This window comes from Mesorhizobium sp. B2-8-9 (genome assembly GCF_006439475.1).
GTDB lineage: Bacteria > Pseudomonadota > Alphaproteobacteria > Rhizobiales > Rhizobiaceae > Mesorhizobium.
In genome coordinates this window covers 170,012-222,263 of sequence record NZ_VFTQ01000001.1, presented here as the reverse complement: position 1 = coordinate 222,263, position 52,252 = coordinate 170,012, and the positions used below count along the sequence as shown (strand labels likewise).

General features: G+C 61.3%; 68 protein-coding genes and 1 tRNA gene (2 of these 69 cut by a window edge). 41 read left to right on the top strand and 28 right to left on the bottom strand.

The window, feature by feature from the left end:
- Nucleotides 1-576, top strand: the 3' portion of a protein-coding gene (locus FJ423_RS01155; protein ID WP_140838490.1) for a TetR/AcrR family transcriptional regulator. The gene continues 66 nt to the left of window position 1, outside the view; 576 of the gene's 642 nt are visible here — the last part of the coding sequence; its start codon lies beyond the left edge, outside the window; its stop codon occupies nucleotides 574-576.
- 51 nt (nucleotides 577-627) lie between these two features.
- The gene (locus FJ423_RS01150; RefSeq protein WP_095766632.1) at nucleotides 628-918 is read left to right on the top strand and encodes an HlyU family transcriptional regulator; all 291 of its coding nucleotides are present in this window, start codon (nucleotides 628-630) and stop codon (nucleotides 916-918) included.
- 6 nt (nucleotides 919-924) lie between these two features.
- On the opposite strand, the gene FJ423_RS01145 is transcribed toward FJ423_RS01150, so the two are convergent.
- The 5 genes from FJ423_RS01145 to FJ423_RS01125 all read right to left on the bottom strand — a co-directional run bounded on the left by FJ423_RS01145 (nucleotide 925) and on the right by FJ423_RS01125 (nucleotide 7,054).
- Nucleotides 925-3,498 (bottom strand): polynucleotide kinase-phosphatase, encoded by a 2,574-nt coding sequence (locus FJ423_RS01145; protein WP_140838487.1) that lies wholly within the window; start codon nucleotides 3,496-3,498, stop codon nucleotides 925-927.
- On the bottom strand, nucleotides 3,495-4,877 hold the full coding sequence (locus FJ423_RS01140) for a 3' terminal RNA ribose 2'-O-methyltransferase Hen1 (protein WP_140838485.1): 1,383 nt from the start codon (nucleotides 4,875-4,877) through the stop codon (nucleotides 3,495-3,497). Before FJ423_RS01140 ends, FJ423_RS01145 begins: the two co-directional genes overlap by 4 nt.
- A 157-nt stretch (nucleotides 4,878-5,034) precedes the next feature.
- Nucleotides 5,035-5,967, bottom strand: a complete 933-nt coding sequence (locus FJ423_RS01135; protein ID WP_140838836.1) for a 3-keto-5-aminohexanoate cleavage protein — start codon at nucleotides 5,965-5,967, stop codon at nucleotides 5,035-5,037.
- A 134-nt stretch (nucleotides 5,968-6,101) separates the two neighbouring features.
- On the bottom strand, nucleotides 6,102-6,308 hold the full coding sequence (locus FJ423_RS33985) for a hypothetical protein (RefSeq protein ID WP_246680055.1): 207 nt from the start codon (nucleotides 6,306-6,308) through the stop codon (nucleotides 6,102-6,104).
- Nucleotides 6,309-6,415: 107 nt separating this feature from the next.
- On the bottom strand, nucleotides 6,416-7,054 hold the full coding sequence (locus FJ423_RS01125; protein ID WP_095766634.1) for an FMN-dependent NADH-azoreductase: 639 nt from the start codon (nucleotides 7,052-7,054) through the stop codon (nucleotides 6,416-6,418).
- A gap of 113 nt (nucleotides 7,055-7,167) precedes the next feature.
- Between FJ423_RS01125 and FJ423_RS01120 the strand changes: the two genes are divergently transcribed.
- Nucleotides 7,168-8,115, top strand: coding sequence for a LysR family transcriptional regulator (locus FJ423_RS01120; protein WP_140838483.1), 948 nt, complete (start codon nucleotides 7,168-7,170; stop codon nucleotides 8,113-8,115).
- Here FJ423_RS01120 and FJ423_RS01115 read toward each other — a convergent pair.
- On the bottom strand, nucleotides 8,057-8,683 hold the full coding sequence (locus FJ423_RS01115; RefSeq protein ID WP_140838481.1) for a TetR/AcrR family transcriptional regulator: 627 nt from the start codon (nucleotides 8,681-8,683) through the stop codon (nucleotides 8,057-8,059). The genes FJ423_RS01120 and FJ423_RS01115 overlap by 59 nt on opposite strands.
- Nucleotides 8,684-8,749: 66 nt before the next feature.
- Between FJ423_RS01115 and FJ423_RS01110 the strand changes: the two genes are divergently transcribed.
- A complete protein-coding gene (locus FJ423_RS01110; RefSeq protein WP_140838479.1) occupies nucleotides 8,750-9,178 on the top strand; it encodes a VOC family protein in 429 nt (142 codons plus the stop codon).
- Between the two features lie 15 nt (nucleotides 9,179-9,193).
- Here FJ423_RS01110 and FJ423_RS01105 read toward each other — a convergent pair whose 3' ends face one another.
- A complete protein-coding gene (locus FJ423_RS01105; RefSeq protein ID WP_140838477.1) occupies nucleotides 9,194-10,141 on the bottom strand; it encodes a trypsin-like peptidase domain-containing protein in 948 nt (315 codons plus the stop codon).
- A gap of 160 nt (nucleotides 10,142-10,301) precedes the next feature.
- Between FJ423_RS01105 and FJ423_RS01100 the strand changes: the two genes are divergently transcribed.
- The 3 genes from FJ423_RS01100 to FJ423_RS01090 all read left to right on the top strand — a co-directional run bounded on the left by FJ423_RS01100 (nucleotide 10,302) and on the right by FJ423_RS01090 (nucleotide 12,802).
- Nucleotides 10,302-11,177, top strand: coding sequence for a S1C family serine protease (locus FJ423_RS01100; RefSeq protein ID WP_140838475.1), 876 nt, complete (start codon nucleotides 10,302-10,304; stop codon nucleotides 11,175-11,177).
- Nucleotides 11,178-11,185: 8 nt separating this feature from the next.
- Entirely contained in the window at nucleotides 11,186-11,830 is a 645-nt protein-coding gene (locus FJ423_RS01095; RefSeq protein ID WP_140838473.1) for a helix-turn-helix transcriptional regulator, read from the top strand.
- 105 nt (nucleotides 11,831-11,935) lie between these two features.
- The gene (locus FJ423_RS01090) at nucleotides 11,936-12,802 is read left to right on the top strand and encodes an NAD(P)-dependent oxidoreductase (protein ID WP_140838471.1); all 867 of its coding nucleotides are present in this window, start codon (nucleotides 11,936-11,938) and stop codon (nucleotides 12,800-12,802) included.
- On the opposite strand, the gene FJ423_RS01085 is transcribed toward FJ423_RS01090, so the two are convergent.
- Both FJ423_RS01085 and FJ423_RS33980 read right to left on the bottom strand, forming a co-directional pair.
- Nucleotides 12,796-13,335: a TIGR00645 family protein gene (locus FJ423_RS01085; protein WP_140838469.1), complete on the bottom strand. Its 540-nt coding sequence runs from the start codon at nucleotides 13,333-13,335 to the stop codon at nucleotides 12,796-12,798. The genes FJ423_RS01090 and FJ423_RS01085 overlap by 7 nt on opposite strands.
- Before the next feature lie 419 nt (nucleotides 13,336-13,754).
- Nucleotides 13,755-14,921 (bottom strand): OmpA family protein, encoded by a 1,167-nt coding sequence (locus FJ423_RS33980; RefSeq protein ID WP_224543077.1) that lies wholly within the window; start codon nucleotides 14,919-14,921, stop codon nucleotides 13,755-13,757.
- Between FJ423_RS33980 and FJ423_RS33975 the strand changes: the two genes are divergently transcribed.
- From FJ423_RS33975 to FJ423_RS01070, 3 genes are all read left to right on the top strand, one after another.
- Nucleotides 14,910-16,235, top strand: coding sequence for a hypothetical protein (locus FJ423_RS33975; RefSeq protein WP_246680054.1), 1,326 nt, complete (start codon nucleotides 14,910-14,912; stop codon nucleotides 16,233-16,235). The two genes, FJ423_RS33980 and FJ423_RS33975, sit on opposite strands and share 12 nt — an antisense overlap.
- 178 nt (nucleotides 16,236-16,413) lie before the next feature.
- The gene (locus FJ423_RS01075) at nucleotides 16,414-16,860 is read left to right on the top strand and encodes a YcgN family cysteine cluster protein (RefSeq protein WP_095766643.1); all 447 of its coding nucleotides are present in this window, start codon (nucleotides 16,414-16,416) and stop codon (nucleotides 16,858-16,860) included.
- A gap of 323 nt (nucleotides 16,861-17,183) precedes the next feature.
- Nucleotides 17,184-17,537 carry a hypothetical protein gene (locus FJ423_RS01070; protein ID WP_095766645.1) on the top strand — a complete coding sequence of 118 codons (354 nt, stop codon included), beginning with the start codon at nucleotides 17,184-17,186 and terminating at the stop codon, nucleotides 17,535-17,537.
- A 266-nt stretch (nucleotides 17,538-17,803) separates the two neighbouring features.
- Here FJ423_RS01070 and FJ423_RS01065 read toward each other — a convergent pair whose 3' ends face one another.
- A complete protein-coding gene (locus FJ423_RS01065) occupies nucleotides 17,804-18,514 on the bottom strand; it encodes an SIMPL domain-containing protein (protein ID WP_140838465.1) in 711 nt (236 codons plus the stop codon).
- A 221-nt stretch (nucleotides 18,515-18,735) separates the two neighbouring features.
- On the opposite strand from FJ423_RS01065, the gene FJ423_RS01060 reads away from it, so the two are divergent.
- Nucleotides 18,736-18,811: transfer RNA gene (locus tag FJ423_RS01060), tRNA-Ile, on the top strand.
- A 106-nt stretch (nucleotides 18,812-18,917) separates the two neighbouring features.
- Here FJ423_RS01060 and FJ423_RS01055 read toward each other — a convergent pair.
- From FJ423_RS01055 to FJ423_RS33970, 3 genes are all read right to left on the bottom strand, one after another.
- A complete protein-coding gene (locus FJ423_RS01055) occupies nucleotides 18,918-20,108 on the bottom strand; it encodes a site-specific integrase (protein ID WP_064994569.1) in 1,191 nt (396 codons plus the stop codon).
- A 12-nt stretch (nucleotides 20,109-20,120) separates the two neighbouring features.
- Nucleotides 20,121-20,330, bottom strand: a complete 210-nt coding sequence (locus FJ423_RS01050; protein WP_084016009.1) for a helix-turn-helix domain-containing protein — start codon at nucleotides 20,328-20,330, stop codon at nucleotides 20,121-20,123.
- 67 nt (nucleotides 20,331-20,397) lie between these two features.
- Complete coding sequence (locus FJ423_RS33970; RefSeq protein ID WP_084016061.1) at nucleotides 20,398-20,649, bottom strand: hypothetical protein; 252 nt, start codon at nucleotides 20,647-20,649, stop codon at nucleotides 20,398-20,400.
- A 376-nt stretch (nucleotides 20,650-21,025) separates the two neighbouring features.
- Here FJ423_RS33970 and FJ423_RS01040 point away from each other — a divergent pair, with 376 nt between their 5' ends.
- Both FJ423_RS01040 and FJ423_RS01035 read left to right on the top strand, forming a co-directional pair.
- A complete protein-coding gene (locus FJ423_RS01040) occupies nucleotides 21,026-21,907 on the top strand; it encodes a nucleotidyltransferase (RefSeq protein WP_064994781.1) in 882 nt (293 codons plus the stop codon).
- Between the two features lie 25 nt (nucleotides 21,908-21,932).
- On the top strand, nucleotides 21,933-22,475 hold the full coding sequence (locus FJ423_RS01035; RefSeq protein WP_224656008.1) for an SLATT domain-containing protein: 543 nt from the start codon (nucleotides 21,933-21,935) through the stop codon (nucleotides 22,473-22,475).
- 294 nt (nucleotides 22,476-22,769) lie between these two features.
- Here the strand turns inward: FJ423_RS01035 and FJ423_RS01030 are convergent, their stop codons facing one another.
- From FJ423_RS01030 to FJ423_RS00970, 14 genes are all read right to left on the bottom strand, one after another.
- Entirely contained in the window at nucleotides 22,770-23,978 is a 1,209-nt protein-coding gene (locus FJ423_RS01030) for an integrase arm-type DNA-binding domain-containing protein (RefSeq protein WP_064994782.1), read from the bottom strand.
- 307 nt (nucleotides 23,979-24,285) lie between these two features.
- Nucleotides 24,286-25,023 (bottom strand): helix-turn-helix transcriptional regulator, encoded by a 738-nt coding sequence (locus FJ423_RS01025; protein WP_140838463.1) that lies wholly within the window; start codon nucleotides 25,021-25,023, stop codon nucleotides 24,286-24,288.
- Nucleotides 25,024-25,140: 117 nt separating this feature from the next.
- Nucleotides 25,141-27,201 carry an SNF2-related protein gene (locus FJ423_RS01020; RefSeq protein WP_181174688.1) on the bottom strand — a complete coding sequence of 687 codons (2,061 nt, stop codon included), beginning with the start codon at nucleotides 27,199-27,201 and terminating at the stop codon, nucleotides 25,141-25,143.
- A gap of 88 nt (nucleotides 27,202-27,289) precedes the next feature.
- Nucleotides 27,290-27,556 (bottom strand): hypothetical protein, encoded by a 267-nt coding sequence (locus FJ423_RS01015; RefSeq protein WP_210239529.1) that lies wholly within the window; start codon nucleotides 27,554-27,556, stop codon nucleotides 27,290-27,292.
- A 31-nt stretch (nucleotides 27,557-27,587) separates the two neighbouring features.
- Entirely contained in the window at nucleotides 27,588-28,820 is a 1,233-nt protein-coding gene (locus FJ423_RS33965) for a DNA cytosine methyltransferase (RefSeq protein WP_140838459.1), read from the bottom strand.
- A gap of 23 nt (nucleotides 28,821-28,843) precedes the next feature.
- Nucleotides 28,844-30,916 (bottom strand): hypothetical protein, encoded by a 2,073-nt coding sequence (locus tag FJ423_RS01005; protein WP_140838457.1) that lies wholly within the window; start codon nucleotides 30,914-30,916, stop codon nucleotides 28,844-28,846.
- Nucleotides 30,917-30,970: 54 nt separating this feature from the next.
- Nucleotides 30,971-31,627 (bottom strand): ssDNA-binding protein, encoded by a 657-nt coding sequence (locus FJ423_RS01000; protein WP_140838455.1) that lies wholly within the window; start codon nucleotides 31,625-31,627, stop codon nucleotides 30,971-30,973.
- A 20-nt stretch (nucleotides 31,628-31,647) separates the two neighbouring features.
- Nucleotides 31,648-32,880 (bottom strand): DUF2800 domain-containing protein, encoded by a 1,233-nt coding sequence (locus FJ423_RS00995; RefSeq protein ID WP_140838453.1) that lies wholly within the window; start codon nucleotides 32,878-32,880, stop codon nucleotides 31,648-31,650.
- Entirely contained in the window at nucleotides 32,880-33,143 is a 264-nt protein-coding gene (locus tag FJ423_RS00990; RefSeq protein ID WP_140838451.1) for a hypothetical protein, read from the bottom strand. The genes FJ423_RS00995 and FJ423_RS00990 overlap by 1 nt, the downstream gene beginning before the upstream one ends.
- A gap of 2 nt (nucleotides 33,144-33,145) precedes the next feature.
- On the bottom strand, nucleotides 33,146-33,691 hold the full coding sequence (locus FJ423_RS00985) for a hypothetical protein (protein WP_140838449.1): 546 nt from the start codon (nucleotides 33,689-33,691) through the stop codon (nucleotides 33,146-33,148).
- A gap of 11 nt (nucleotides 33,692-33,702) precedes the next feature.
- The gene (locus tag FJ423_RS00980; protein WP_140838447.1) at nucleotides 33,703-34,299 is read right to left on the bottom strand and encodes a hypothetical protein; all 597 of its coding nucleotides are present in this window, start codon (nucleotides 34,297-34,299) and stop codon (nucleotides 33,703-33,705) included.
- A gap of 5 nt (nucleotides 34,300-34,304) precedes the next feature.
- A complete protein-coding gene (locus tag FJ423_RS00975; protein WP_140838445.1) occupies nucleotides 34,305-34,937 on the bottom strand; it encodes a MotA/TolQ/ExbB proton channel family protein in 633 nt (210 codons plus the stop codon).
- A 21-nt stretch (nucleotides 34,938-34,958) separates the two neighbouring features.
- Nucleotides 34,959-35,135 (bottom strand): hypothetical protein, encoded by a 177-nt coding sequence (locus FJ423_RS33430; RefSeq protein WP_181174686.1) that lies wholly within the window; start codon nucleotides 35,133-35,135, stop codon nucleotides 34,959-34,961.
- 371 nt (nucleotides 35,136-35,506) lie between these two features.
- On the bottom strand, nucleotides 35,507-35,959 hold the full coding sequence (locus FJ423_RS00970; RefSeq protein ID WP_140838443.1) for a hypothetical protein: 453 nt from the start codon (nucleotides 35,957-35,959) through the stop codon (nucleotides 35,507-35,509).
- A 149-nt stretch (nucleotides 35,960-36,108) separates the two neighbouring features.
- Between FJ423_RS00970 and FJ423_RS00965 the strand changes: the two genes are divergently transcribed.
- The 25 genes from FJ423_RS00965 (at nucleotide 36,109) to FJ423_RS00845 (ending at nucleotide 50,602) form a co-directional block, all read left to right on the top strand.
- A complete protein-coding gene (locus FJ423_RS00965; protein ID WP_140838441.1) occupies nucleotides 36,109-36,438 on the top strand; it encodes a helix-turn-helix domain-containing protein in 330 nt (109 codons plus the stop codon).
- A 78-nt stretch (nucleotides 36,439-36,516) separates the two neighbouring features.
- Nucleotides 36,517-38,940, top strand: coding sequence for a DUF5906 domain-containing protein (locus FJ423_RS00960; RefSeq protein ID WP_140838439.1), 2,424 nt, complete (start codon nucleotides 36,517-36,519; stop codon nucleotides 38,938-38,940).
- Between the two features lie 71 nt (nucleotides 38,941-39,011).
- On the top strand, nucleotides 39,012-39,380 hold the full coding sequence (locus FJ423_RS00955) for a hypothetical protein (RefSeq protein WP_140838437.1): 369 nt from the start codon (nucleotides 39,012-39,014) through the stop codon (nucleotides 39,378-39,380).
- Between the two features lie 10 nt (nucleotides 39,381-39,390).
- On the top strand, nucleotides 39,391-39,795 hold the full coding sequence (locus FJ423_RS00950; protein WP_140838435.1) for a hypothetical protein: 405 nt from the start codon (nucleotides 39,391-39,393) through the stop codon (nucleotides 39,793-39,795).
- Nucleotides 39,792-40,235: a hypothetical protein gene (locus tag FJ423_RS00945; protein WP_140838433.1), complete on the top strand. Its 444-nt coding sequence runs from the start codon at nucleotides 39,792-39,794 to the stop codon at nucleotides 40,233-40,235. The genes FJ423_RS00950 and FJ423_RS00945 overlap by 4 nt, the downstream gene beginning before the upstream one ends.
- 34 nt (nucleotides 40,236-40,269) lie before the next feature.
- The gene (locus FJ423_RS00940; RefSeq protein ID WP_140838431.1) at nucleotides 40,270-40,641 is read left to right on the top strand and encodes a hypothetical protein; all 372 of its coding nucleotides are present in this window, start codon (nucleotides 40,270-40,272) and stop codon (nucleotides 40,639-40,641) included.
- Complete coding sequence (locus FJ423_RS00935; protein ID WP_140838429.1) at nucleotides 40,638-40,832, top strand: hypothetical protein; 195 nt, start codon at nucleotides 40,638-40,640, stop codon at nucleotides 40,830-40,832. The genes FJ423_RS00940 and FJ423_RS00935 overlap by 4 nt, the downstream gene beginning before the upstream one ends.
- Before the next feature lie 82 nt (nucleotides 40,833-40,914).
- Nucleotides 40,915-41,169: a hypothetical protein gene (locus FJ423_RS00930; protein ID WP_140838427.1), complete on the top strand. Its 255-nt coding sequence runs from the start codon at nucleotides 40,915-40,917 to the stop codon at nucleotides 41,167-41,169.
- A gap of 876 nt (nucleotides 41,170-42,045) precedes the next feature.
- On the top strand, nucleotides 42,046-42,243 hold the full coding sequence (locus FJ423_RS00925) for a hypothetical protein (protein ID WP_140838425.1): 198 nt from the start codon (nucleotides 42,046-42,048) through the stop codon (nucleotides 42,241-42,243).
- Between the two features lie 120 nt (nucleotides 42,244-42,363).
- Nucleotides 42,364-42,552, top strand: a complete 189-nt coding sequence (locus FJ423_RS00920; protein WP_140838423.1) for a hypothetical protein — start codon at nucleotides 42,364-42,366, stop codon at nucleotides 42,550-42,552.
- Nucleotides 42,552-42,767 carry a hypothetical protein gene (locus FJ423_RS00915; RefSeq protein ID WP_140838421.1) on the top strand — a complete coding sequence of 72 codons (216 nt, stop codon included), beginning with the start codon at nucleotides 42,552-42,554 and terminating at the stop codon, nucleotides 42,765-42,767. The genes FJ423_RS00920 and FJ423_RS00915 overlap by 1 nt, the downstream gene beginning before the upstream one ends.
- A complete protein-coding gene (locus tag FJ423_RS00910; RefSeq protein ID WP_140838419.1) occupies nucleotides 42,764-43,030 on the top strand; it encodes a hypothetical protein in 267 nt (88 codons plus the stop codon). Before FJ423_RS00915 ends, FJ423_RS00910 begins: the two co-directional genes overlap by 4 nt.
- 74 nt (nucleotides 43,031-43,104) lie before the next feature.
- Nucleotides 43,105-43,392 (top strand): hypothetical protein, encoded by a 288-nt coding sequence (locus tag FJ423_RS00905; RefSeq protein WP_140838417.1) that lies wholly within the window; start codon nucleotides 43,105-43,107, stop codon nucleotides 43,390-43,392.
- A 44-nt stretch (nucleotides 43,393-43,436) separates the two neighbouring features.
- The gene (locus FJ423_RS00900) at nucleotides 43,437-43,586 is read left to right on the top strand and encodes a hypothetical protein (protein WP_210239527.1); all 150 of its coding nucleotides are present in this window, start codon (nucleotides 43,437-43,439) and stop codon (nucleotides 43,584-43,586) included.
- Nucleotides 43,587-43,690: 104 nt separating this feature from the next.
- Nucleotides 43,691-43,921, top strand: a complete 231-nt coding sequence (locus tag FJ423_RS00895; RefSeq protein WP_140838413.1) for a hypothetical protein — start codon at nucleotides 43,691-43,693, stop codon at nucleotides 43,919-43,921.
- Nucleotides 43,918-44,163 carry a hypothetical protein gene (locus tag FJ423_RS00890; RefSeq protein ID WP_140838411.1) on the top strand — a complete coding sequence of 82 codons (246 nt, stop codon included), beginning with the start codon at nucleotides 43,918-43,920 and terminating at the stop codon, nucleotides 44,161-44,163. The genes FJ423_RS00895 and FJ423_RS00890 overlap by 4 nt, the downstream gene beginning before the upstream one ends.
- Nucleotides 44,164-44,185: 22 nt before the next feature.
- On the top strand, nucleotides 44,186-44,512 hold the full coding sequence (locus FJ423_RS00885) for a hypothetical protein (protein WP_140838409.1): 327 nt from the start codon (nucleotides 44,186-44,188) through the stop codon (nucleotides 44,510-44,512).
- A gap of 31 nt (nucleotides 44,513-44,543) precedes the next feature.
- A complete protein-coding gene (locus tag FJ423_RS00880; RefSeq protein WP_140838407.1) occupies nucleotides 44,544-45,434 on the top strand; it encodes a hypothetical protein in 891 nt (296 codons plus the stop codon).
- 43 nt (nucleotides 45,435-45,477) lie between these two features.
- Nucleotides 45,478-47,451, top strand: coding sequence for a methyltransferase (locus FJ423_RS00875; protein ID WP_140838405.1), 1,974 nt, complete (start codon nucleotides 45,478-45,480; stop codon nucleotides 47,449-47,451).
- A 4-nt stretch (nucleotides 47,452-47,455) separates the two neighbouring features.
- The gene (locus FJ423_RS00870) at nucleotides 47,456-47,908 is read left to right on the top strand and encodes a hypothetical protein (protein ID WP_140838402.1); all 453 of its coding nucleotides are present in this window, start codon (nucleotides 47,456-47,458) and stop codon (nucleotides 47,906-47,908) included.
- A gap of 32 nt (nucleotides 47,909-47,940) precedes the next feature.
- The gene (locus FJ423_RS00865; protein ID WP_140838400.1) at nucleotides 47,941-48,459 is read left to right on the top strand and encodes a hypothetical protein; all 519 of its coding nucleotides are present in this window, start codon (nucleotides 47,941-47,943) and stop codon (nucleotides 48,457-48,459) included.
- On the top strand, nucleotides 48,456-48,878 hold the full coding sequence (locus FJ423_RS00860) for a hypothetical protein (protein WP_140838398.1): 423 nt from the start codon (nucleotides 48,456-48,458) through the stop codon (nucleotides 48,876-48,878). The genes FJ423_RS00865 and FJ423_RS00860 overlap by 4 nt, the downstream gene beginning before the upstream one ends.
- A complete protein-coding gene (locus FJ423_RS00855) occupies nucleotides 48,871-49,146 on the top strand; it encodes a hypothetical protein (RefSeq protein ID WP_140838396.1) in 276 nt (91 codons plus the stop codon). The genes FJ423_RS00860 and FJ423_RS00855 overlap by 8 nt, the downstream gene beginning before the upstream one ends.
- Nucleotides 49,143-49,385 (top strand): hypothetical protein, encoded by a 243-nt coding sequence (locus FJ423_RS00850; RefSeq protein WP_140838394.1) that lies wholly within the window; start codon nucleotides 49,143-49,145, stop codon nucleotides 49,383-49,385. Before FJ423_RS00855 ends, FJ423_RS00850 begins: the two co-directional genes overlap by 4 nt.
- Nucleotides 49,382-50,602 (top strand): helicase HerA-like domain-containing protein, encoded by a 1,221-nt coding sequence (locus FJ423_RS00845; protein ID WP_140838392.1) that lies wholly within the window; start codon nucleotides 49,382-49,384, stop codon nucleotides 50,600-50,602. The genes FJ423_RS00850 and FJ423_RS00845 overlap by 4 nt, the downstream gene beginning before the upstream one ends.
- Nucleotides 50,603-50,665: 63 nt before the next feature.
- Here FJ423_RS00845 and FJ423_RS00840 read toward each other — a convergent pair whose 3' ends face one another.
- Nucleotides 50,666-50,968, bottom strand: coding sequence for a hypothetical protein (locus FJ423_RS00840; RefSeq protein WP_140838390.1), 303 nt, complete (start codon nucleotides 50,966-50,968; stop codon nucleotides 50,666-50,668).
- Nucleotides 50,969-51,293: 325 nt separating this feature from the next.
- Here FJ423_RS00840 and FJ423_RS00835 point away from each other — a divergent pair, with 325 nt between their 5' ends.
- From FJ423_RS00835 to FJ423_RS00825, 3 genes are all read left to right on the top strand, one after another.
- Nucleotides 51,294-51,623 carry a hypothetical protein gene (locus tag FJ423_RS00835; protein WP_140838388.1) on the top strand — a complete coding sequence of 110 codons (330 nt, stop codon included), beginning with the start codon at nucleotides 51,294-51,296 and terminating at the stop codon, nucleotides 51,621-51,623.
- Nucleotides 51,624-51,625: 2 nt separating this feature from the next.
- Nucleotides 51,626-51,880 (top strand): hypothetical protein, encoded by a 255-nt coding sequence (locus FJ423_RS00830; protein ID WP_140838386.1) that lies wholly within the window; start codon nucleotides 51,626-51,628, stop codon nucleotides 51,878-51,880.
- A gap of 67 nt (nucleotides 51,881-51,947) precedes the next feature.
- Nucleotides 51,948-52,252, top strand: partial view of a hypothetical protein gene (locus FJ423_RS00825; protein ID WP_140838384.1) — the 5' portion only. 340 nt of this gene lie beyond the right edge of the window; only the first 305 of its 645 coding nucleotides appear in the window; the start codon lies at nucleotides 51,948-51,950; the stop codon falls past the right edge of the window.

Below are 52,252 nucleotides of genomic sequence, written 5' to 3'. Positions count from 1 at the left end.
GGCGGCGCCGACAACCTGAAAGCGCGCACCATTGCCGAGCAGGCCGGCATCTCCGTCGGATCCGTCTATAACCTCTTTGCCGATCTCGACGAGGTGCACCGCGCCGTCAACATGCGGCTGCTCGACCGACTCGGCGCGACGGGCCTGGCGGCCATGGCCGATCTCGAAAGGCAAGGGGTGACCGATGTCCAGCACCGCATCCTGGCGATGGCGGCGGCCTATGTGCGCTTCGTCGAGGCCCATCCCGGCAGTTGGCCGGCGGTGCTTGCCTTCAACCGCCGCCGCGCGACGCGGCCGGGCCCCGATGCCTATGACGCGCTGCTCGACGCACTCTTCGACATCGTCGCCGGCGTGCTCAAGGCAGGCGATTTCGGCCTCGACGACGACCGCCGCGCGCTTGCGGCCCGGACCTTGTGGTCAAGCGTGCATGGCATTGTGACCAGCGGCTATGTGGCGAATTCGGACAGCAGGCAGGCCGAAGAGATCTGGCATCAGATCGAGCTTCTGGTCGGCGTTTTCGTCAAGGGGCTGGAACACGGCGGCGCATTCGCGCATGCTGACGCAAAGCCTGCGTAACCAGGGGCGCCGCGAATCCTTGGTGCCCGCGTGAATAGGAGTTTTGAAAAAATGTCTTTTCTGAAGAAGCTTTTCGGCGGCGGCGGTGAGGCAACGGAGGCCGGCACCGCCAAGCCGGCAAAGCAGGTCGAGCACAAGGGGTTCCTGATCAGCGCCACGCCCTACAAGGCCGAGGGCCAATACCAGACCTGCGGCGTCGTCTCGAAGGAAGTGGACGGTGTGATGAAAGAGCACCGCTTCATCCGCGCCGACCGTTTCGCCGGGCTGGACGACGCCGTCGACATCTCGATCAAGAAGGGCATCCAGCTCGTCGACGAGCAGGGCGAGCGGATGTTCGGCTGACGATCATCAAAGTCTAGGATCGATCGGCTCGCTCTCGAGCGCCAATACAGCGAAGACACATTCGTGGACTCGCCGCAGCGGCTGTCTCGCGACAAACCGCTTCAACGCCTCGTGACCGAGCGCGAACTCGCTGAGCGCCAGGTTCCGTTTGCCGCCCAGATGCCGTTCCCGCAGCCGGACAAGGTTATCCGGGGCGTCATATTCGGGACCGTAGATCATGCGCAGATATTCGCGGCCGCGCACCTTGAGCGCTGGCTGGATAAGGCCCTTCTTGCCGCGGCTGACGAAGTCACGCGGCTTGACCACCATGCCTTCGCCGCCTGAAGCGATCAGCATCTCCCACCAGGCGACGGCCTCCGTGCAGGCGCCGGCATCGGCCAGATCGACGCTGCGCCATCTGGTGTGCACCACGACGCCTTCCGTGGCGAGGCGATCGGCCAGCGACATATGCCAGATGTGGTCATGGTCGAACCAGACGCGGCCCTCGCTGGCCAGCAGATGAAAAGGCGCCACCCTGAGATCATCGACACTCGAAACCGGCCAGACATAGGGCGACCAGGCGCTGGCGTATTTGCCGGCGCGCACGTCCCGATCGGCGAACCGTGCGTTCAGATCCACCACGTCGACGCCTCGCGCCTTCGCTCTCTCCAAGGCATCGCGGCCGAGCCGCAGGCCAGCTGCGGACGACGTCGCCACCGGTTCGTACTGACTTTCGACGAGGCCGCTTGCCTTGGCCGACCAGGGCATGATTTCGGCGTCGAGCAGCAGCCAGTCGGTTTTCAGTTCCTCCCAGAGGCCAGCGGCATCGACGCTTGCGCTAAGCCGGGCGAGCAGCCCCTCCGTCATGGTGTCGTCACCGAAGAAGGAACGCCCTGTCCGGGTCCATATCGCGCCGGTTTCATCGCCTGAAATGCCGAAGCGGCTGCGCGCCGCCTGCGCGGTCCGGCACAGTGCGACGATCGCCCGCGAACCCATGTGCTTTTGCTCGCACACGACCTCGGCTACGCCGCGCTCGCGAAAATAGGAAAAAGCCTCTTCCGGGCGTTCGAGCCAGTCGGCGTGACCGCTTGTCTCGGACGGCGACATCGTCGGCGGTAGGTACACCAGCCACTGGGGCGCTATGGCGAAACGGCTCATGGCCTCCAGGGCGGCCGCGGCATTTTCCTCAGCCACGACGATCCGGCCTTTCAGCTCGGTCTCGATCCAGCGGCGGCCGGAAACATCTTGGATATCGAGCACGCCATCGGCATCGGCCTGTGCCGATTTTTCCATATTTGATGCGCCAAGCGGGCGTGCGGGCTCCGACCATGTTCGGATTGCCGGCACCTCAACCAGCTCGCGTTCCGGCCAGCGCAGGGCCGTCAACTTGCCGCCGAACACACAGCCTGTATCGATGCACAGGGTGTTGTTCACCCATTGAGCCGACCGCATCGGCGTGTGACCGTAGACAACGGCAGTCTTGCCCCGATAAGCCGTGGCCCAGTCGGCGCGCACCGGCAGGCCGGATTCGTCGATCTCGCCGGTCGTCTCCCCATAGAGTGCGAATTCGCGCACGACGCCCGAGCCTCGCCCGATCATCTCTTCCTTGAGCCCGGCATGGGCAACGGCCAGGCGTCCGCCGTCCAGCCAGACATGGCTGCGCAGGTCGTCGAGAAAGGCCGGCAGCGCTTCGCGCAGCCCGCGATCCTGCGTGTCCAACTGGTCGATGGTCTGTTGAAGGCCGTGGGCGATCGTGACCTTGCGGCCCTCCAGCCAGCGGCTGAGCTTGCGTTCGTGATTGCCTTGAACGCAGTAAGCGGTTCCGGCCGCCACCATGCTCATGGCGATACGCAGCACATCGGGCGTGTTGGGACCGCGGTCGACGAGATCGCCAACAAAAACAAGCTTGCGGCCATTTGGGGGAGTGACGGCCACGGTTCGCTCGCCGCGATCCTGCGACCAGACGACCTCATACCCGAGTTGACCAAGCAAGGCTTGCAACTCATCGGCACAACCATGAACGTCGCCGATGATGTCGAAGGGGCCGGTATCGTGACGCTTGTCGGTCCAAAGCGGTTGGCGCGAGATTTTGGCGGCCTCGATGCTGGCATCGCTGGTGAGCTTCCAGACCTGGCGAAAGCCCTCCCGCTGCAGGCCGCCAAGGCCCTTGCGGATTTCGCTGGTCATGCGTTGGGGGACGCCCGCACCGAAAGGGCGATCCGGGCGCGCCGCGTTGCGCGCAACGCAGATGTCGACACCGGGGTCGAGGACGATGGCGACCGGCAAGGCGTGCCATTTGCGGGCCAGTTCGATCCATGCCTTGCGATCCGCGGGCCTCACATTGGTAGCGTCCACCACAGCCAGCTTGCGATGCTTTAGCCGTTTGCCGATGATGTCGCGCATCAGCTCGAAGGCGTCGGCCGAAACATCCTGATTGGTTTCGTCATCGGAGACGAGTCCACGGCATCGGTCAGACGAGATGATCTCGGTCGGCAGGAAATGCCTGGCGGCGAAAGTCGACTTCCCGGACCCGGTCGAGCCGATCAGCACGACCAGTGCGAAATCCGGAATTTCCAGATTGGTGTTGTCGACTTCTCTCATCGCGTGAACACCGCCATCTGTGTAGGCGCGCCCAGCTTGGCATCCTCAACCCCTATGCCACTGATTTCAGCGGCGTAGCCGTATGTTTCGCCTATTCTAGCTGTCCAGGTTTTGAACTCGGTGCGGCTCCACTCGAAGCGATGATCCGGATGACGGAAAGTGCCCGAGGGCAGACTGCTGAAAAGCGCGTTGTAATCCGCATTGGGCGTGGTCACGATAACGGTCTTTGGAGCGGTTTCGCCAAAGACAATCCGCTCGACTAAAGGCAGCCTGTCTTGGTCGAGATGTTCGACGACCTCGACCAAGACAGCGACGTCTGCTTCGGCCCAACGACTGTCCCGGTAAGTCAACGAACCATGCAGCAGCGTGACGCGCCCTTCCGGCGGGCCGCCCGCTTCATTCAGTCTCAGCCGCCTTGCCGCCCATTCGAGCTCGCGGACCGCGGGGTCCAAGCCGAACAGTTTTTGGACCCATCGCTCGCGTATCAGTCGGTCGAGCAGCTTACCTTCACCGCAGCCCAGATCCGCGACAACTTTCCCGCCACTCGCGCGGATGGCTTCGACGACCGCATCCAGGCGCCGGTCGTGCAGCCGGACGGGCGCCTCGAGCGTTTCCTCGGGCGAGCTGCAGGTTTCGACTGGCGTCTCCGGAGCCGCGGTTTCAGGCACCAGTCGCGCCAGGGCCGCGCGGGCCAAAACCGATCGGTTGCGCAAATAGCGCCGCGCGACCAGCTCCTTGGCGGGGTGGTGCTCCAGCCATCCCGCGCCCTTGGACAGCAGCTTGTCGACCTCGTCGTCGCCAACCCAGTAATGTTTGGCGTCGTCCATCACTGGGATTAGGACGTAGAGGTGGTTGAGCAGATTGCTCAGCCGGCCGAGGCCGGACAATTTCAGGTTGCCGTAACGGAGCCTTCCCGAACTGGCACCGATGGCTTCGATTGGGGTCAGCTCGACGGTCCAGCCCAGCGGTTCGAACAGCTGCCGCACTATCGCCTCGCCGCCGCGCATCGGCAAGGGCGCCACGACAGCTTCCAGCGGCAGGTCGCTTTCGGCGAGTTGCGGGCGTTCCTTGGAGATGCCGCTCATTGCCGTCCGGAACATCTTGTTGAGCGCCACGGACAGAAAGGAAGACGCCGCGTAAGGCCTGTCGTTCACATATTGATCCAGCAATCCGCCCGCCCGACCCTTGCCCCTCACCAATCCAACGGGGTCGACGTCGAGCAGAAGTGCTGCCTCGCAGCGCGCCTCGCTGGCCTCGGGATAGAACAGCCATGCCTTGCCGAAAGAGAGGTCGGTCTCATGCAGACGCTCGGGGTGCTTGTGCAGCAGGAAGCCGAGATCGGTAGCCGGATGATGGGTGGTGGCGATTGAAAGGAACATTGGCGAGCGATAACGCAGCCCTATGGAATAACCAATTGTGCCACCAAGTTATTTCCACTTTCTTCCGGGAAGTGCAAAGAAACCGGTTGGTACCTGTGAGCGGCAGTATTTCCAAACAAAAAGCCAGGCGGCGAAACTATGGAATTTGGATCAGCGGTCAGAACGAGACCTTGTCGCCGCCCTTGAGCTGGAGGATCTGCCGCGCTTCGTCGGGTGTGGCGATCGAGGCGCCGAGGCCTTCGATGATCTGGCGCACCTTGGTCACCTGTTCGGCGCTGGAGCGGGCGAGCTTGCCCTTGCCGATCCATAGGGAGTCCTCCAGGCCGACCCGCACATTGCCGCCCAACGCAATCGCCTGCGTGGCGATCGGTAGTTGGTGGCGGCCGGCGCCCAGCACCGACCAGTGATAGTCGTTGCCGAACAGGCGGTCGGCGGTGCGCTTCATATGGGCAACGTCTTCCGGGTGCGTGCCGATGCCGCCCAGGATGCCGAACACGCTCTGGACGAAGAACGGCGCCTTGACCAGGCCGCGCTCGACGAAATGCGCCAGCGTGTAGAGATGGCCGATGTCGTAGCATTCGATTTCGAAGCGCGTCCCGTTGTCGGCGCAGGTGCGCAAGATGTGCTCGATGTCGCCAAAGGTGTTGCGGAAGATGCGGTCGCGCGAGGATTCCAGATAGGGCCGCTCCCAGTCATGCTCGAATGTCTTGAAGCGCTCCAGCATCGGGAACAGCGCGAAATTCATCGAGCCCATGTTGAGCGACGCGACTTCGGGCGCGAACATCTTGGCCGGCCTGACGCGCTCCTCCACGCTCATCGTCGCCGTACCCCCGGTGGTGATGTTGACCACGCAGTTGGAGCGCTGCTTGATGACCTGCAGGAACGGGGCGAACGCCTCGGTCGACTGGTCGGGGCGCCCGTCGACCGGGTTGCGGGCGTGAAGATGGACGATGGCGGCACCCGCTTCGGCCGCTTCGATGGCGGCAGTGGCGATTTCCTCAGCCGTCACCGGCAGATGCGGCGACATTGACGGCGTGTGGATCGAGCCTGTGACCGCGCAGGTGATGATGATCTTGTTCTGGTTCGCCACTTTTGATGCCCTGACTTCGTTGTTGGACTGCGCCTGTTTGACCGCGCCTATTTGACCGCGCCTTGCTTTGATGCCGGAAATGAACTGCTTCGACAGCACGATATCGAGCAAGGTAATCGGCAGTGCCGCCAGTGTCAGCCCGGTGAACAGCACCCCCAATCGGTGGTGAATTCGCCGACGAACACAGTCAGCCCTTGCGGCAGTGTCTTCAAATTGTTGGAGGTGGTCAGGACCAGGGGGAAGAAAAAGTCGTTCCAGCTGTTTGCGCTGGCGGCGGGCGGATCGCTGTCGGCAGAGGAGGATATCGGGGTCGCGCTCGGTGCCTTGGATTGATCCTGCACGAGGACCGCCACCCTGTCGTGGTGCTGCCGCCGCTGTACCGAGGCGAAAATGCAAAGAGAGGCAGGCGCTGGCGGGCGCCTGCCTCTTTTTATTCCGGCATCGGCGGTCAGGCCGCGGCGGCGACCTGGTCAGCCGTGGCGGCGGCGATCGCGTCGACCTTGGCAGTGGCCTTGGCAAGCGCGGCGGTGACGGCGTCGGCGCCCATGCCGACACCCTCAACGCGGATCACTTCGATATCGGTCATGCCGAGGAAGCCGAGCACGCTGCGCAGATAGGGAACCGCATGGTCCATCTGCACCGCGGCGCCTTCGGAGTAGATGCCGCCGGAAGCGAGCACGATATAAACCTTCTTGCCGTTGACGAGGCCCTTCGGGCCGTTCTCGCCGTAAGCAAAGCTCTTGCCCGAGCGGGCGACGTGGTCGACCCAAGACTTCAACGTCGAGGAGATGTTGAAGTTGATGAAGCCGGTGGCGAGGATGACGGTATCGGCGGCGAAAAGCTCGTCGAGCACGGCGTCGGAGACGCCGACGACCTCTGCCTGGCGCGCGGTGCGGGCCTCGGCCGGCGTGTAGATGCCGGTGGCGTAGTCAGGGTCGATATGCGGCAGCGGGTTGGCGACGAGATCGCGCACGACGAGCGTGTTGGACGGATCGGCGGCAGCGAGCTTCTGAGCAAGGTCGGTGGCGACGCGGGTCGAGTGCGAAGCGGCGCCGCGCGGGCTGGAGGTAACGAGAAGAATAGACATGGCGGTGTCCCCTTGGGGTTGGATTGAAACTTCCCCGCCAATATGGGATTGCTGCCTCATCAGGATAATGGGTATAATATGCATACAATCCATCAACAAAATGGATGGGAAGCATGCAGCCGAACCCAACATTGGATCAGCTCCAAATTCTAGTGGCGGTGGCCGACACCGGCAGCTTCTCTGCCGCGGGGCGCAAGCTCAACCGGGCGCAGTCGGTGGTAAGCTATGGCATCGCCAATCTCGAAGCGCAGCTCGGACTGAAACTGTTCGAACGCGAAGGCGTGCGCGAGCCGCAACTGACCGACGTCGGCAAGGCGATGCTGGAAGATGCGCGGCGCATGATCGGCGTGCTGCAGCGCATCCGTTCGCGTGCCGACGGCTACCGGCAAGGGCTGGAAGCGGAAGTGGCGATATCGGTCGACGTGGCGCTGCCCTCACCGGCGCTGGTGCGCGTGCTCAAAGCCTTCGAGGCGCAATTCCCGGCGGTCATGCTGCGGCTTTATATCGGCTCGCTCGGCCTCATTGTCGACCAGGTGGTCAACGGCCAGGCGGATCTCGGCTTCGGCGGTCTGCAAGGCGATGCCGATGTCAATCTGCTGCGCGTCGGCTTCATCTCGCTGGTGCCGGCTGCCGCACCCGATCATCCGCTGGCGAAACTGCCGAAGCCGGTCGGGATCGAGGATCTGCGCGAGCACATCCAGCTTGTCGTCACCGACCAGTCGGAGCGGACGCGCGGCCACGACTATGGCGTGTTTGCCTATCGCACTTGGCGGCTTACGGACCTGCGCACCAAGCACGCGCTGATGCGCGAGGGGCTTGGCTGGGGCGGCCTGCCGCGCTGGCTGATCGCCGACGACCTAGCCAGCGGACGGCTGGTCGAGCTCGATCTCGAGCCTTACCGCGAAGTCCGTTCGCCGATGTACGCCATGCACCGCAACGACCGCAGCCCCAAGCCGGCGGCATCCTGGCTGATCGACGAGTTCAAGCGGCAACTCGGCTGCTTCACCGAGACGGAGCCGGGCGTTTGGACGGAGGAGGAGCCGCAGACAAGCCGTCCATGAGCGCGATCAGCACCGCGCGGTAATCCTCGCTGGACGCGCCGGCCTCGATGGCTAATGCGGCTCGATCGAAGGCGGCCGCCAGCAGGACGGTCAACGCCTCGACCGGCAATCTGGTCATTGCTTGCGCGCGCATCGCCGCGACCAGGCCTTCGCGCAGCGAGCGGTTGCCGTGGCGGTTGTCGATCTCGTCCATGGCCGCGCGCCCGAGCACGGCCGGCCCGTCGAGCAGCAGAAGCCGCGTGCGGCCGGGCGCCTGCATTGCCTCGAGATAGGCGTCCGAGCCTGCGATCAGCGCGTCGCGCGCGGATAGCGACGGCGGGGAGGCTTGGTCGATCTCGGCCGCAACGGCCGCTGCTTCCTGCTCGACCACCGCCGCGAACAGCGCCTGCTTGTCGGCGAAGTGATGGTAGAGCGCGCCGCGCGTCACGCCGGCCTCGGCGACGATCTCCGGCGTGCCAGTCTCGGCATAGGACTTTTCCGTAAACAGCTTTCGCGCCGCGCGGATCAGATCGGCGCGCGTCGCCTCGGTGCGATCGCGATTGGAGCGGCGTCCGGACTCTTGTTGCATACATGCAGCCTGTATGTTATTTGCATTTACATACAGACTGTATGTTGGATGAGAGGAGAAGGAAAGATGAAGACGACAAGCTATTATCCGGTGCTGATGACGGATGATGTCGCAGGCACTGCGGATTTTTATGTCGAGCATTTCCGCTTCGAGCCGCTCTTCGAGAGCGACTGGTATGTGCATCTGCGCTCCAGTGAGGACAGGCGCGTCAACCTTGGCATCGTCCAGGGCGACCATGAGACGATCCCGCAAGAGGGGCGGGGGCGAACGTCGGGGCTGCTGATCAATTTCGAGGTCCGCGATCCCGACGCGGTCTATGCGCGGATTGTCGCCGCTGGCCTGCCGATCCTGCGCAACTTGCGCGACGAGCCCTTCGGCCAGCGCCATTTCATCACCAGGGATCCCAACGGCGTGCTGATCGACGTCATCAAGCCGATCCCGCCAAGCGAGGAGTTCCTGGCGCAATATGCCGAGGGCGCAGCAGCCGGGCGCTAGGCCGCCCGACGGCACTCAGTTCGTCCGCGCCACCGGCGTCACCGTCACCTGGCTGACGCCGGTGCGGCGCACGACCGTGCAGAGCGTCTCGCGGCCGATGCGCTCGGCGTCGAGCATGCGCACGAGGTCATCGACGCCGGTGACCGGCCGTCCGTCGATAGCGGCGATGATGTCGCCTTCCTTCAGGCCGGCCTTGGCGGCGGGACCGTTCTTCTCGACGCTGCGCAGGCGCACCGCCGTGTTCGTGGTCACCTGCGACAGAAGTGCCGCACGGCGCGGCAGGTTGGTCGTGTCGGCGGAAACGCCGATGAAGGCGCGACGCACGCGGCCAAAGCGGATAATTTCCGAGATGACGAAATTGGCGGTATTGGATGCGACCGCGAAGGCGATGCCTTGCGCGCCGTGGATCATGGCAGTGTTGACGCCGATCACCTCGCCCGCCGACGACACTTGCGGTCCACCCGAATTGCCGGGATTGAGCGCGGCATCGGTCTGGATGACGTCGTCGATCAGCCGGCCGGTCGAGGCGCGCATCGAGCGGCCGAGCGCAGAGACGACGCCGGCGGTGACGGTCCATTCGAAACCGAGCGGATTGCCGATCGCAATTGCGATCTGGCCGCGGCGCAGGCGCTTGGAATCGCCGAGCGGCGCAATGTCGGCGAAGCTGCCGTCGGCGCGCACGAGCGCTATGTCGGTGTCGGGATCGCGGCCAAGCACATGACCTTCGCGCGAAGCACCGTGCGGCATGGTCACCCGCACGGCGCGCGCGTCGCCGACGACATGGAAGTTGGTGACGACCAGCCCGTCCTGCGCGATGACGAAGCCGGAACCGTGGCCGCCGGCGCCGATGCGCTCGATGCGGCACACGGCCGGTCCAATGCGGTCGACGGCGTCGGCAACGGATGCCGAATAGGCGTCGAGCAAGGTGTCGTCGGATGGAAGTTTTTCGGCTGCGAAAGCCATCAGCGTGTTCCCTCGTAGAATGATGACTATATGTGCGGAGCAGCCGCAATTGCCGCGACCTGACCAGATGGCCAGTCCGGCCGGCGACTAGCCGTCAGGCGAGTACCCGCGGCGGTGTTACCGAGCGATATCTGGGTCACCGAACCCAGGAGACAGTCTTATGAGCGACTTCAACCTCAGTGCCTTTTCCGACGCGATCGCCGATGTCGCGGCCACCGCCGCCCCCGCGCTGGCGAGTTTCGTCACGCACCATCACCGCACCGCGAGCGCCTTCCATTGGGGCGACGGCTATTTTGTCACCGCCGAGGAAGCGGTCGAAGCCGGCGAGGAGATCGAATTGACGCTGGCTTCCGGCGAAACCGTCAAGGCCGAGCTCGTCGGACGCGATCCTTCGACGGGCGTTGCCCTGTTGAAGCCTGCTTCCGGCGCTGCCGGGTTGCCCCAACTGGCTCAGGCCGGCGCTGTGCGGCCCGGCCATATCGCGATTGCGGTCGGCAACAGCGACGGCGCCGCGCTTGCGGTGCTCGGCACGGTCGGCGAGGTCGGGCCGGCCTGGCGCTCGATGCGCGGCGGCACGATCGACCGGCGCATCAACCTTGCCATCAACACCGGCGGGCGCTTCGAGGGCGGGCCGGTGCTCGACGCCAAGGGCGGCGTGATCGGCATGCTCTTGTTCGGGCCGCGCCGGCGGGCGCTGGTGATGCCCTATGAGACGATCGAGCGCGCGGTGGCGACGCTGCGCGAGAAGGGTCATGTCGCGCGCGGCTATCTCGGCGCTGGGCTGCATCCGATCCGCAATGGCGACACGAAAGGCGCCATGGTGATGAGCCTCGACGATAACGGCCCGGCCAAGGCCGCCGGCCTGCATGTCGGCGACATCATCGTCGCCTGGAACGGCGAGGCGGTGCATGGTCCGCGCGAGCTTATCCGCAAGCTCGGGCCGGACAGCGCCGGCACCACCGTTACGCTCGGTGTTTCAAGCGGCGGCGCTGAGCGCGATGTCTCGATCACCATCGGCGAGAAGCCGCTGAGCTGAGAGGGTCTATGGCAAACAGCGCAGCACAAGCAGTCGCGAGACCGGAGCCGGCAATTCACCGGCTGACGGTGCTGGTCGCGCTCGCTGATGCCCAGCGCGCCGAGCAACTTGCCGATGCGCTGGCCGCGAGCGACGATCTGGCACCGGCCTTGGCTGGAAGCGGCGTCGGCCAAATGGCGGATGTCGCCATCGCCGATGAGGCCGGCCTGGAAGGCCGGGTCGTCAGTTCGGCCACCCCAATCGTCCTGCTTTCGCGGCGTGTGGGCAGCGAGCAGGTGGCAGACAATGTGCTGGCCGTGCTGCCAGCCTCCGCAGATGGCCTGCTGATCGCCGCCGCAGCGCGGTTGGCGGCCTCAGGCTATCGCGTCGGCAGGGCGGCGCCGTCGGAGGCGCATGGCGATTTCCACGATGACGAGCCTGCCGAGGAAGAGACGCCTGACGACAACCAGCCCCGCCCGGCTTTGTCGCCGCGCGAGGCTGAGGTGCTGGCTCTGCTGGCCGAAGGCGCGCCGAACAAGGTCATCGCCCGGCGGCTCAACATTTCCGTCCACACGGCGAAGTTCCATGTGGCCGCCATCCTGATCAAGCTCGGCGCCGCCAACCGCACCGACGCCATCGCGATCGCGATGCGGCAGGGGCTGGTATTGGTCTGACCCTGTCCGCACGACGTTGCGTAATCTCGGCCCGTCCCCTTCGGCTCTTGCGCCAAGTGTGTCGCCCGCGCAAGTTGCCTTCCCAATTGAAGAGGGAGGCAAAAAATGTCGCTCAACGGAAAGACGCTGTTCATCTCGGGCGGATCGCGCGGCATCGGGTTGGCGATCGCGCTGCGCGCGGCGCGCGACGGCGCCAATGTGACGATCGCGGCCAAGACCGCCGAGCCGCATCCAAAGCTGCCGGGCACCATCTACACGGCAGCCGAAGAGATCGAGCAGGCCGGCGGCAAGGCGCTGCCGCTGCTTTGCGACATCCGGGACGAGGTCCAGGTCGCCGATGCGGTGGCAAGAACCGTCGAGCGGTTCGGCGGCATCGATATCTGCGTCAACAATGCCAGCGCCATCCAGCTCACCGGCACGCTGGAGACCGACATGAAGCGCTACGATCTGATGCACCAGATCAATACGCGCGGCACCTTCCTCGTCTCCAAAATATGCATTCCCCACCTTAAGTTGGCAAAGAATCCTCACATCCTGAATCTGGCGCCGCCGCTCGACATGAAGGCCAAATGGTTCAAGAACCATGTCGCCTACACAATGGCCAAGTTCGGCATGTCGATGTGCACGCTGGGCATGAGCGCCGAATTCGCCAAGGACGGAATCGCGGTCAATTCGCTATGGCCGATCTCCACCATCGATACCGCGGCCGTGCGCAATCTTCTGGGCGGTGCAACAGTGGCCGCGATGAGCCGCTCGCCCGACATCATGGCCGACGCGGCGCATGCGATCTTCATGCGCCCGTCGCGCGACGCGACTGGCAATTTCTACATCGACGAAGAGGTGCTGCGCGCCGAAGGCGTGACGGACTTTTCGATCTATGCGCCAGGCGCGGCCGATCAGCTGGCGGGCGACTTCTTCGTTCCCGACGAGGTGTTCGCGAACTCGCAGACGAAGGTAAAAAGGATCTACTGACGGACCGGGTCCGCCTCAATCCTCTCGGCCTTCTTGCCCTTGGCGAGCGCCATGACGCGGTCGATATAGGCCAGCATCAGCGCCGAGACGACGAAGGCGAGGTGGATGATGGTCAGCCACATCAGCTGGTCGGTCGTGTAGGACACCGAATTCAGGAACACCTGCAAAAGGTGGATGGAGGAGATGGCGACGATGGTCGAGGCGACCTTGACCTTCAGCGAGCCGACATCGATCGTTCCCAGCCAATGCACCTCGCCATCCTGCTCGTCGAAGCGGCTGACGAAATTCTCGTAGCCCGAGATGATAACCATCACCACCAGCGAGGCGACAAGCGCCGCGTCGATCAGGCCAAGCATCTTCAGGATCGTGTCGGTATCGCCGAGCGTGAAGGCGCTCATGACGAACTCATAGAGCTTCTTGCCGAAGGACAGCGCGTAGATCGCCAGCGCCACGCCGAGCCCGAGATAGAAGGCGACCAGCAGCCAGCGCGAGGCCAGGATGACGGATTCGATGGCGAGTTCGAGACGCTTCATGAAGGCTCCGGTCAATTGCGATAGAACGTTTCACCGTTCACGAAAACGGCGAACCGCTCTATCTTTTGTTTTGACGCAAGTCCGGACGGAAGGCTACGGCGAAGGCGCCGAGCCTAACCGCTCACACTGTTCCTGGAATTGCTCTGGACGTATTTCGGCCAGGTGACACAGGTTTTCAAGGCAAAAAACCCCGCCGGGGAGGGGGCCCGGCGGGGCTCAACGTGTCCCGCTGGAGTCGGGACAGGGCAGGGAACGCCCTGTCTGGAATCTGGGTGCCGCAATGCGGCGATTCAATGAGCAGGCCGGTCAGGCAGGACAATTCTTCTTGAGTCGGTAAGGAAAAAAGGCCCGTCCGAAGCGGACGGGCCCGTCTTGCGCGCTGATTCTGCAGATCCGGGCAGGATCTTGAAATCAAACGCTCATTGTTGCTCGCTGTTGCTCGCCACCGGCGCCACCAGCGAGGTGATGCGGCGGATGGCGACACGCCGGTTCTCGCGGTTCGGACCGGGCGTGTTCACCTTGAGATACTCCTCGCCATAGCCCTGCGTGGTGAGGTTCTCGGCCGGGATGCCAAAGGCGTTGGTGAGCGCCTCGGCCACCGCCTCGGCGCGGCGGTCCGACAGAGCGAGGTTCGCGTCCGGCGTGCCGACGGCGTCGGTGTGGCCTTCGATCAGGAAGGTCTCGGCCGGGTTCTTCTTCAGAAGCTTTTCCATGGCGGTGGCCACGCCTTCGAGCTTCTGCACCTCGGTGTCGGAGATGGTGGCCGAGCCGAAGTCGAAGTTCAGCGTGTCGAGGTCGATACGCCGGGCGATGTCGCGAACGCGGGCCGAGCGCTTGACCTCGTCGATCGAGTAGAGACGCTGCACCCTTTCCACAGGTGGCTGCTCAAGGAAGGTATAATATTCGTCCGGATCCTCGACTTCCTCCGAATCCAGGATGTAGTCCCGGCGCGGAATGTCGAGCCGCATCGGTGGCAGGTCGTCGCCGGGATCGCGCCACTCGTCGACGTCGTTATAGTAGCGCTCGTCGACATAGCTCAGCACGTATTCGCGGCCATCCGATGTAACGCGCGATCGCCGGATGACGTCGCCATTACGGTTGCGGATGGTGATGATCCTGACGCCGTTGTCGCGCTCCACGATTTCGCGGGTGCGGCCGCCCGAAAGATCCTCGTAGTAAACATCCCTGGCGCCGCGGGTGATGCGAGGAGCTTCGTTGCTTTCCACGAATGTCTGGTTGTTGAACTGAAGGATCACCCGGTCGCCGAACTGCTTCACCACGTCGGCACCCTGCGGCCGGCGGCGCTCACGGACAACCTGCTCGGGTGTAAGCTCGATCCGCTTGCCTTTCTCCTGGTCCACTGGGACGATCTTTTCGGGCTTGATCGCCTGCTGCGCCGACTTGTCGTCGGTGGGCGGCGGCCCCTGATCGACCGGAGCCGGCCTCTGCGCCTGCTCGCCACCTTGCTGCTGTCCGGCCTGATTGGCGTTCTGGCCGTTGCCGGCCTGGCCATTTTCGATTTGAGCGCCACCGGTCTGGGCCCCGCCGTTCTGGCCGTTGTCGTTGCGGCCCCGGTGCTTGCGCATGGCATCTTTCTGGCTGTCCAAGACGGGCGCCTCGTTCGGATTGGCGGTTTCGCCCTGCGCGGCGTTGCCGTTGGCAGGCTGGTTGTTGTTCGCCGGCTGATTGCCATTGGCCGGCTGCTCGCCGGTTGCGGGTTGCTGCTCGCCGGTGAGGGGCTTGCGGCCGGTCTTCGTCTGCTCTCCGGTCTGTGGCTGTTCGCCGGTCGCGGGTTGTTCACCTGTCGAGGGCTGTTCACCCGTCGCGGGCTGTTCCGCGTTCGGCTTCTTGCCACGCTTCTTGTTGTCCTGGGCCTGTTCGCCCTGGGCTGGCTGCTCGCCATTCTGCAGCGGCTGGGCCTGCGGCACGGGCTCACCTGCCGGCGCCCGCTTCTTGGCCGGCTCGTTGGTCTGCGTCTGCTCGGCCGGGGCGGTCTCACCCTGCTGGTTCTGCTTAAGCTTCTTCCTGAGCTGATTGCCGCCTTGCTGGTTGTCGTTGGCGGGAGCAGTCTGTTCGGTCGGGGCAACCTGCTCGCCGGCTTGGCCGGCGGGCGCACCTTCCGTCTGCTGCTGATCGTGCTTGCGCTTCTTGCGACCCTGGTTGCCTTGCTGCTGGTCGCCGGCGGCAGGCGCGACCTGTTCCGCGGGCTGCTGGTCGGCTGGCGCCGCTTCGATCTGCTGCTGGTTGCGCTTCTTCTTGCGCGGCTGCTGCTCCTCGGCCGCGGGCTGGCCGCCCTGGTCGGCGGGTGCAGCCTCGATCTGCTGCTGCTGGTCACGCTTCTTGCGCGGCTTGAATTGCTGCTCGTCGGCCGCCGGCTGGCCGCCCTGGTCGGCGGGTGCTGCCTGGATCTGCTGCTGTTGATCGCGCTTCTTGCGCGGCTTGAATTGTTGCTCGTCGGTCGCAGGCTGGCCGCCCTGGTCGGCGGGTGCCGCCTCGATTTGCTGCTGTTGGTCGCGCTTCTTGCGTGGCTTGAACTGCTGCTCGGCCGGTGCAGCTTCCCCGGACTGGGCGCCCTCCGTCTGCTGCTGCTCGTGCCGCTTCTTGCGCGGCTGTTGCTCGGATTCGGCGGGCGCGGCCTGTTCGGCCGGCGCCGATTCGCTTTGCTGCTGCTGCTCGCGCTTCTTTCTCCGCGGCTGTTCGGCTCCGCCTTGCGCGCATTCTTCGGCCGACTGGCCTTCGGCGCAGGCGGCCTGAGCCAGCACGAGCGGCGCTCCGTGCAGGCCGCCGGAAGCGACACCCCCCTGCAGCGGGTACGCGCCCAACGGCGCGGATGCCATAAGCAGGCCGATTGCCGTGCCCGCCAGAATCCGTGGTTGGCGTTTCATATCGATTTCTCCTAATGGGGTCCCATCCCTGCCCAAACTTTCATCAACCATAATTGGTTCCGTCAGGCATTGGCGCCAACCAAGGATGCCTGGCCGGCCTTTTGAAGGCAATTTCGTGTTTTTCTAATGTTGATACTGGGTCGCCGCCACACAGCGCTTGACCGGAAGACCGCGGAGGGCCAAATCCAGCCAAATGACCGCGCCATTCTGGAAAACCAAGACGCTTGAGGCGATGACCCCGGCCGAATGGGAATCGCTTTGCGACGGCTGCGGCAAATGCTGCCTGTCCAAGCTCGAGGATGAGGATACGGGCGAGATCTTCTGGACAAGCGTGGGCTGCAGGCTGTTCGACGCCGAGAACTGCCGCTGCTCCGACTATGCAAACCGCCTGGCGCGGGTGCCCGATTGCGTCGGCCTGACGCCACAGAATGTGCGCACCATCACCTGGCTGCCAAAAACCTGTGCCTACCGGCTTATTGCCGAGGGCCATGATCTCTACTGGTGGCACAGACTTGTTTCGGGAAGCGCTGAGACCGTGCACGAGGCCGGCATCTCGATCCGGGGTCGGGTGAAGGCCAAGGAAACCGATCTGGCCGACCCGGACGATTATTTTGATTATATATTGGACGACGAACCTTAGCAGTTCGCGTCTGGACGACGAACCCTGACGGGTTCGCCTCTAGATGACGAACGCTGACGAGGCGCTTTTGACGAGGAACGACGAAACCTGCGGGTTCGCGTTTAGAAACCTGAGGGGCCTCGCTTTTACGCACTTACGAGCGACGAACCCTGGCGGGTTCGCGCCTAAGGGGCTCGCGGTTTTGGCACGAGCGACGAACCCTGGCGGGTTCGCGCTTATATGAACCAGACATGAATGGCCGGTTCGCGGAAGGTTCAGACGCAAAAGGGCATCTTCCAGTCATCGGTTCTACGGGCGACAGCCCACAATAAGGAGAGAAGACGATGTTCAACACGATCAGGACGGCAGCCCTTTCGGCCCTTGTCGGGCTTGGCACTTTGACCGCCATTCCGGCACATGCGGACAGCCTCTATCTCGGTTTCGGGGACAGGCACGACCCGCGTTTCGGCATCTACACCGGCGACGATGACGGTTATCGCCGCGACTGGCGCCGCGACCGCGACTGGCGCGGCTGTTCGCCGGACCGCGCCCTCGACAAGGCCGAGCGCATGGGTCTGCACCGCGCCCGCATCGTCGACATCAGCCGCCGTACAGTGAAGGTGGCAGGTCGCCAGTATGGCGACCGTGTCGTGGTGGTGTTCGCCAACGAGCGCGGCTGCCCGATCATCTACCGCTGAGGCTGAAAGGGCGATCCCGTTCGAGGATCGCTTATGCGGACGATCCTCTGCGAGAATCGCCTATGAGTAGCTGAGCCCCTCAAGATGAGGCGCGGCTCGAAAACGCCCCGCAGGATGATCCTGCGGGGCGTTTTGCTAGAGCGTTTCACCGTTTCACGGAAACGGCGAACCGCTCTATCTCTTTGTTTTGACGCAATTCCGGACGGAAAACCGCTCACACTTTTCCTGGAATTGCTCTAACGGCATGTCCGCGGCTGGGCCGGATGTCACCTCAGCTCGAAGGTGACCGTGACCTGGACGTTGTAGGAATTCTCGCCGGCCTGCACGGGGACGGCCGAACGGGCCGCATCGAACGACTTGGCCGCCATCGGCATCGGCACCGGCGCGACATTCTGGTCGGCGATCTCGAGCACCTTGCCCAGACTGACGCCCGCCGCTTCGGCGAGGGTCTTTGCCTTGGCCATCGCGTCGGCGACGGCCTTCTTGCGCGCCTCGGTGATCGTGGCCTTTGGATCGTCATTGGTGAAGGCGATGCCGCCGCCCTGGTTGACGCCGAGCGACACCGCCTTGTCCAGAATCTCGCCGGTCTTGTCGACGTCGCGCACGCGCACCGACAGCGTGTTGGTCACCTGATAGGCGACGAGCTCGGCTTCCTGGCTGCCGTCGGCCTTGTTGGTGTAGTTGTAGCGCGGGTTGATCTGGATGCCGGCGGTCTGCAGGTCGCGTTCTGCAATGCCGGCGGATTTCATCGCCGCGATCACCGCCGCCATGGCGTCGTTGTTGGCGTCGAGCGCTTCGCGCGCGCTTTTGGCCTCGCGCATCACGCTGAGCGAAAGGATCGCCATGTCCGGCGCCACGGTCGCTTCGCCTTCGCCGGACACGATGATGCGTGGCGGAGGCTGGGTGTCGGCGGCGCTCGCCAGCGCCGGGAACGCGACCGCGGCAGCGAGCGCGATGGGCAAAAGTTGTCTGGTCATGAAACTCCTCGAAGTCTGCGGTCCGCCCCCCCCCGTGCCGCATCTGCCTCGACCCGCAAAGGGCGCCGATTCCTGCAGTGCGGTGCAAGGGCTGGGCCTTTCTCGCGCCATATGGGCGCAGGCCGCTCTACGGCGCGAATATGGGCTGATTTTGGCGTTTTGCGCCAGAGCTTTCGAAAGCCTTGTGCGACGACAAGAAAAACACTAAGCCAGCCCGCGTGGGGCCTGTAGCTCAATGGTTAGAGCCGGCGGCTCATAACCGCTTGGTTGGGGGTTCGAGTCCCTCCGGGCCCACCATGACCATTGATTTTATTTCGGAAAAGTGCCCTCGGCCCAAAACGTTTTGGGTCCATTATGGGCCAAAACAAGGACCGTGGTCCCGGTTTGTTCCGACTCGGTGTGATTATCTGACGATGCGGAGGTTTGCCCGTCGCTTCATGGCGTCGCGTTTGGCCTCGCGCTCGTTGATCGCGCGAGCAATATCAACCGCGATCCGCTTCTTGTTGGCCTCACGCACGTAGTCATCCGTCACCGTCATGGAGGAATGCCCCATGGCGTCCATGATGGCCCGGGCCTGGATGTTGCATTCAGCGAGGTAGGTGCCGAAGGTACGGCGCAGGCCGTGAAGCGTATAGCCGTCAGGAATATCGGCCTGTCGTGCCCAATGCTGCATCATGCCTGTCAGGCTCTTTTCTGAAAACGGGTTGCCATAGCCATTCTTCAAGACGGTTCCACCCTTCGAGCGGTCAAGCGGGTCTAGCGCAGCCGCCAGTTTGTCCACCACCGGGATAAACATCTCCCGTCCGCCATGACGGTTTCGGTTCTTCTTCTGTCGGAAGGCGAACGCCTCGATCAATGCCAAGGAACCGTCGAACAGTTCGATCTCCTCGGTCACGAGATCATCCCATTCAAGGTCAGCGATGTCGCCTCGTCGGTTGCCGAGCCAGAAACCAAGCGCGTAGCACGTCCGAGCCGGCGTCCCGATCGGATGCCGCTCCTCGTACTTTTCTCGGATCGCAATTGGCCAAGCCGGGTTCTTGGTCGATTTGGGCACGCGTACGCGAATTGACAGTGAAGGATCATCCTGCGGCTTTATCCATTTCTCGACATCGGTCGCGACCCATAAAAGCTTCTTGATGGCAACCAGCATATGTTTGGCGACTGTGCGGTTGCTCCTGAAGATGCTTTCGATGATGGCGCGAAGCCGATCCGCGTCGAGATGTTGCACCGGAGTATCGCGCCAAGTGAGTGGGTAATTTGGATCGACCCGCAGATTAAGAAAACGCTCAATCAGTCGCGCATTCTTCCGCTGCGTCGCTTCATCAAAATCGAGCCACTCCATTGTCGTTTCAAGCCGGCGCCCGGCATGGCCAAAAGTTTCAGGCAGTGCCCGACCGGGCAAATCGATGATCCCTGCATTCTTGTGTTGGCCCTGCGTGGCCTTCTCGTAAGCCGCCTCGAACTCGGGATCGCCAGGTTTGCCAGGAAGGTGCATCTCGGGCACGCCTTTTGCGCGGTAGCGATAGATTCGCTTGCCGTTCTTGAGGCGCGAAGATACCCCAGGGTAACTGGGGTCCTTAAATGGGCGAGCCATCAAATGCTCCTTTCAGGACCCTTTCAGATCTGCCCGTACCGAACGGGTTTTGCTTTCGATGGCAACCCGCAGGAGCACCGGGTAAGGAAAGCCTCTTCCTTGCTCTATGCCTTCAAAGGTGCGCTTCGGTATTCCAAGCACCTTGGCCGCGGCTGCGGCAGTGAACCCTTCCTTGGCCCGCCATGCTTTCACGTCTTGCGCAAGTTTGTCGTTCTCGCTCACGTCATGCCTTCCGCACACGGGCTTTCATCGTACTACGTCCGCAGCGTATACGCAATAAACGTATTTTCTATCGCTTTTCTACCTCCCGCCTACTTCGTTCCAACAGCTCTTGAAGGCGGCTATCTTTGTCCGGCAACGAGGTGAAAGCAATATCCAGGGCTACACGATCCCAGACAGCGCGGCTGTTGATGCGCTTGGGCTTCGGCATTCGCCCATCGGCAACCATCTCGTCAAAGAGCGTCGATCCTACACCGATGTAGCGAGCCGCTTCCTCACGAGATAGCCCTCGTGGGGCATACGAGATTGCGTCACTCTTCATGGACGCTGCCTCGGTCCTGGTATTCCCGGCGTGTGGGTATCGAAGCACAAAAGCCACATCTTAGTTGCCATTCCGCAGCGAGGAGATCATGTTTGGCTAAAATAAGAAGAGCCTCGTTAAGCGGAAGCGGCCTGACTAGTTCGTTCGGCGTAAACTGGCAGCAACGTGTGAACGGGGGGCATTCCGGCAGGAGCGCAATCCCATGGGCGCGAGTTGATATCCAAATGAGGAAGAAACTGACATCAGCCCTCGCCACAGCCCGCGAGCATAGTTCATGTCCGCCGCGTAATATTCCCGTTGAACGCACACCGAAGCTATTGCGCTGAAAGCATAAAATTGCCATCTCCCGACGAAGTTACCGCTGGTGGGGATGGGAATGGGCGTATCTGACGAGTTCTACAACTTCCGGAATAACTACAATATCGGCACCGACCTGATCAGCTCGATAGGACAGCGGTACCGGCGTATCACCACGCGCCTTAACACAGACTTCTGGAACACTGATTCCAGCTCCGCCCACAGTCTCTATGTTGGCTCTTACGGTCGCGACACCGCCGCACGCGGAATCAGCGACCTGGATATCGGCTTCCAGCTCCCCTATGCGGAATACGTCAAATACAGCGCGTATCAGGGCAACGGTCAGTCCGCACTTCTTCAGGCCGTGAAAAACTCCCTCCTCAAAACCTACGGCTCCAGCAACGTCGGCGGCAACGGTCAGGTTGTCGTCATCTCCTTCACGGACGGAATCACATTCGAAATCCTCCCCTATTTCGACAACACGGACGGTTCCTGGACGTTTGCCGATTCAAACGGGGGAGGTACCTGGCGACAGTGCAACCCCCGGGCAGAGATAAATGCCGTCCAGACACGCAATACGGCCGTTAACGGCAACCTGAAAGCGCTCGGCCGCATGATGAGGGTGTGGAAAGACCATAATAGCGTTCCGATGACTGGAGCGCTGATTGACGCGCTTGCCTATCAGTTCATCGAAACGTGGGAGTATCGGGATAAATCCTACGGCTATCATGACTACATGGCGCGGGACTTCCTGAAGTATCTCTACGACCTCGACCGAGAGAAAACTTACTGGCGGATGCCGGGAAGCGGTTCCTACGTCTACAAGACGGGGGTGTTCTGGTTGAAGGCGCTCAGTGACTACAATATCGCCGTCGAGGCCTGCAACATGCAGACCGACGACAAAGCCGCACAGCGCCGCGCGAAATGGAGGATCGTCTTTGGCACAACCTTCCCAATTTGATCCGCGGTACCAACTCGAGAGCCAAGTGCGCGAGTGTTACGGCCGTTGCGCCTACACCCACAAGATCCACGAGAAGATGGCCGAGCGGCTTGCCGACCATCAATGGTATGCAAAGTGGTTCAACATCATCCTGTCCGCGCTCATCGCCGGCGGCGCGGTGACGACCGTTTTCAGGGCGGAGACGGGGCTTCTGCAATATGCGGAATACGCGACCGTCGTGCTTGCCATTCTCAGCCTGATCTACAACGCCTACCAGAAGGACCTAGACCCCGGTGCTCTCGCGCAGCGACACAGGGAAACCGCGTCCGACATCTGGAATGTGCGAGAATCTTACCTCAGCCTGATAACCGACGCGCTCAATACGGCAGTGCCAATTGACGACCTTCGGACTCAGCGCGACGAGTTGCAGACCAACCTTCACGAAATCTATCGGGCGGCACCCTTCACGGACGGGAAGGCCTACAAGAAGGCACAGAATTCCTTGAAGGACAACGAGGAGCTTATGTTCTCCGACAAGGAAATCGACGATATGCTGCCCACCACGTTAAGGCGGTCGAGCAGGGCTTAGTCAAGCGCCGGTCGGTCCCGCCAGCAGGCTAGGTAAATAAACGAACGGCGGCCTTTCGGACAGTGTAAAGGGCGTCTCAACGACCGAAATCGGGCGCAAAGCTCTCTTTCACTTCCAGCCATGTGTGGGCCGAATCGAGTCAGAATGCTTGGCTTCACTAGAAAATCGGGCAGTGTTAATGTGCCCCGAAGCGGGAGGGATCACTCTCGCAGAGTTTAATTCGGTACAATGGTACAGCGCTGCAAATCTCCATGTCTTGGTCATTAGATTCGCCAGACCAAAGGTGGCCCAGTTTTAGCGATCTTCAACCGCCGTTTTCACCCGCGCGTTTTTGCTCTCGAGTTCATCCAGATAATCGGCCCACCATTGCATCATCTTTACGCGCTCTTCCCAGTACTCTGCCCGGGCGTAGGCGCGACGTACGTCGTTGTTCTCAACATGGGCCAGCTGCCGCTCTATGGCGTCCGGATGCCATCTTCCGCATTCGTTTAGCAAAGTTGATGCCGTTGCTCGAAAACCGTGCGCGGTGGCTTCTTCCTTGCCGTACCCAATACGGCGAAGGGCAGCGTTAAGCGTGTTGTCGGAAATCGGACGCGAGCCCGATCGAATACTAGGAAACAACAGCGTGCCCCCACCAGAGGTTTCTCTAAGTGAGGTCAGGACCCCGACGGCCTGCCTGGAGAGAGGTACGCGGTGCGGCCGTCTCATTTTCATGCGCCCTTCAGGGATGCTCCACACCGAGCTTTCGAAATCGAACTCGTCCCATCCGGCCGCGCGCAGCTCGCCGGGGCGGGGAAACAGCAGGGCCATCAGCCTTAGGGCGGCTCGGGTTGTCGGCTGCCCGTCAAATGCATTGATCGCCCTCAGCAAGCCTCCCAAGGCCTTAGGATCGGTAACGGCGGCGCGCGGCGTGACCGTTGGACCGACGAGTGCTCCCCGCAGGGCGATCGTCGGATCTGTATCGGCGCGTGCGGTTGCGATTGCATATCGAAACACGCTGCCGATAGTGGAGCGCAGTCGCCTGGCCGACTCGTATCGACCGCGAACCTCCACGCTGCGGAGAGCGGCAAGAATTGTGGCCGGATCAATCTCCCGAACGCTTTTGTCCCCCAACGTTGGATGGGCAAAGTCGAGCAACCATTTGACCTTGGTGATGGTCCGGTCGGCACGACCCTCCTTCTTCAGCTTGTCGACATAGTCCTCCGCGATTGAGCGAAAGGTGTCCTCTGCCGAAGCCTTTTGTGACTTACGCTCCTGGGCGGGGTCGATGCCACGTAGGAGGAGACGTTTGGCGGTATCGCGCGCCTCGCGTGCCTCAGCCAGGGAGATGAGCGGATAGCTGCCCAACGCCAGAAGCTTCTGCTTGCCGCCAAAACGATAGGCGAGGCGCCATAGGCGAGATCCGGTAGGCTGAACCCAAAGCTGGAGCCCGCCACCGTCAGACAATTTCACGAGCTTTGAAGCGGGTCGGGCATTTCGGCATTTTACGTCGGAAAGCGCCATTTCCGGGAGCTCCATTTGGCTGCATCGATACCATCAGGATCTCCAATACCACCGAAAATACCAGCCCTCCGCCTCGTTGGACCAACTACGCCGAAATTCCACAAAACACGGCCAACCGCGCCTTGCGTCACAAAAATTACCAAGGATTTCAGACATTTGCCGAGACAAAAGCGTAGATGCTTCGGCGAAAGAGACTGTCGGGAGAAGAGGGGATGGTGCCCAGAGGCGGAACCTATCTGGATGTCTATCTAGTTGATTCCATTGCTGGAATTAATAGGCGTCGAGATAGATACCGTCGAAGATACCGTCAAGCAGTCCCGGTAGCAGCGTCGAAGTCGCTCAGCGAACGGATGACCGGCAGTTTGTGACCACCCACCGAAAAACCGGGTGCGCCGCGGTCGACAAGCAACTCTGTGTGAGTGCCGCGCCGCTTGCCGTATTTCTGGATGATCTCGTTCGGCAGCTTCAGCACGTTGACCCCGGAAAAGGTGTCCGAGCCGATGATCCCCAGGTTGAGCAGCCGATCAGGATTCTTGGGCAGCACGAACAAGACCTTGTCGTCCTGCTGGATGCCTGCCGCTGCCTTGATGGAGTAGTGCCGGCCGTGGATGATGGAGAAGAAGTCGACCTCGTCATCCTCATTCTCGTTGAAGGCGATCTGGCCACCGTTGAGCATGATCATGCCAGCGAGGAGGTTCACCGATCCATCCGACCACAGCGTATGGCGCTTCTTTTCGGTAGGCGTGAAGTCCGGCGTCTTGCCGAGCGACAACCAGGCCTCGTCGACCTCGAGCACGCTCGCCAGGAGCACCATCGTCTTCATGGTCGGCCGCGAGGCGCCGCTGAACCACTTCGAAACGGCCTCTGGACTGTAGCGGACCTTGTGCTTGTTCTGGATCTGCTCCCTGATCCACTTCTGCTTGCCATAGTCGTTGGGGCAATGTGCGTTGTTCTGGCAGGCGATTTCCAGACGCCTCAAAAAACCCTTGTCAACGATCCGCTTGGGTTTGATCGTTTCGCTCTCGCTGCTTTTTTCGCTACTCATGACACATCCCCTCAGTTCAACAGTTGGTTGACCATAAGGGAAATTGTTGCCCCCTGTCAACAGTCAGTGGATAAACTGGCCGTTGAACGGCGGTAAGTGCTTGATATCAGCTGATATTTATGCTGCGAGTCGCACGCGCACGCGCTCGGTTATCCTGTCTTGCGTGATTCCCTTGGTCTGTAGCGATTCGTACTGGCGTTCGTCCTCGGTGCCTTCAGCCATGATCACGTGGATGAACACGGTGTGGTGCCTCTGCCCCGGTCTAGCCAACCGACGGTTGAATTGATCCCACAACTCTAAACTCCAACTCAGTCCGAACCAGCACTGGAGATAGCCGCCGTGCTGCAGGTTGAGGCCGTGCCCGATCGAGGCTGGATGCGCCACGCCAAGCTTGATCTTGCCAGTGTTCCAGTCCTTGACGAAGGTCTTGCACTCGTCAAAGAAGACGGCGTGCGGGAACTTCTTCCTGATGCGCTCCTTGTCGAACTGGAAGCTGTAGGCGATGAGTACCGGCTGCCCGGCCGCTTCCTCGACAATCCGCTCGAGCGCCTTCAGTTTGCAGTCGTGTACCGCCACCGTCTCGCGCACGGCAGGCCAAACGTCAGGGTCGCTGCGATACAGCCCTCCGTTGGCGAACTGCAGCAGCTTGTTGACGAGCACGCCGCGCGACAGGGCCTCGACGTCGTAGGGCTCAGCCACCATCTTCTTTTCGAAATCGCGGTACTCCCGCATGATCTTTGGCGGCAGTTTGACCTTGATGATGTTGAAGTGCCGCGGCGGCAGATCAATGTAGTCTTCCGCCCGAAGGCCGATCATCACGTCCTTCAGCCGACCCATGATCGCAACCTCGGCGCCAGGCTTTGGCTTGATCTCGCGTGAATACTGGTTCTCGTCGAACCAGCGATCGAGGAAAGCTGCCCGAGTGGGCTCGAGCCGCTCGCCCATGTCTAGGATGAACGCCTGGCCGCCGAGGTCGATCACGCCGTTCGGCGACGGCGTGCCAGACAGTTCGACCACCCGTTTGATCAGTTTGCGGGCCTGCGCGAGAACACCGAATTCGGTGAGTTGTGGCTTCACCTTGATCTTCTTGCCGTCCTTGTATTTGACGGCCGGCGTGTGACGGACGAAGCCCTTTAGCCGCGAGGACTCGTCGTAGACGAGAATGTGCCATCGCCAGCCGATGGCGCCGCCGATCGTCTTCCAGAGCCACTGAAGGTTCTCGCGATTGATCAGCGTCAGTTGGGCATCGACCTTGAGAGCCGCCTTGCGTTCGGCCTCGCTGCCGGTAACGACGGTGTAGGTGAGGCCCTTGAGATGCTCCCACTCGCCGATCTCCGTGGGCCAAGTATTGTTCACGACTTCGAGCGGAGCGACGATCAGGCATCGCCATGTGGGGTCGTCGTCCAGGAGCCGCTTGACGCCGTCGAGTGTTGCCCCCGTCTTGCCCAAGCCCATGTCAGCGGCACCGAGAAGCGCTGGCATCGTGTAGATGCAGTCCGACAAATAGCGCTGATACGAGCGCATCATCGACCGCGGACGAAGCGAGCCGGGATTGTCGTTGGCCGGCAGCGGCGCGTTGTCGTTCGCCGCGGTGACAAGGCCAAGCTGCTCGAGCAGCGCCAGATAGGGCGAAGCCGGTTCCTTGGCGACGGGCTTCGTGAGATGCATGACGAACTTGTGCTTGAAGAACCGCCCGTCTAGCACATGGCCGAGCTCGCGCATCTGAGCGTTCGACCGCGTCTTGGTTGCCAGCGCTGCCACCTGGCGCCCACTCGACGGATCAATCCAGCGCGGGTAGGGGCCAGTGCGCCCGACATAGGTCCAGTTGGTGACCCGGTAGATGTCGCCGCGGTGCGCCTGGCTTTCGTCGGCGTAAGTCACCAGCGAGACGAAGCGCGCGTCCTGCCTGATCTTCCGGATCGAGCGCCCGAGCAGGAAGGAGGCCGCGTTCTTCGGGCAGTCCGGATGCAACACAAGGCGGCTGAGCGCCAGAACCTTGGTCCACTCTTCCTTGTTGACGCTCTCACAGGCCACGCGTGTCGGTGGCAGCCACCAGGCGACGCCGAGAAGCTCGTCAGAGCCCTTGCGGAACAGGCCGTGCAGATAGACGGCGGTCTTCGACGCCCCCTTGGCGTAGTGATGCTGCGCCACCAGTGGACGGGCTTCCGGCACTGTCACGTCACGGACTTCCCAATCAGCTTTTTTCAACCGTCCGTCGAACCGGCTGTTGAGTCCGATGCGCTCAAGGAGGTCGAGGTACGGGCTTTCAATCGAAGAGAGCACAGCCATCCTCGACGTTGTCGATCACGTGAACGGCTAGGCCGCTCTCCCGCAGCCGCCTGATCTCGCGCTTCTGGTGGATTTCCGGCTCCTCGCCGAGATCCTTGAATTCGACGACGATCACCCGGCCGTCCATGAAGAACCAGGAATCGGGACAGGCGTGGCGGCCGATGTACTGCATGCGGCGCGCCCGCCAGCCACGTGATCGGGCATAGTTGGTCACCGGGGTCTGTACATGAGGAATTTCGGCCACGGGTGGAATCCTTCAGCTGACAGCTGAATTTCTAACCAAGCAGATCATCAAAGGAAGCGTTTAATTCAGGACCGCCAGTAGCAGTCTCTCGTACGGGCTCAAGTTCGAGCGTCTCGCGGTCGAGATACGCTTCGATGAAGATGCGCGTGGCTTCCGCGTCGACTGCGTTGCCGTAGGCGCGCAACCGTCCCACTCGGGAGGTAGCCCCATGAGCCAACGGGAATGTGTTGGGTTCAACTGGCCGCCACTTGCCATCCCGGCAGAATAGCCAATCAGCGTCTCGCCAGTGGCCGTTAGTCGGGCCGGGCCGACCAATTGCACCTGATGATCCAGCGTCGTTACCGAAAGACCCGCTCCGGTGCCCTCTTTCCGCTGCAACGCCTGTTCTGGCGTGCCGCCCGGCGCCGATGCATTCGGTGTCCCCCAACCAGTCAACATCGCGAAGTCGTCCAGGTTGCGACGGTTCCCCGCTGTTCTCGTAGACTGTCCGCCCCCGTGACTGCCGTCTCGACTCTGTGCCGTGGGCCAGCCCGTCAAATTCGCCTGTCTCGGCAATTGGTCGAACCGATCCTTGCCGTTGTCTGGTCGAGGCGTGATATCCGCGCCCGAATCCTTCCAATCCCTCGTCGTGGTCGTCGTCCAGCCAGCCAAGGAGGCCTGCGCCGTCAGCGTGTCCGCTATGCCCCGGTTCCATCGCATGCCGGCGCTCTCGCCATCCTCGGCCCAAGCAGTCGCCCAACCGACCTGCGGCAAGTCGTTGATGGTAGGCTGCGAATCGGAGCCTTTGCCGGATGTGCGGCGCGCCGCTGCCCGCAGAGCAGGTATCGAGCGCCCCAATGGCGTAGCCCGTTCCTTCCATGTCAGCGAATACAAGGTCGAGCCAAGCAAGGCCGTCCTTTGACGCAACTTGCTCTCCAAAGACCTCATCAGGTCGGCACTCTGCGATGAGATGGTGCCAATGCGGCCAAAGGTGCCGCTCGTCAACAAACCCATCTCCTCGGCCTGCCGCGGAGAAAGGTTGGCAAGGGCAACTACCTGTCCAGACGGGTCGATCGTCTGGCCAGCCCCCCCGTCGAAGTCCATACGACCAGACGCCAATGCCTGCAAATGCGTGAACTTGTGTGTAGCCTCTGAGGTCAGAAGGTCGAACGTCACGGATGTCCCTCTCGTCCACGTCGCCGGGCGCGATGAGCCCTGCCGTGATCAGGTTACGCAGCCATGTGGCAGCGTATTTGTCGATCTCGTTGTAATAGGCTTTGCTCATCGGACTCGACAATAAATCAACTGTCAGTGGAATTGCAAGGCGCGGCCATAGATTTCCGCCATGAGTGCGGTTCGTTTCTCCACATAGCCGATGTCTCGCAAAATGCTTTCCGCCGTTTCGATGTACCGCTGATAGTCGATATCGGCCGGCAGTGTCTTCGGCAGCATCATGAGCGGGCGGCAACCTTCTGTCTCAGGCACCTTCGGACGGTTGCCGGTCTTGGGATGCGCCTTGACCTTGATCATCGAATCCCCGTCCGTCGACCAATAGTAGCGCACGACCTTACCGAGATAGCCGTCGCGCCAGGTGGCGCCGCCGGTCGCCTTGATGACGGTGAGGAAGCCGCGCACGTCCTTGCACTCGCGGATCGTCTTCTCGACCGGCGTGCCGTCGCGCAGGAAGGCAAGCACCGCGTCCCCGACGATCGTCATCTTGGGGTTCTTCTTCATCTGCTCGCGCGCCGGATCGTAGTCGGGCGAGTCGGGATGCCAGTGGTTGGCGATGCTGCCCTTGCGCTTGCCCTTGCCGTTGGATTTGATCGCCACATAGTAGTTGACGTCGCGATTGTAGATCGAGCGGTATTCGGCGAATTCGAGCTTGAAGCCGGTCGCGGCTTCCCACCAGTCGGTGATCTCCGTCAGTGGCGACGGCGCCAGCCGGTCGGTCGCAGCACCGTCCTTCATGACAAAGCCCTCGAAAAGGTGCCGCGGGCATTTGAACACGACGCCGTCCGTGTTGCCGGAGATCACGGAAATGCCAGCCTTCTCGGCGCGCTCGATCAACATGAGCAGCGACAATTGTCCGGTCAGCGTGATGGCGATCAGCAAATGCGGCGCGTAGAGGATGGAGAAGCGCGACCCGAGCTTGCCGTAGACACCGTTCAACTGGATCTTGCCGCCCTTATCGCGGACGATCATTTGCAGCTTTTCGGCCTTCAGCACAGGCGCGTAGTTGGCGCCGGCCGTCTTCAGTTCAGTGTCGATTTCCTTGGAACGGCGCTTGGCGGCTAGGCGCTCGTCGATAATGCTGCGATAGACTTTTAGGAAATCTTTCCCAAGGGCTTTTGGGAACAGCCCGAGCTTCATGATGATCTCGGGATATTGCGACGCTACGTCGGCGTCGATCAGCACCGTATCGTCATCGGAATGGACGGCACGGTTCGACTCGGTCGAATGCAGTCCGCCGATGCCCATCTTGTAGGTCGAGCCGCCGATCTGGATTTGCAACTTCTCGAACTCTTTCGGGAACAGCACTTTCCCGTCGTCACGAAGAATGAAAGTGGTTTGCCGGACGACCTCAAGCACGCGCTGCATCGGCTCGGTCTCGAAGCTCATCCACTGCGGAACGTCATACCTGAAGGCGGTGCCTGGCTTGGGCGGGTTCTTCTGCGGCTTCTTGCCGGTCAGTTGCTCGATACGCTTCTTGATAATGGTCTCGCCGACCTGCGCGTCAGACTTTGATCGCAGGTCCATGCCGTAGCGCTCACCAAGGGCTACGCGCAGTTCCAGAGCTTCCTTCAGCGCGTTGTAGAGGTTCTCGGTCGCGTCCAGGTCGCTGATCAGGCAGTAGTCGATAACATCGTCCATCTGCTCGTCGGTCAGGATAGTTTCTGGTGGATAGGGAAGATCCTGCAAGCGCTCACCATGAAGGCGACCGTTGAGCGTCTTGAGGCCATCCCCGACAGAGGGATTCGGCTCGAACAGATCGATATGATCCAGCCACTTCGGAATGGTGATCCCGAGCTCGCGTTCTGAGTCCCACCACTTCATCCCGCCCATGATGATGCGGTCGCTTGCCGCCTTGAGCTCGGCGTTGTCGGCGCCGGTCAGAGCAAGCAGGATGATCGGCATGTCGTAGGTCATGCCGTTGAAGGTGACGACGGTATAGCGCTTCAGAATGCGCCGGATCGCCTCGCGGTCGAGCGCCGAACGGTGGCTCAGTTCATAGCCTAGCCGCTTGCCGTCTGAGCGGCGCTTGAAGGCGACGTAGAAGAGGTTGTGGTATGTTTCGATGTCGCAGAAGACGACGTCCTTGACATCGCGCTCCTGGGCGATCGGCGGCAGCCGACCCAAATAGAGGTCGATCAGATCGAGCATCTGTTACCCGCAAAAAAAGAGGGCGGCATTCGCGCCGCCCGAGTGGTAGGGTAATCAGATTTCGTCGTCGTCGATCGAGGAGGCTTTTTTGTTCTTCGGCTTCTCGTCGAAGTCGTCCTCGTCGTCGCCGAGGTTGTCGATCTCGTCGTCGTCGATGCCGCCGCCAGAGAACTGCTCGTCCTTCTTGTAGTATTGAAGCGCATCCAGCGTTGCGAACATGCCGTTGCCGCCCTTGGCCTTGTCCTTCACCGCATAGTAGTGACCGTAGGCCACAGCCCAATTGCCGGACTGGAACAGTTCTTCGGCCTCTTCGGCATCGCAGTCCTCGCCGTTGCGCTTCTTCAGCTTCGGCTTGCGATCATTGGTGAGCTTCAGGTAGCGCGTGCCCTCGTAGTGCTCGCGTACATTGCCCTCGCTGTCGAAATACTGGTCGCCGTCGTGGATCGGCCGGCGCTTGGAATCGAAGCTCTGCAGCAGCTTGACCGGGTCCTTGCCAGGCCATTCCTTGCCAATAAGGTGCTTCGCTGCCTGCTGCGCCACGGCGATGCTGGCCTTGCCTTCCTCGGTCTCCTTGTAGAGCAGACCGTTGGTGCGATAGGCGAGCTTGCCGCCCTCGACCGATGCGGTTTTGCGATCCATGCGGCAGTAGCTCAGCCGCACAAGAACCTTAAACGTACCCTTTTCCGCGTTGAACGATGGTTTGAATGCCATAGTGCGTAATCCTCGTAGGTTCAGAAGTCATCATCGAAAGCATCATCTTCGGCATCCAAGTCATCGAACTCGTCGTCTCTGATGATGGCCGGCCTTTCGTCTTCCACCGGCACAAGAACCGGCTTCGGATCGCCCTGGTCGACGAGGGATTTCGGGAACACCCCTTTGCCGAGCACTTTATCAAGTTGCGCGACACTAATCAACTGTTGGTGGAATAGACGGTCAGGCGAAAGACGCTTTTTCAGCCAGGCTTCTGACGCCTTTTCATCCCTGTGTTTGCGCGGCGGCATGCGGCCGGATACGGCCTTGACGCCGTTCGCCGGACCTTTGGTGATGACGTCGTGGATTTCCTCGGCATGCAGCCTTTTCAACCATTTGGTGATCAGGTGGGCATGCTGGTTGATGTAGCGGCGCCGCTGCGGACTCAAGCCGTCGATATCGGGCAGCGCAGGTTCGTCGTCTGCGTCGAGGTCGTCGAAATCTAGCCCGAGCATGTCGAGTTTCCACGCTTCGTGCTCGACACACGCGCCGTCAATCTTGGTCAGCGGGCACCATTGGCAGGCGGTATCGGACGGCGTGCAGGGCGCATCAGGATCACGCGTCGCCGCCGCGGCGCGCTTGACCTCTTCGCCGAAGGCTAGGAGCGTTTCGATCGAAACGACCCACTCGCCGCCACCGGCAGAGTTTCGAGGCTGGTCGATGATGATGCGGAATCGCTTCGGCGGATGGTAATCCGGAAAGCTGTTGAGCAGCCCGAGCGCGTAGATCATCTGCTGCTTGTTGCGCACTGGCGACACGGCGATTCCGGCGCCAAATTTGAGGTCGCTCAGCAGCCACTCCTCGAGATAGAACTCCGGGCCACTGATCGCGTAATAGTCGACCGTGCCGCCTTGCGGCTCGCCATGGTCGTCGGGGCCGACCCACGGCGTCGTGTCAACGCGCAGTTCAACGCCGCTCGAGGCCTCTGGCATTGTCAGTTCGCGGCAACGGTCGACGCCCTCGACCAGCGCTGTCGCCATGCCGTCGTCGACCACGAAGTCGAAGCCGTCCGCCTGGATCTTGGTAGCGAGAAAATCGTGCGGCTCGAAGCCGAATTCCAGGCACTGCTCGCGCACCCAATGCGCCGCGGTGCCTTCGGCCGCATGGATGCTGGTGCGGTCATCCTTTATGCCAAGCTTCTTGATGCGATTGAGCGCGCCGGCGCAACCCATCCATAGAGATGCGCCGGACGGCGAGTGTTTGGAGTGGCCCATCACTCCCTCGAAGAAAGGTCGAAACCGAGTTGCATGAAATGGTAGAGGCTGAGCGTCTTCGTCTCCTCCGCGCTGACCTTGGCGACGATCCGCGCGCTGGCGAAAACCGTCTTCTTCGCCGCGTCTTTGCGCGCCCGTTGCATCGTCGCAAACACGTGATAGTGCGGGAACGCATCCTTGTGGTAGGAGCGCCAGTCGTCAGGCACGGCGAGACCTGCCCGCCGTGCCGCATCAAGGTAAAGCCGCTCGCGCGTGCCGCTCATCGTCAGATATCCTGCCCTGGCGCATGCATCGGTTCTTCCTGGTGCGGCTTGTCCGGAAGCACCTTCGGCTGCGGGTCCGCCCAAAATTGCGGCGGGTGCGTGTCCCAGGAGAATTCGAACGGCTTGACCTCGACACCGGCCGTCGATCCCTCACCGCCAGCGGCACGCTCGTCGAGTGCTTTTTGCATCTGCTCGGCGGTGCGGTCGTTCCACGGCATCTTGTAATACCGCGGTGCCTCGCCGCCGAGATCCAGAAGCACGTAGATACCGTCGCCGATAAGTGCCTTCACACCGAGGATCATGTGCTTGCCCGGCTTCACAGTGAGGCCTTCGACGTAGGGCACCGGCCAACCGAGACACAGCCACACGGCGGCGCCTGCGATCGGGCTGAACAGGAGCAGGCTGAGCACCGCCAATGTGCGTGCCGCTGTCGGCCGGCGCGCCCATATAGCGATGAGTGCCATCGCGGCGAGAATGGCCGTCAGGACGAGCCAGACGGTGATGCTGACGCCGTTGGAGGGGATCAGCGCAAGAATGATTCTGTCCATGGTGGTCGGCCTCATTTCTTTCCCGACCGCAAGGGGCGGAAAACCTGGTTGAGAGAATTTGGCTCGATCGTGCCGTCTTCTCGCAAGATGAAGTTCATGCCGGTGGCTTCCTGACCTGCGCTGACCAAGGTGACGTGCGTCGTGGCGAGCACCTTGAGCGATGCCTTGCCGGGTTCGCCCGTGTTGATCGAGGCCTCGAGATCGACCTTTTGCGGCAGCGTCGGACACCGGTAGCAATGGACGTTGATGGTGTACTCGCCGCCGATAACGCCACGGGTCGCCGCGTCCTCGTAGTTGATGTCGGTGGCGTCCGGCTGGATGCCGAGGTCATCACGCAGCAGGTTCCAGAGCAGGCCGCCCTTGTTTGAATAACCAACCGGAACCGGCTCGCCAGGGCCGTTGACCCACAGATCGATATCCGTGTCGCCGCTCGGCCAGACTGCGTGGACGATCAGGTTGCCGGGCGGGATCGCGCCCTCCTGCTCGGCCTTGGCCTTCATGGTGATCATGAGCGCCATGACGCCGATGATGCAGACGAAACCGATGACCGTGTTCATCAGGACATCGCGCCAGGCGATGCCGTTGAGTTCTTCCATCTCGTTGTTCATGGTGGTCAGCCCTTGACGGCCAGTTCGGCAGCCACGGACGCGCGCGCCGCTTCGAACGCCTTGTTCACGGACTTGCCGTCAAGGATGTTGTTGAGCGTGACCTTCTGTTGGAAAGGCACCTTAAGCGCCTCAGCGTCGATCTTGAGCAGTGCGATCGTCGTGTTCAGGATGTGGCTGTTGACACCGAGCCAGAGGCCAAGTGAAATGCCGACGAGAGTCGTGTAAAAGGCGACCTTCATGCCCGCCGTCATGCCGGCGATCGACTGCAGCGCGGCATCCGGCCCGCCAGCGACGTTGAGCGATTCCACCGCTTGGCTGAAGCCGAGGATGTTGCCTATCAGGCCGAGCATGCCGAGCCAGACGCCGACCGCCGCCACGAAACTGCTTTTGATCGCCAGCTTGCGCACGTCGACGTAGGTGCCGGCCTTGACCTCGTTGAATGCGTTCGAGGCCTTCTGCACCCGCACCATGAGGCCGCAGAACGCCAGTACGAACACCGTGATCATCACATAGCCGATGCCGGTCGTCTCGCCGGCAAGAATGCGCTGCACGTAGCCATGCATCCACGCCCACAACAGGAAGGCGCCGATGAAGCCGTTAAAGATGACGATGCGATACAGCAGATGGTTCTTGAACATGTGAGGGCCTCCTTTGATTGTTCAGAACTCGACGCCGAATTCGTCTTGGATCTGCTGCCAGGTGCGGGCGTCGACACACTGGAAAATCACTCTGTCCGGAGCCGCGGCGATGCTCATTTCGACCGCGCGGGTTTCGCATGCGGGACGGTCGGCAAAGACCTGCTTGCCGGAAATTTCGTCGCCGCCACCGAAGGCCACGAACAGGAGTAGCCACGGGCTCATCGCCGGCTACCTGACCGCTTGGTGCCCAAGTGATAGGAACCGCAATGCTGGCAGCGGTACGCGGCCACAACGACGCGGTGTTTGCGCTTGTTGTGGTTCTTGACCGTTTTCATCGCCTTTTCGGCCGAGTCGAACTGCTCCTTGCCGACGCATGAGGCGAATGGGTCCGTGTCTTTGGCACCAGGTACGATCATCGATCGAGCCTTGTTGGGTTTTCTGGAAGGATGGCGATGGGGACTCGAACCCCCGCTGATCAGGCTTGCATCCGTGCGCGCCACCCCACCGGAAAACCCCGACGCCCCTCTTGGTTGGAAGAGTGGGCGCCGAGGCCTCCGTCAGGTCGCCGCCTAGATGTCGTCCTCGCTCGAGGCTTCCTCGCCGGCTTCTTCCGGCTCGGGCGTGATGCGGCCGGCCGCGATCTGCTTCTCGACCCAGGTCTCGAAACGCTTCACGTCTTCCGCCTTGTTGATGTCCTTGGCGAGCTTGTAGCCGAGCTTGTCGAGCGCCTGCCGCAGCTTGTCCTTGCGCGCCTGGGTCTCGCCATCGGCCTCGTTGTCCTTGAACTCGCCGAGCCAGGTGCCGGCCTTGGCGATTGCCGCCTTCAGCGCGTCGGCGTCGAATTCTGCGGAAGCGTCTTCCTTCTTGTCGGCCTTGCCTTTGCCGCCCTTGCCGGAACCAGCGGCGGCGGTTTCCTCGGTCTTGCCGGCCTTGTTGGCAGCGGCGCCGAGTACCTTCTTGAGAAGGTCGTTATGCTCGGCAAGCAGTTCGTTGTTACGGTTCAGGGCTTCTTCCAGGCTCATGTCTATCTCCGGTTCGTTGCTGAAACGCCCGCCGCTCGGGTCGATGCGTTGGCTGAATAGTTGACCGTAAAGTTGAACATGTCAATTGGCAGTTGAATATTAATTTGGGGTCGGTTAGGCTTTGTGTCCGTAACGAGGGAGATGCGAGAGTGACAATCGACATTGACGACATGCTCGGCATGGCTCCGGCGAAGAAGCGCCGCAAGGCACGCTCGAGCCGCGGACCCCTGCATGATCTTCTGACCCAGGCCTTGCCTGATTTCATGCATGCGCGAGACGGCGTCTGCGACCTGGACCGCCTGGCTGAGAAGCTCGATATGACGCGGCAGGGCGTCTATAAGTGGTTCAAGCCAGGGCGCGCGAATCGTATCCCCGCAAAGCAGGTTGAGGAGATCGTCAAGCTGTCCGCGAATCAGCGAAAGAGGGGTCGCGAATTCGTGCCTGCGACCCGCGAGGATTTCTGGCAGTTCCTCTCCTGAAGCCCCGAATCCGGGGGTTTGGGTTCATGATTTCGCTCGTTCCATCTCGACCAGGCGTCGGGCACAAAGGGCCACGGCATGCTCGCCCACATTGAGCACCTTGCCCGTGCGGGCTTTGCCATCCATTGGCTTCATCCGAAGTCGAAACGGCCGGTCGGCGACGATTGGCAGGACAAACCAGTCGCGTCCCTCGAAAAGCTCAGGAAGACCTACCGCAACGGCAACAATGTCGGCGTCCGCCTTGGCAAATGGTCGAAGGTCGGCGACCACTGGATGCACGTCATCGACCTCGACGTTCGTGACGCATCCCTAGCGGACGAAGCGCGCGCCAAGGTCGCTGTGCTCTTCCCCGAATCGGCCGACTGGCCGACCGTCATTTCAGGTTCGGGCGGCGAGAGCCGCCATTTTTACCTGTTGAGCGACAAGCCTTTTTCCTCGCGGCAGCTTGCCCACAGCGATGAGAAGATGGTGTGCGCCGATGGCAAGATGCGCTGGCGATGGGAAATCGAGCTCTACGGCACCGGCAAGCAGGTCGTCATCCCCGCGTCGATCCATCCCGACACCGGCAAGCCCTACCGTTGGCTGAAGCAATTCGATTTCGACTCGCTTCTGCTCGGCGACGGGCCGTTCGTGCCGGCCGAGATCCTGCAAAAGGTTGTCGACGGCGATGACGATGCCGGCGAGCAAGATCCTGAGCGCGCCAAGCCGCTCGGCCTCACGGTCGACGAGGTCCGCAACCTCCTCAAGGACTACCCCAACGAGAGCCTCGACTACGACCAATGGCTCGAGGTCATGGCCGCCGTCAGCCACGAGAGTTCAGGCCGCAGCAAGGACGAGCGACAGCAGTTCTACAAGGCCTTCCTGGATTGGTCGCGAGCATCCGACAAGAACGACGACAAGACGACGAAATTCAAATTCTGGTCCTTCAAACACAAGGAAGGACGCAAGCTGATCACGATGCGCACGGTCGTCAATGCCGTGCGAGAGGCCAGACTGTCCGAGGAATTCGACAACCTCGAAGACGGCGACGATTTCGACACCGATTCCGATCTCGACGAGAAGCCAGTAGCCGACGAGTTTGACGACCTGCTCGGCGGCGGGGGGCGGGCGCCCAAACAGAGCAAGCGCGAGACGAAGCTGAAGAAGGCCGACGTCGAGGCGGCGCTAGGGCACGTGCCGCCCAAGGTGAAGCGTCTCAACAACAAGCACGCAGTCGTGTTCCTCAACGGCAAGACGGCAATCCTGACCGAGAAGGATGACGGCGCTGTCGCGCTCGGCACGGTCGGCGATCTCCACAACTTTTATGAGAACGACCGCGTTGCCACCGACAAGGCGACCGAGCCGGTCACCAAGGCGTGGATGCGCCACAAGCTCAGGCGTGAGTATTCGAACGGCGTGGTCTTCGCACCAGGGCGCGAGGTCAAGGGGGCCTATAACCACTGGCGCGGGTTCTCCGTCGAGCCCGACCCGGAAGCCTCCTGTCGCCTCATCCTGGCGCACCTGAGAAAGGTGATCTGCTCGAACGACGAGCGGGCTGCAAACTACACGTTCGGATGGTGGGCGCACATGATCCAGCGGCCAGAAGAAAAGCCCGGCGTCGCCATGGTGCTCCGCGGCAAGAAGGGCGTCGGCAAGGACACGATCGCCGATTACGTCGGCGGACTGTTTCCGCACCATCACGTCAAGATCGCCAACCAGGATCAGCTCACCGGCAAGTTCAACGCGCACATGGAAAAGTGCCTGTTGCTGCATGTCGAGGAGGGCTTTTGGGCGGGCTCCAAGAACGCCGAAGGCGTGCTTAAGCACCTGATCACGACGGAAAGCCTCTTCATCGAACCAAAGGGCCTGAACGGCTACCACATCGACAGCGTGCTTCGCCTGTTCATGTCGTCGAACGAAAAGTGGGTGGTGCCGGCGACCGAGGACGAGCGCCGCTATTTCGTGCTCGACGTGCCTCCGACGAAGAAGGGCGACCATGCCTATTTCGCCGCCATCCGGCACGAGATGCGCAACGGCGGTCGGGCAGGCCTTCTGCACTATCTGCTGAACTACGATCTGAGCCGCTTCAATGTCCGCGCCGTGCCCGACACGATCGCGCTCGGCGAGCAGAAGATCGAAGGCTTGAAAAACGTCGAGCACTGGTGGTTCGACATGCTCGAATCAGGGCGCATTTCCGCCGACGCCGAGGGCGACTGGTGGAAGGAAAAAGCCGTTGTCGACAAGGGTGATTTCTACGACACCTATGTTGGGTGGATGCACAGCCGGCGCTATGAGGGCAAGCAACTCAACGAGGTCCATTTCGGCAAGGTCATGCGCCAGTTGGTGCCAGCGATCGAGACGCGCCGCCCGCGCGACGGCAGCCAGCGCCTCAACCAGTACGCCTTCCCGCCGCTCGAGGAATGCCGCCAGGCCTTCGAGACCTTCCTAGGCTCCGAGATCGTCTGGCATTCCGAGCCGGTCGTCGAGATCGAAGAAGACGAAAAAGACGATTTCGACATCTAACAATTCAACTGACTGTTGACTAAAAGCGAGATCGGTGGAATAACGGCTCCAACGAATGAGGAGCCGTTTTCATGACCGACAAGCCAAAGACCCTCGAAGATTACCTGTATGACGCCTTGCCGCCGAGCCCCGAGGAGTTGCTGCCGTCCGACATCGTCGCAACCATACGGGCGGCTGTGAAGGCCAATCCTGATCTGCTTGACGAGCTCGAACCCGGTGGCGACGCACCGGAGAGGACGAAGGACTTGCTGGACAATACCTTCGACCAGTTGCGGCGCTACGGCGGCGGGCCTGATCGGAGAGTGCTGGCCCTAGTGAGGCTCCTTGCCGACCTCAACGACGACATCTGGCATTCACGGAGCACCCTGATCCTGCAAGAGAAGATCGACGAGGCACGCAAGATACTGGCCGACATCGAAAAAGCTCCCGATCTGGCCTAAAGGAGACGCTATGAGCACCTATCTGGAACGACAGAGCCGCTTCGAGTTCAAACGCGATCCGTCCAACGATATGTTGATCGGCCCTGACACGTGCCACTACGACACCGAGCAAGAGGCGATGTATTTCAGCCTCAAGGCATCGTGCGGCTGTGGCAACCCCTGCGGCGTGCATGGTTTCCTGATCGAATGCCTTCGCCAGTTCGAGACCGAGGCTTGGCCGAAACCAGGTGTCGAGGGCATCAAGAAGGTCCTGCTGGCGCATCCCGATATCGCCGCTGAATTCATCGCGCACTACCTGTCCTCGGAGGACTTCACTGAGCATGGCGGCTCGGTCTATGGCTCCTGGATCACAGACCGCGGCAAACAGTTCCTCGAGATCGGGCCGATGATCGACAGGGACGAGGAGGCAATATGAGCGCATGGGGTACAAGCTTCCAGATATGCGGCGTCAACGTGGTGCCGCTTGTCGCCACGCAGGGCTTCAGTGGAAAGATCGACCCGTCTTCGAAATTGGAAGATATCCAAATCCTGAACACGGGCGAGGGTGCTGACGTAAGGCGCGCACGCGCCACGTTGCTGCCGTTTGTTGGCAAGCCCTACAGCGAGCTTCTCGCCTTCCTGAATGAGATGTGCGTGATGCCGGTCGACAAGAAGACAGAGGTCTTCGTGGTCACTGGCGACGGCCAGAGGTATGTCGGCACGCTGGAACAGGCAAAAGTGGAGATCGAGCAGACCGTCGCTGCGGCTGTCAGACGGGGAAGCGGCCTGATCATCACTGACGCTTCACCGGAATTGCACGATTTCCTGATCGACCTGAACAGGCACTACCCGCCAAATGTGACGTTCGGCAGGTGACGAGACATCGGCTCATGAGGAGATTGGGGACCAGATGATGACCGAGCAGGACGACCGTTTCGGCCTCATCGCCAACGTGGAGGGCGTCGACCGCATCTTCCGCATGGGCGCCAAGGTGTGGCTGTGCAGCGGCACTGGCGGCGAAGGCTGGTTCCGGTTCGAGTGGTGGGGCATGTCGCGCGGTGGCCGGACTTTGCAGAAGTGGGCACCGACAGAGCGCTTCACCAATTTCCGCGCTGCCTGGGTGCCGCTGCACATGCGCGACCGCGTGCTCTACTTCCGGCCAACCCGCGCCGAGGCCGAGACGTGGGCCAAGAATTTGCAGACCTTCGCCGATGCTCTTCGTGCCGGCAGCAAGAGCTCGTTCGAGGATGGTTATCTCAAACTCTCGGAGGCATGGCCATGACCGTTGGTGAATTGATCGAAAAACTGCGCACGCTGCCAGCGCAAGACGAGGTTGTCGTTTTCAACGGCGACATGCACAACCCATCGCGAGCGACCGAGGTGACCATAGTCAGGACGAGCGATCTTGACGACAAGTATCCTGAATTCGTTTCTGACAGCGCCAAGGGTCAAGCCGCTGTCCTAATCGCCTGACGTTCAAAGAGGAATATAAATTCCTTGCGAACAAACTAAGAACGTGTTTCCATCCGTCGCTTCAGATCGGGAGCACGGATCAATGGGACCACGGCAGTTCGCTATCTACGACTACTCCTTCCAGGTCGTTTGCGTCGACGCCGAAGGCAATGTGATCGAGAAGATCGGCGAGATGAACAACGGCGCCGTAGCTCGCGCTGCGTTCGAGGCCGCCGCCACGCAATACGCCTGGTCAACCATCAGGCTACGTAATGGCGCCCGCATCATGGAAGACGTGAGAACGGGCGGCTACGATTCCGAGACAAAGACAATTCCGATCATCGAGCGCCGGTCCTGATGCCATGTCAACCGACAGGCGATTTTCATGGCTTACGATCAACTCGCGGGCGAATATAACGCCTCGATTTCGCGATTCAATTTTTTACCCTGACCACCCTGACCAAAATCGCGTTACCCTGACCAGGCCTAAACGGCAGATTTCATTGCGCTTTTTGCCCTCCGGTCAGGGTGGTCAGGGTGGTCAGGGTAAAATTCCGAATCCCATACACGCGACACGCGCGTACGATAAGCCATAGTTTTGTCCGTTGTGCCAATCAGTCAACCGGCCACCCTACCAGGTCGGTGAGTTCATGCGCGTATACGGGAAAGTTACCCTGACCACCCTGACCACCCTGACCAACCCTATAAAAGAATAATAGAATCAATAGTTTAGACTGGTCAGGGTAAACCCGTTTTTGGTCAGGGTGGTCAGGGTAAAAATCAAAATTTTCAAAAATCGGGCTTACATTCGCCTGAGAGTTTACCGTAAGCACGCAATAAGTCTCCGCACGGTTTACGATTATCCCGACTTGCGTAGGAAAAAAATCCCAAAAGGCTCGCATTCCTGGGTCTCTGCGCCCCCGCGCAACACCCTGTTGACGGGAAGGACCCGGAGCGACGACCTCGGACGGCGTGAGACAGTGTGAGACGATCAACGACGCGCGTCCGTTGTGCCTATAGATCATCCGTCGGTTGACCCGTGAGACGACCTAAGACGATGTCGGACTGCGTCCGTTGTGCCTGTGTGTAGCTACATGGTTGACAGGTAAACCGACCAGCTGGCGCCGGCCTAGCGTCCGTTGTGCCTTACCGTTCAACCATCTGTTGACTAAGCCGCGTCCGTTGTGCCAATGTGTCAACCAACAGATGACCCATGCAACCAAGGGGAAAGCCCATGTTCTGGAATGCACCGCTCACAGTCACCAACGCAAAGGCCTACGCGGCAGCGCTCACGCAAGGCCTGGCAACGTATGCCCGTGAGACCACGGTTGACGGCTTGCCCATGATTAGCGTGCGCGTCCGCCTGCCGTCCTATGGCGTGGCATGGGTTGATTGCTGGACTGAGTGCGGCAAGCTCTATGGCGAGTGGTAGGAGTCGGAACCATGCTGAAAGAGTTTGCCCGCTTCTGCCTACTGGCCATGCTGCCCGCTGCAGTGCTCGCCTTGACGATCGCTTTCGACCTGCCGTTGCCGCACTAAGGGAGTCCGACCAATGATCAACTTGCACACGGAAGCGGAACGCCTAGGCATTCCCGAGCGCACGCTAGAGCAGGTCAAGGCCGATCTAGAGCACGCTGCAAAGCGTGACTGCGGCGACGCCATGGCGCGCATGATGGTCCGCTATGGCCGCTTGACGGACGACGCGCGCGCCTATGCTGCGGCATGGTTGGAGGCACGCTAATGCCGTTCAATTCAGACACCTACCACGCCAACAAGTATCGCCGCATTGCCTTCGAAGAGATCGGGCAGGCAAAGGACATCAAGCGCCGCGCCGCGCTCGGGCAAGCCTATGATTGGGAGATCAGGCGAATCCCCTTGCTGGTGCAAGGCGCGCGCACGTCGCTACGGATTAGCCGCCTGTTCAGGTCGTGCGCCACCACGGGCAAGCGGCCATGACGGATCTAGCCTTGCCATGGGCGGAAGCCAAAGCCAGCGGCGCGCGCTTCTATCTCGGCCGGCCTTGCCTCGAGCACGGCGCAATCGTGATCACGGCCGAGTCGCGCGCCGTCCGCTATACCGTCAACAAACGTTGCGTCGAGTGCTGCAAAGCCGATCGGCGCCGACATGCGCAAGCCAATGCCGAGCGCGAAAGGGAACGCAAGCGCGCTGCCAGGGCTGCCCGGAAAGCTCGGGCGGAATTCGCCGATTTGCTCGGCTGAACAATTCAACTGACTGTTGACTAAAGCATGTCCGTTGTGCCAATGTGTCAACTAACAGATGAAAGGCTAATGCGATGTCCGATATCACCAAACGCCTAGACGCTCTTGCAGCCGCGCCAAAGGTATGGCGTTGCGTGTCCGTTTTCAGCGACGGCACGGTTCGCAATCTTGACCAGCCGCTGCAGGCAATGGCCGAAGCGCACGCCAAAGGGCAGCGCCGCTTTCTCGGCAAGGTGTGCGGCAAGACGAAAGACGGTGTTCCCGTCACGCTCGATATTGTCGAGGTCACCTATATCGGCAGCGATTGGGCAGTTGCGGCTAAGTTCGTAGGCTGCACCGTTGCCGAGCTTAAGGCGTCATGATCATGCCTAGCGGTTCAACCACCAGCGGAAATGTTCAACCGATCATGCGCGCACTCGCCATTCCGGCAATCGCGCTCGGCCTGTTGATCGTGCCTGAAATCATCGTTGGCGCGCTGGTCGCGCTCACAGTTTACCGCCTGTTGTCCAACATCAACCAAAGGGAGTCCGACCATGCCTACACGTCGCAAGCATAACCAGCCTTATTCGAAGTCGTCGAACGGTCGTGAGCGGCGCCGCACGCGTCGCGCCGTGTGCGCTGCAAAGCGCGCTTTCCTGTTCATCTGAGAGGGATAGGACCATGGAACGGGAACACGCAATTTCCCTCGTGACGCTGGCGCGCTCGGCATGGCTGAACGGCTTTGCCATCACAGCGGACGTCTACATGCGGCAGGCGCTGTCTTGTGCCAATCGGCTGCAGGACAAGGCCGCAAAGTCACTCATTTTCAAAATCCTGAACAAGATGCGGCCGGCCTTGCGGGCAGCGCTCGACATCGTCGCCGCAAGCATCATGCGGGAGTCGGGCAAATGATCAAGGTTTTGAAAAACATCAACTGGCCTGCGTTAGCCGCGCTCGGCTTTACCGTCGCGTTCTGGTGGCAGGTCGGCAAAGCGGCTTTCGCCGATCAGTCCAGCCCGGTCTACGAATTCCAGGCGACGACGGGCAGCGGCGATTTGTTCGTTGCAGGCAGCGGCGACTCGTGTGCCGCGGCGCGGTCTGGCGCCGTCCTGCCCGACGACGTGCGCACGCTCGATTGTGTGCAGGTTCGCTAAATCAACCGACAAGGAGTCGACCATGTCTGAATCCATGAAAGCCAGAAAAGGCAATCTCATAGTCTATGCCGAGGATCATTCGGCGACGTCGCTTAAGGACGGCACATTGCGTTGGCGTGAGTGGCGAGTCGGAACAGTCGGCAGCGCGACACGTGACGGCACGGTTAAAACCGTCGTGCCAGGTTTCGGCTGTGAGCGGAAAAGGGAAATGCGGCTGCCGTGTTTTGTCGCATCGTTCGACAAGGTCAACGCGGAAACCGCCGATCGCATGCGCACGCATTTCGCCGAGTCGTCCTGGAAAACCGCGGAAGAGGCAAGCGCGGCTGTGAAAGCGGCATTGGCTGCCTAATCGTTCAACCATCTCGACAAGGAGTCTACCAATGACTGAGTCTCTTAAAGCCGCTTTCAACCGTCAAAGCTATGTCGGCGGCAACCCGAGCGAAGCGGAAAGGCTGGTCTGGGCATATCGCTACTGGCGCGCCGTGCGCGTGACCAAAACCGGCAAGCCGGGCTTTGGCGCAAAAGAGGCGTTGCACCTGGCGCGCGCTGATGTCGGCATGAACAAAATCCGCTATGCCGAATCGGCTGCCAGCGGCGCCTATGGTCCGGCCTTTAAGTTGCGCGGCGCAAAGGCAATGCGCTGGATTGAAAAGCCGGCCGCATGCGGCTTGCGCGTCGTCGACTATGCCGACAAGCTTGTCAGGCTCGACCATACAGGCTGGTTTCTCGACAATGACAACGATGGCGAGACGGCACGCGGAATCGTCTATCAACTGCCAGGGAGGCACGGCAAACCGCTTTTCGTGGCAGGCGTCGCCGATCCGTTCAACGATGGTGCGGCCTGCCTCGGTTTCGACGACATCGAACGCGGCGCCAGCGGCGAAGATTGCGACGATGCAAAGCGCACACAGGCCGGCTATGCCGATCAACTGGCAGCCTGGTATGCCGAGGATGAGCGGGAGTGGCGCGCCGCGTCCAGCGCTGGCGTGCGCTATGCCGAGCTCGGCGAAGAGATTGCCGCCGATCGGAAACTAGCGCTCGAGCTTCTAGCCGAGCGACGGGCAGCGCGCGACGACGGCAAGGCCTTTCCTGCCATTTGCGCGACCATACGGCAGCGCGTTGCCGAGATCCTGCATAGCATTGCCGACGCCAGGGAAAAGCGCGCCAAGCTCATGGAAGGCGAATTCGTCGGCGATTGCTGGCCAAGTTGGAACACCAGCGACAAGCGGCTTGTCGACGCGTTCAACGAGTCGGCCGGCATTCACGCCTAGCCGTTCAACCAATTGTTGACTAACTCAATCAAGGAGTCATGACATGAACCAGCACGTTGAAATCTCTATCGGAACGCCTCTTATCGACCACTACGGAAATCGCGGATTCATTGCCGAGATCAAGGCACCAGAAACAAAATCGTTCGTGATCGGCGCCGGCATGGCGCAAGTCCGCAACGAATTCGTTTGCGTGTTCGATCGTCTCACGGCGCCGATTTCCGAACTAGCAGACGGCATTGCGGCGCCGTTCATAGAGCGGGCACGGCGCGCGAACCTGCCGACTGTTCCGGCTGCCGAGATACCAGCGCGCATGCAAGCCGCACGCCTGGCGCAACGCGACGCCTTTGACAAGGCTGCAGCCGATCGGGATTCGGCAAAGCAGGCGCGCCAGGCGTTCGAAGCGGACGCGGCCGGCAAGATTCCGGCATGGGCAAAAGCCGTCATCGTCGCCGAACTGATCAAGGATGAAAGCGACTCGATGACGGATTATTTCGGCGGCAAAACCGTTCGAACCGTCATCCTCGGCTTTTCCAGCCATTCGCGCGACCTGTTTCCCGAGATGCGCAAGGCGGCTGCAAACCTGCCCGAAACCGCGCATTTGGTCGACGCGCCAGAGTCGGCGGAAAACCGCCAGAAATGGAGCATGGGCGCCGGCTATTTCCTGAAAGTCGGCGGACGCTATTCAAGCGGATGGCAGGTGCGCAAACAACGGTTTTGGGACTCTTCGGAACCGGTCAGACAACTGCCAACGGCCGATTGGGCTTTGGCCGCTCCCGTGCCGCCCGCTGCCGTCCAGACCGTCGCCGCGGCTGGAATGACGATCGAAGAACACACGCACACGAAAAAGGGCTTTCAGATGTTCATTTGCATCATGCCCGAGCGTGTCGACCGTGAGACCTTCGACGCCTTGCGCGACAAGGCGGAAGAGCTCGGCGGCTGGTATTCCAAACCATGGGGACGGACGCCAGGCGGCTTTGCTTTCAAGGTTCGCGACAAGGCGGAATCGTTCGCAGGTTCGACCGTCCAGCCGGTAGCCGAGTCGGCCGTTGACGAGATCAAGCAGGCCGCGCCGCGTGCCGACATGGCGGACAAGCTTCGGCGGCTTGCCGACGACATGCAAGGCGAGATTGACGGCAAGATGCGCGACCGTCTGACCAACACGCCAAAGCGGCAACGCGAGGCAGACTCGGCACGTCTGGACGGTTACAGGCTGCAGCGCACGCAAGCCGCCTTGCGGGCTTTGGCTGGTCAGCATGAGGCAGGAACCATCGCGCCAGAGCTTGCGCGCGTCACTTCCAAGAAAGCGGCTTTCGAGCTTGTCGGAACCGTTATCGATCGCTCCCGCGCCGGCTACTATGACGCGGGCATAGACACGGGAAAACCGTCGCTCGACACGCCAGCGGCGCGCGCCATTTGGGCTTTGCTGGACAAGCCGAGCGACGAAAGCCGCAAGGCCGAAGAATTGCGCCGCAAGGTTCAGGCGCTGCAGTTCGCCAACATTCCGGGCTTTTTCCCGACTCCCGGCGCCGTGATCGAACGCATGATTTACCTTGCCGACATGCCGGCCGGCGCCTTCGATATGTTGGAACCGGAAGGCGGCAGCGCGGCAATTCTGGACATGGTGCGGGAGCGGTTTCCAGCCGCTCGGCTGACAACGTATGAACGGCACAACAGTTTGCGCGAGATCCTGGCGCTGAAAGGCTACACGGTAGCCGGCGCCGATTTCATGGAAGCCGAGCGCGGACCACGTTTCGACCGTGTGCTGATGAATCCGCCCTTTGAGAACGGGCAGGATATCGAGCACGTGCGCCACGCTCATTCGATGTTGCGACCAGGCGGCAAGCTTATTGCCGTGATGTCGCCTGGTCCGTTCTTCCGCCAGGACAACAAGGCGGCAAGCTTTCGCGATTGGTTCGACCGTATGAGCGGCGAAAAGCTCGACCTGCAGGCCGGTTCATTCAAGGAGTCGGGAACCGCAACGGCAACGGTTCTGGTCACTCTGGACGCGGGAGTCTGAGACCATGGGCGCTTACATTCTCGCTTGCAATCTGCCGAATTTCCAGCAAAGCGCGCCACGTGGCGACGCGTGGAAGCTTGCGCCGAACGACGATCCGCGCCACGTCTCGGCACTGACATGGAACAATGCCGAGACGGGCGAAAGCATCGTTTGCCCGTCGATTTGGTACAATGCGCCGGCTGCCTCATATGCGCGAAGCTTGCGCTATGGTGCCGAGCGCAACGATGAATGCGCCGCATACAAGGCAACGGAAAACAAGCCCTGGTCAGCCCGTGAGGCTGAAGCGAACCGCCATCAGGCGCGACGCTTGCGCGCCATGGCGTTGCTATGTGATCGCACGCCAGACGCGCCGGCCGGCTCGATCGACTTCCGCGGCCTGAGTGATCCGACAACACCGCACGACATCGAAACCGCGACGATTGCAGCAATCGAGGCGGAAGCCCTTTCGCACGCTTAGCCGTTCAACCAACACGACAAGGAGTCAACCAAATGCTGACCGAAAAACGCAAGGCCGATCGTCTCCAGATGGCTGCCGAAATGGAAAAGCTCATCGTTGCCAACGGCGCGACATTCGAGCGTGTCGAAGGCGGCACGCTGTTTCCTGGTCCGCGTGCCATCCATCTGAACATCAAGGCGGCACGCGGCCTGCAGCTACTGATCGATTTGGACGGCGATTCCGTTCAGCCAGACATCCATGTTCTTTCCTGGCATTTCTCGGGCGACACGGACGCGTGTTTCGCTGATGCATTTAGCGGCCGATTCGGCACGCTGAACAACTATCATTGGCGCAAGGCAACCTATATCGCCGAAGGCTTTCAGGCGCTTTGCCTTGCCGTCGAATACGGCTTGACGCTGGCACGCGACGGTCGCGCCTTCGACGCTGCCCGAGAGGCAGTGCACATTGCCGAAAACGGCACGGCAGCCGAGCGGAAAAAGCGCTGGGATATCTGGCGCGAAGAATTCCGCGCGGAGTGTGAAGCCCGCAAGCAGGTGGAGTCGGCAGCATGAGCGCGCCTTTGCAGATTCTCGACATCGCCGGCAAAGCGGTTCGGACGTCCAAGAACCTGGCTTGCATCTCGCGTCATTGCAACGCGGTTCCGACGATCAACGGCCGGCGCTGGTGGCGCAAGCGCGGCGCGCCGTCGCTCATCCTCATTGATCCTGTGCCAGTCAGCGGCGCCGAATTCCAGATGACATGGGGTAATGGCGACACGCTCAAATCGATATTTGCCAGCGCCGCGGTTTGCGTCGAATGGATGACGTCGCGCCGCTTTCTGGCAGGCGCCGAATTGTCGATTTCCGCCGATCTCTGGCAGCGCTGGATTGGCCAGGCCGAACGCGACGCCATAGCGAAGCGGTTCAAGGTCGTGACCGTCGCGGCCGGCAAGCGAATCTTTCTGACTGTGAAGGAGTCCGACAATGGTTGATCGCTACACAAACGGCAACGCGCAACGGCTCATTTCCGAACTGAGAGTCGGCGATAGGTGCGACTTGGAAGGCGATATTTTCGCCGATCCGATCTTTGATGCAAGCACCATTTCCGAGCATCCGGAATTCCAGTTCGAATTTGAAACCGTCCTGGCAATCGAGCGCGAAACGTCCGATTGTATCCGCGTCGACTTCGAAAGCGGCTTTTCTTGCGGCTTTCCGCCCGATCATTGGCTTGATGTTGATGGTGAACAGGTGCGCTCATGAACGACGTGTTTCTAGTGACGATGCTTTGCAAGCCAAAGGACGGCACCGCATATCCGATTTTCCGCTTTGTCGGCGGGACTGATTTCGATCGTGCAAGCTACCTGGCCGGATGCTGCATTGACGCTCTGGCCGACTATCACGGACTCGAATTCGACTACAGCGTTGAACCGCTGCCCTACGTCGGCAGCATGACGGCAGAAATCGAGATCGTGCGGCGCTGTTTGGAGTCTGCCGTATGACGGCAATCACGTTAGGCCGCGGCGCCTCAATCCCTCTCAGATACGCCAATCGACACGGGCTGATTACCGGCGCCACAGGCACGGGCAAAACGGTTTCACTGATGCGCCTTGCCGAGCAGTTCAGCCGGCAAGGCGTTCCCGTTTTCCTGGCTGATGTCAAAGGCGACATTGCCGCGCTTTCCCGCTCATGTCCTGTCGAGATCCTCGATTTGTTCGGGCAGGCCGGCCGGCCGCTGAACGCCAGCGTCAGGGGATTCGGCGCCGACCTGTTGGCGCGCGCGCTTGAATTGACGGACGCGCAAGCCGGCACGCTGGAGATCGCTTTCGCCTTTGTCCGAGATCGTGGCTTGCCACTCAGCACGCTTGCGGATTTGCGCGCTGCACTGGTGCGCACGCTTGCCGAGCGCGAGTCCGTCTCGATCGCCTACGGCCAGGTGTCGGCCGCGTCCGTTGGCGTGATACAGCGCGCGCTGATGCGGCTGGAAAGCCAGGACGGCGCGCGATTCTTCGGCAGCCCGGCCTTTGACGTGGCGCAACTGCTAGAGCCTGAACGGGTTTCCATCTTGGCAGCCGACAAGCTCATGACGGCGCCGCGTGTCTATTCGGCTTTCCTGCTTTGGCTTCTCTCAGAGCTCTATGAACGCCTGCCCGAGGTCGGCGATTTGGACAAGCCGCGCCTGGTGTTCTTTTTCGACGAGTCGCATTTGCTTTTTCAAGATTGCCCGTTGCCGCTCTTGCGGCGCATAGAGCAAACCGTGCGCCTCATCCGCTCCAAAGGCGTTGGCGTCTGGTTCGTCTCGCAATCGGCCAACGATGTGCCGCCATTGGTGCGGGAACAACTGGCAACGCGCGTTGAACATGATCGATCCTTGCCCGTTGGCGTGGCGCGCTTCCAGTCGATTGACGCCAACGGCAGGCCGACTCGCGTGCTGACAGTCAAAGCAGACTTGCCGGCTTGCGCGCTCGGCGCCTTGTCCGAAACTGAACGGCGCCAGTTCATGCCGCCACAGGCCGCACAGACGCCTAGCCGGCCGATCGGCGCCGACCTGCCGCCATGGTTCGAAATCGCGTTATACGCCATTTGCGCGGCGCTTATAGTCGCTTTCCTGGCCTTCCTGGTCTGGGCAATCGAGACCGGCCGGCTAGGCGTCTGTGCGGCCTTCTGTGTCGGCGCCTGGTTTGCCTTGCGTGGTCGCATAAGAGCGGCCTTGCGCTAGTTTCCTGCAATCCTGAAAACTGAGATCAGCCCGGCCGATGCGCCGGGCTTTTCGTTTGTGCGCCTAGCGTCTGGCCAGCAATAGCAGGATGGTCAGCACAATGCCGCCTAGCAGGCCTGGCAGGCCCAACACGAAGGCAGCCAGCGCCGTCAGCAAAAGGCCTATGCCGAGCGCGCCAACGCGTATTGAGGCAAGGCCGGCCGCGACCAGAACAGCGACGACATAGCCTAGCCAATGGGCAGGCATGCCACCAGCGAACAGCCAGACCAGACCAGCGACGATTGCCAGCGCCGCGGCAATGCCGACTGCCATTAACAGACGCTCGGCAGCCTGCCGGCTTGCGGTTGATTCCTGGTTCGCGCTCATGATCGCTTGCCCTCCTGCCGGCGCCATCAAAGCACAAGCAGCGCTAACCCTCAATCGGGTGCCGCGGCAGCTGACCGAAAGGGTTAAGCCGGCGAGGGGGTCGCCCGACCTCGACGGACTACTTCAGTGATCGAGAATCAAGTTTGCCAGAACTTCGGAAACGGAAAATCGAATCGGGCCGTGGGCTCGAGCCGGAACTTAAAAATCGAGGAGTCAAGGTTTCGCAACTTCGGCCGCAGCAAATCAACTTTCCTCCAAAATCGATACTTGACAATTCAACTGACCGTTGATTAATTCAACCTAACGAGCAAGGAGACTCTCGGACATGGCAAGCGCCTTCGTTGAGAATTCGCGAGTGCGTATCACGGCTGGCAGGTACGCCGGCAAGGAAGGTCTCGTCCGTCAGTCGAACGGCCACAAGACCTATGTCGGGTTCATGATGATCGGCCGCTTGGGTCACGACTGGTTCGACAACAGCAATCTCGAACTGGTCGAGGGCGCCAAGGTGCCGGAAAGCCGTGCCGAGCGCCTGGCCGAGACCATCATCAGCGGCATCCTCGTCCAAGGCTTCGAGAACGATCCGGACGCCGCGAAGGTCCTGCGCTCGCAACAGGTGCTGATCGCGTCGGCGATCCGCGCCGAGATCGGAGGATAGGCGTGGAGCACGCAGTTGAAGTGGTCTGCCTAAGCCGGTCGACGACCTACAATGTGAAAATCGTCGATCCGCTGATGCACCTGCGCGAGCCGTTCACAGGTGACCAGGAACAGATGCTCGCCGATATGCGTCGCGTCGAGCCACTGCGCAAGGACGTGTTCGAGGGCCTGACAGAACGTCTGAGCGCCTATTGGGCACGCAAGGTTCAGGCTCAGTACGAGAGCGCCCTTACGCGTGCTCTGCGGGGCTACGCATGAACTGGACCTCGGCAGTCCGTTTTCGTTTTTCGAAAACCTTTTCGCGAATCCGTTTTTGGGTGAATTCATGATCATCGTTCCCGAAATCCAGACCGTCGTCATCCTCGTCCCGCGCACCGGCTCGGGTTCGCTGCGGCGCGCCATTGCCGCCAAGTATCCGGGCTCGGTGCTGCTCTATCGCCACATGGAAGCGGAGGGCGTGCCGGCTGGCTATGACCGCTGGCAGAAGGTCGGCGTACTGCGCGATCCGGTTCAGCGGCTTTGGAGCCTCTACAAGTTCTGCCAGCGCTTCAGGGAGAAGTTCGGCGAGCATTCCGACCAGGAACAGGCCCATGTCGATGCAATCGTGCAGAGCGTCGACATGCCGTTCTC

Excerpts from the sequence above, each read along its gene's own strand:
- FJ423_RS01150 (WP_095766632.1), top strand. The coding sequence starts at position 628 with ATGTCTTTTCTGAAGAAGCTTTTCGGCGGCGGCGGTGAGGCAACGGAG.
- FJ423_RS01145 (WP_140838487.1), bottom strand. The coding sequence starts at position 3,498 with ATGAGAGAAGTCGACAACACCAATCTGGAAATTCCGGATTTCGCACTG.
- FJ423_RS01140 (WP_140838485.1), bottom strand. The coding sequence starts at position 4,877 with ATGTTCCTTTCAATCGCCACCACCCATCATCCGGCTACCGATCTCGGC.
- FJ423_RS01125 (WP_095766634.1), bottom strand. The coding sequence starts at position 7,054 with ATGTCTATTCTTCTCGTTACCTCCAGCCCGCGCGGCGCCGCTTCGCAC.
- FJ423_RS01120 (WP_140838483.1), top strand. The coding sequence starts at position 7,168 with ATGCAGCCGAACCCAACATTGGATCAGCTCCAAATTCTAGTGGCGGTG.
- FJ423_RS01115 (WP_140838481.1), bottom strand. The coding sequence starts at position 8,683 with ATGCAACAAGAGTCCGGACGCCGCTCCAATCGCGATCGCACCGAGGCG.
- FJ423_RS01110 (WP_140838479.1), top strand. The coding sequence starts at position 8,750 with ATGAAGACGACAAGCTATTATCCGGTGCTGATGACGGATGATGTCGCA.
- FJ423_RS01105 (WP_140838477.1), bottom strand. The coding sequence starts at position 10,141 with ATGGCTTTCGCAGCCGAAAAACTTCCATCCGACGACACCTTGCTCGAC.
- FJ423_RS01100 (WP_140838475.1), top strand. The coding sequence starts at position 10,302 with ATGAGCGACTTCAACCTCAGTGCCTTTTCCGACGCGATCGCCGATGTC.
- FJ423_RS01095 (WP_140838473.1), top strand. The coding sequence starts at position 11,186 with ATGGCAAACAGCGCAGCACAAGCAGTCGCGAGACCGGAGCCGGCAATT.
- FJ423_RS01090 (WP_140838471.1), top strand. The coding sequence starts at position 11,936 with ATGTCGCTCAACGGAAAGACGCTGTTCATCTCGGGCGGATCGCGCGGC.
- FJ423_RS01085 (WP_140838469.1), bottom strand. The coding sequence starts at position 13,335 with ATGAAGCGTCTCGAACTCGCCATCGAATCCGTCATCCTGGCCTCGCGC.
- FJ423_RS33980 (WP_224543077.1), bottom strand. The coding sequence starts at position 14,921 with ATGCGCAAGCACCGGGGCCGCAACGACAACGGCCAGAACGGCGGGGCC.
- FJ423_RS01075 (WP_095766643.1), top strand. The coding sequence starts at position 16,414 with ATGACCGCGCCATTCTGGAAAACCAAGACGCTTGAGGCGATGACCCCG.
- FJ423_RS01070 (WP_095766645.1), top strand. The coding sequence starts at position 17,184 with ATGTTCAACACGATCAGGACGGCAGCCCTTTCGGCCCTTGTCGGGCTT.
- FJ423_RS01065 (WP_140838465.1), bottom strand. The coding sequence starts at position 18,514 with ATGACCAGACAACTTTTGCCCATCGCGCTCGCTGCCGCGGTCGCGTTC.
- FJ423_RS01055 (WP_064994569.1), bottom strand. The coding sequence starts at position 20,108 with ATGGCTCGCCCATTTAAGGACCCCAGTTACCCTGGGGTATCTTCGCGC.
- FJ423_RS33970 (WP_084016061.1), bottom strand. The coding sequence starts at position 20,649 with ATGAAGAGTGACGCAATCTCGTATGCCCCACGAGGGCTATCTCGTGAG.
- FJ423_RS01040 (WP_064994781.1), top strand. The coding sequence starts at position 21,026 with ATGGGCGTATCTGACGAGTTCTACAACTTCCGGAATAACTACAATATC.
- FJ423_RS01030 (WP_064994782.1), bottom strand. The coding sequence starts at position 23,978 with ATGGCGCTTTCCGACGTAAAATGCCGAAATGCCCGACCCGCTTCAAAG.
- FJ423_RS01025 (WP_140838463.1), bottom strand. The coding sequence starts at position 25,023 with ATGAGTAGCGAAAAAAGCAGCGAGAGCGAAACGATCAAACCCAAGCGG.
- FJ423_RS33965 (WP_140838459.1), bottom strand. The coding sequence starts at position 28,820 with ATGAGCAAAGCCTATTACAACGAGATCGACAAATACGCTGCCACATGG.
- FJ423_RS01005 (WP_140838457.1), bottom strand. The coding sequence starts at position 30,916 with ATGCTCGATCTGATCGACCTCTATTTGGGTCGGCTGCCGCCGATCGCC.
- FJ423_RS01000 (WP_140838455.1), bottom strand. The coding sequence starts at position 31,627 with ATGGCATTCAAACCATCGTTCAACGCGGAAAAGGGTACGTTTAAGGTT.
- FJ423_RS00995 (WP_140838453.1), bottom strand. The coding sequence starts at position 32,880 with ATGGGCCACTCCAAACACTCGCCGTCCGGCGCATCTCTATGGATGGGT.
- FJ423_RS00990 (WP_140838451.1), bottom strand. The coding sequence starts at position 33,143 with ATGAGCGGCACGCGCGAGCGGCTTTACCTTGATGCGGCACGGCGGGCA.
- FJ423_RS00985 (WP_140838449.1), bottom strand. The coding sequence starts at position 33,691 with ATGGACAGAATCATTCTTGCGCTGATCCCCTCCAACGGCGTCAGCATC.
- FJ423_RS00980 (WP_140838447.1), bottom strand. The coding sequence starts at position 34,299 with ATGAACAACGAGATGGAAGAACTCAACGGCATCGCCTGGCGCGATGTC.
- FJ423_RS00975 (WP_140838445.1), bottom strand. The coding sequence starts at position 34,937 with ATGTTCAAGAACCATCTGCTGTATCGCATCGTCATCTTTAACGGCTTC.
- FJ423_RS00970 (WP_140838443.1), bottom strand. The coding sequence starts at position 35,959 with ATGAGCCTGGAAGAAGCCCTGAACCGTAACAACGAACTGCTTGCCGAG.
- FJ423_RS00960 (WP_140838439.1), top strand. The coding sequence starts at position 36,517 with ATGCTCGCCCACATTGAGCACCTTGCCCGTGCGGGCTTTGCCATCCAT.
- FJ423_RS00955 (WP_140838437.1), top strand. The coding sequence starts at position 39,012 with ATGACCGACAAGCCAAAGACCCTCGAAGATTACCTGTATGACGCCTTG.
- FJ423_RS00950 (WP_140838435.1), top strand. The coding sequence starts at position 39,391 with ATGAGCACCTATCTGGAACGACAGAGCCGCTTCGAGTTCAAACGCGAT.
- FJ423_RS00945 (WP_140838433.1), top strand. The coding sequence starts at position 39,792 with ATGAGCGCATGGGGTACAAGCTTCCAGATATGCGGCGTCAACGTGGTG.
- FJ423_RS00940 (WP_140838431.1), top strand. The coding sequence starts at position 40,270 with ATGATGACCGAGCAGGACGACCGTTTCGGCCTCATCGCCAACGTGGAG.
- FJ423_RS00935 (WP_140838429.1), top strand. The coding sequence starts at position 40,638 with ATGACCGTTGGTGAATTGATCGAAAAACTGCGCACGCTGCCAGCGCAA.
- FJ423_RS00930 (WP_140838427.1), top strand. The coding sequence starts at position 40,915 with ATGGGACCACGGCAGTTCGCTATCTACGACTACTCCTTCCAGGTCGTT.
- FJ423_RS00925 (WP_140838425.1), top strand. The coding sequence starts at position 42,046 with ATGTTCTGGAATGCACCGCTCACAGTCACCAACGCAAAGGCCTACGCG.
- FJ423_RS00920 (WP_140838423.1), top strand. The coding sequence starts at position 42,364 with ATGATCAACTTGCACACGGAAGCGGAACGCCTAGGCATTCCCGAGCGC.
- FJ423_RS00915 (WP_140838421.1), top strand. The coding sequence starts at position 42,552 with ATGCCGTTCAATTCAGACACCTACCACGCCAACAAGTATCGCCGCATT.
- FJ423_RS00910 (WP_140838419.1), top strand. The coding sequence starts at position 42,764 with ATGACGGATCTAGCCTTGCCATGGGCGGAAGCCAAAGCCAGCGGCGCG.
- FJ423_RS00905 (WP_140838417.1), top strand. The coding sequence starts at position 43,105 with ATGTCCGATATCACCAAACGCCTAGACGCTCTTGCAGCCGCGCCAAAG.
- FJ423_RS00900 (WP_210239527.1), top strand. The coding sequence starts at position 43,437 with ATGCGCGCACTCGCCATTCCGGCAATCGCGCTCGGCCTGTTGATCGTG.
- FJ423_RS00895 (WP_140838413.1), top strand. The coding sequence starts at position 43,691 with ATGGAACGGGAACACGCAATTTCCCTCGTGACGCTGGCGCGCTCGGCA.
- FJ423_RS00890 (WP_140838411.1), top strand. The coding sequence starts at position 43,918 with ATGATCAAGGTTTTGAAAAACATCAACTGGCCTGCGTTAGCCGCGCTC.
- FJ423_RS00885 (WP_140838409.1), top strand. The coding sequence starts at position 44,186 with ATGTCTGAATCCATGAAAGCCAGAAAAGGCAATCTCATAGTCTATGCC.
- FJ423_RS00880 (WP_140838407.1), top strand. The coding sequence starts at position 44,544 with ATGACTGAGTCTCTTAAAGCCGCTTTCAACCGTCAAAGCTATGTCGGC.
- FJ423_RS00875 (WP_140838405.1), top strand. The coding sequence starts at position 45,478 with ATGAACCAGCACGTTGAAATCTCTATCGGAACGCCTCTTATCGACCAC.
- FJ423_RS00870 (WP_140838402.1), top strand. The coding sequence starts at position 47,456 with ATGGGCGCTTACATTCTCGCTTGCAATCTGCCGAATTTCCAGCAAAGC.
- FJ423_RS00865 (WP_140838400.1), top strand. The coding sequence starts at position 47,941 with ATGCTGACCGAAAAACGCAAGGCCGATCGTCTCCAGATGGCTGCCGAA.
- FJ423_RS00860 (WP_140838398.1), top strand. The coding sequence starts at position 48,456 with ATGAGCGCGCCTTTGCAGATTCTCGACATCGCCGGCAAAGCGGTTCGG.
- FJ423_RS00855 (WP_140838396.1), top strand. The coding sequence starts at position 48,871 with ATGGTTGATCGCTACACAAACGGCAACGCGCAACGGCTCATTTCCGAA.
- FJ423_RS00850 (WP_140838394.1), top strand. The coding sequence starts at position 49,143 with ATGAACGACGTGTTTCTAGTGACGATGCTTTGCAAGCCAAAGGACGGC.
- FJ423_RS00845 (WP_140838392.1), top strand. The coding sequence starts at position 49,382 with ATGACGGCAATCACGTTAGGCCGCGGCGCCTCAATCCCTCTCAGATAC.
- FJ423_RS00840 (WP_140838390.1), bottom strand. The coding sequence starts at position 50,968 with ATGAGCGCGAACCAGGAATCAACCGCAAGCCGGCAGGCTGCCGAGCGT.
- FJ423_RS00835 (WP_140838388.1), top strand. The coding sequence starts at position 51,294 with ATGGCAAGCGCCTTCGTTGAGAATTCGCGAGTGCGTATCACGGCTGGC.